Raw genomic sequence first — 46,029 nt, 5'->3', positions numbered from 1 at the left:
GGTCTCTCTCCATTCCGGTTGATGGTGGACCGGCATAAGCCAGCCAGATCACCGTTTACGGTATGGCAAGAGGCGCTTTCTCCACACGCGACGAGAACAGAAACAGTTACCCCAGCTAACTCTTTTTCTTTGACGCGCGCGAAGGCGAAGCGTGGTGCCGGTTCTGCCGGGAGCGGCGAGCCATGACGCCCGCCGTTGACGCAGCGCACGCGCGCGCACCCCACCAGCACATCGCCGGAGACGCACAATGACCCGCCGCGCCCACCGCAGCGCGCACGGCCGTCCGCTGCCGGACGGACCTGCGCCCTTTACCACATTGGTCGAGCTGACCTTCGAGAAACGCAAGGTCGAGCACTGGATACGCTTCGGCCGCAAGAGCTACGAGCAGATCATCGACCGCCGCCGCAGCGTCGTCGGCTTCGCGCCGGGCAGCGTCTTTGCCTTCGTGCGATGGGCGAGCGGCGAGCACGGCACTGTCGTTTCGCGCATCGACATTGTGCGCGCCATCGGCCGGGGCGAGCCGTTCCAGACATTGCCGTTCGTGCGCCCCGGCGGCGAAATCCTGTTGCGGCTCGATAGCTGGCCGAAGGTGCAGCGCGGTTTTGCCGCCATCGACGCCGTGGAATCGCTCGGCCTCGATCCGGCCGACGCCGCACCGGAGCACTGGCGGCACGTCCATAACCGTTTGACCGCCAATCTGGAGCCGCACGCCTACACGCCCGAGCGACATGCCGCGTGGCTTCACCGCCGAAGGATCGAGCCATGACGCGCCGCCGCACCCTTACGGTGACGGCGCTCGCCGCCATCGGCATCGCCGCCGCCAGCGCCGTCGATTGGCCCGTGAAACTCATCTGGAACGCCACGGCCAGCGCGCCAGTCGGGTTCTACACCGTCGAGCCGGCCGACCGGATCGACGTACCCGAGCTGGTCGCCATCATGCCGCCCGAACCGCTAGCCGCCTTCATGGTCGAGCGCGGCTATATCGCGCGAGGCGTCCCGCTTTTGAAGCGCGTCTTGGGCCTGCCCGGACAGGAGGTTTGTCGCACCGGCCGCACGATCACGGTGGACGGGATCGAGATGGGCGAGGCGCTGGAGCGCGACGGCCTCGGCCGCGATCTGCCCGTCTGGCAGGGCTGCCGCGTGATCGGCGACGACCAGCTTTTCCTCATGAATTGGGAAGTCCGCGACAGCCTCGACGGCCGGTATTTCGGACCCATCCCCGCAGCTTCCGTCATCGGCCGAGCGGTCCCGCTCTGGACCAATGAGGAAGGCGTCGGCCGCTACGAGTGGCGCGCGCCGACCCACTGAAACCACCCCCCGAAAATCAACCGCAGGAGATTTCCCATGGCAGAGATAGGCACCTTCACCCGCACCGAAACCGGCTATGCGGGCGAGCTTCATTCGTTCGGCCTCCACGAAAAGCTGTTCATCGTCCCGGCCAAGCCGAGCGACGTGAAGAACGCGCCCGACTATCGCGTGCGCCTCGATAGCGAGGACGGCCCGGACGCCGGCCCCGCATGGAAAGACTCCAGCGAGAACGCTGGCGAGTTCGTGTCGATGCGTTTGGAGGGGCCAATCTTCCCGTCCCCGATCCGCGCCAAACTGTTCCAGTCGAACGACGATCCTTCGGTCTGGACCCTGCGTTGGAAGCACGCGCGGAAGATCGAGGATGAGGAATGACGGCCGCGCGCGTCCGGCCCGCCATCCGGTCAAAGATCGGCATCCCTTTGTTCGCGAAAAAACCGTCTCATCCCTCCGTCCCGCTCGGCGACCAGACGGCCGGCGCGCGCAGCGAAGGTCAGGGGCGGCCATCGGCCGGCGCTTGCGCCTTGCCCTTGACCGCAGCGAGCACGCTGGCAGGCTGCCGTTGTTGCGGAGACAGGCCGGCATGGCATTATGCCGTCCTGCTGCTGGCCGGCGCGCTTTCCGTCTGCGCCGGATCGGGCGTCGCGGTCGCGCAATCCGTGCCGGTCGAGCGCCCGGCCGCCGCCCATCCTTACGCGGCGCACATCGCCGAGGCGTCGCAGCGTTTCGGCATCCCCGAGCACTGGATTCGCGCCGTGCTGCGCGCCGAGAGCGCGGGCGACGTGCGCGCGATTTCGTCGGCCGGGGCAATGGGATTGATGCAGGTGATGCCCGTGACATGGGCGGAACTGCGCGATCGCTATGGCCTCGGCCGCGATCCCTACGACCCCCGCGACAACATCTTGGCGGGCACCGCCTATCTGCGCGAAATGTTCGACCGCTACGGCAATGTCGCGGCGATGCTGGCGGCCCACAATGCCGGTCCCGGCCGCTATGACGAATACCTTGCGACCGGCCGCACGCTGCCGGCCGAAACGCGGGCGTATATCGCCGCGCTAGCGCCGATCCTCGGCGGCGCGGCTGCAACCGAACCGCCGTCATCGGCACCGCCACCGCCGCCCGATTGGCGCGAGGCACCGCTGTTCGTCATGCGTCCGGGCGACGCGCGGGCTGTCGCCGCGCCGCCGCCCGACGCACAATCCGGCGACGGCCGCGCGACCGTTCCGGCGCGCGATCCTGCCGGTGCGGAGCCGCAGGGCGACAGCATTTTCGTCGCCGACGCGAGCGGTTCGGGAACGCCATGAGGACGGCGTTCCCGCGCTCGGCGGCGCTCATTCCGGTGTCCAGTCGGGCAGGTTTTCGCCCGGCAGGCTTCCCGGCAGGAGGGGCAGAAAAGGCAGAAAGGGCGGAGGGCAAGATTAAAGAAGACGGCACCATATCGGGCCGCTTCTGGAAATTATTGTTGTCTGCACACTGGTTAGGTGGCCGGTTCCGGCACCATGGTTTTGAGGGGCCGCGTGCCGCGATTTTGCGCAAAGCCTTGGCTTTGCTGGGTTTCGAGCGGCACCATAGGCGCAGATCGGCCGGTTTCCGGGGGTTTTGGCCGGAGTCGCATCCTTGAGCGCCGACGACGAAAACCGCTTCCGTCCGAAGCCCGGCCGCATCCGATCCGACACGCCGAAGGCCGGCAAGACCAAGAGCTTTTTCACGCAGGTCAAGAAGATCACCCGGCAGCATCAGGCGGCAGCCTCCCGCGATCCTTCCATGCCGTCATCCGCCCGCCCGTCATCGCCGGGCCGGTCCCGTGCCGAGGTCGCCAGCGGCAAGGGCGTGAAGCGCGGCCGGGGCGCGAGCTTCGTGCGCGCTCGCAATATCTCCGGCCATTGGCATCATCGCCAGTCGGGCAGCCGCCGCGTGATCGTCAAGCAGCGCAGCGTCAGGGCCGCGTGGAAGGGCGGCCGTGCCCGCGCGCATCTGCGCTATGTCCAGCGTGACGGAACCTCACGCGTCGGCGAGCGCGGCCGGCTCTATTCGGCGACCGAGGACCGCGCCGATGGCGACGCCTTCCTTGATCGCGGCAAGGACGACCGCCACCAATTCAGATTCATCGTCTCGCCCGAGGACGGCGCGGAGCTATCGGACCTCACGGCCTACACCCGCGATTTCATGAAACAGGTGGAAGCCGACCTCGGCACGAAACTCGATTGGGTTGCCGTCAATCACTACAACACCGGCCATCCTCATGTGCATATCATCGTCAACGGCCGCGACGATACGGGCGTGGATCTAGTCATTAACGGCGACTACCTTTCCGCCGGCCTGCGCGAACGCGCCAGCGAGCTTGCCAGTCTGGAACTCGGCCCCGTCACCGAGATCGAGCAGACCCGCAAGCTGTCGGCCGAAATCGACCAAGATCGTTTCACCCGGATCGACCGCGCCATGACCGAGGAAGCCGATGCCCGTTTCCTCGACTTGCGCCATGAACCGGCAGAGCCGAGGCGGCAGTTCGAGCGGACGCTACGCCTGCGCCGTCTCGGCAAGCTGGAGAAGATGGGGCTGGCGACCGAGCACGCGCCCGCCGTTTGGGAATTGAGCAAGGACATGGAGCCAGCCCTGCGCGAGCTAGGCGAGCGCGGCGACATTATCCGCACCATGCAGAAGGCGCTCGGCCCGCAGGGCGGCGAACGCGATCCCATGAGCTTCCAAATCCATGACGGAGCGCCCGAGACGCCCATCATCGGCAGCGTCGTGGACAAGCACCTGTCCGACGAGTTGGGGGAGAACCTGACCGTTGTGGTGGACGGGATCGACGGCCGCACCCACCACATCGCGGGCATCGCGCCCGAGCGGCTGGAGGACGCCCGCATCGGCAGCGTCATCCAGATCGGCCCGGCCGAGGCAGCACCCCGGCCGTCCGACCGCACCATCACCGCCATCGCCGAGGACGGTATCTATCGGCCGAGCCGTCATCTGGAGCAGGCGAAATTCGAGGGCCGTGTTCCGGGCGGCGACTACGAGGGCTATGTCGATGCTCATGTGCGCCGGCTGGAGGCGTTACGCCGCGCCGGAATCGTCGAGCGCATCGACGCCGACCAGTGGCGCATTCCCGAAGATTTCGAGAGCCGCGCCGCCGCCTATGATGCCGGCCGCGACCGGCAGGCCAGCGTTCGCGTCGTCTCTCCCGTCAATCTGGACAGGCAGATCGGATCGGACGGCGCGACCTGGCTGGACCGGCGGCTGATCCATGGCGAGACGGCCGGCCCTGCGCCGACCGGCTTCGGCCAGCAGGTGCGCGAGGCGATGGAGCAGCGCCGCGAGCATCATGTCGAGCAGCGCGACGCCAGCCGAGCGCGGGACGGTCGCATCTTCTATCGGCGCAACCTTCTCGCTACGCTGCGCGAACGCGAGGTTGCTCGCATCGGCGCGGAGATGGCCGAGGGCAAGGGGTTGCCGTTCCGTGCCGCTACGGACGGCGAGAACGTCAGCGGCAAGTTCACCGGGACTGTTCAACTAACGAGCGGCAAGTTCGCCGTGGTGGAAAAGAGCCATGAGTTCACGCTTGTCCCGTGGCGGCCGGTCATCGACCGCCAGCTCGGCCGCGAGGTCGCGGGTATCATGCAGGGCGGTTCGGTGTCGTGGCAGTTGGGGCGGCAAAGGGGCATAAGCCTCTAATCTGTTGTAGATGAACGCAGCCGCTCGAAACCCGCGATGAGGCTGTTGAGTCCGAAGTTGAACGCAGCATCCATGCCGTCTGTTTCCAACTCGTGAAACAGATCGTGCAGGAAGGACGACGGTGCTTGCTCGGACACATCTGGCCTGTCCGGAACTCTCTCATCGGCATCAGATGCCTGCTGCTCGAGAACGGAACCGACCACATAGTGACTGACCGCCCGGAGCGCCCAAACAGCGTGCTTCGGACCAAAGCCCGCCGCGCAGAGAAAGCGTATTTGTGTCTCGGCAGCGCCAAAATTCGGTTCTGTCGGTCGAGTGCCGGCATGGATGCGCGCCCCGTCGCGATAATAGAGCAACGCCGTTCTGAAACTCTGGGCGTTCTCTTTCAGGAATAGCCGCCAGTCTTCGTTCTCTTCGGGTAGCGAGCGGGTGTGGCGTTCCGTCAGCATTGCCTCGGCCAGTGCGTCAAGCAGCGCGCGCTTGTTCTGGAAATGCCAGTAAAGCGCAGGCTGCTGAACCTTGAGGCGTTCAGCGAGCTTTCGCGTCGTCAGGTTGTCCATGCCAACCTCGTTCAGCAGCTCCAGCGCCGCTGCGATCACGGTGCCCTTGTCCAGTTTGGTCATTCACGTTCCTTCGCCAACGCTTGACAATTTATCACCGATAAGTTCTATGTCTATGTCCTTATCATTGATAAAGTCGCTCGCATTGAGCGGCGCTGGAGTTTCAGGTGCGCAGCTCTGCCATCATCGCCCTGCTGATCGTCAGTCTCGACGCCATGGGACTCGGCCTCATCATGCCGGTCCTTCCGACGCTTCTGCGCGAGCTTGTGCCGGCGGAGCAGGTCGCTGGTCACTATGGTGCCTTGCTGTCACTCTATGCGTTGATGCAGGTCATCTTCGCGCCCGTGCTTGGACAATTTTCAGATGCTTACGGTCGGCGTCCGGTGCTTCTGGCTTCCCTTGCGGGAGCCGCAGTCGATTACACGATTATGGCATCAGCGCCGGTCTTATGGGTGCTCTATATCGGCCGGCTCGTCTCCGGCATCACGGGCGCAACCGGAGCTGTAGCTGCCTCAACCATTGCGGATTCGACTGGGGAAGGTTCTCGCGCACGCTGGTTCGGCTACATGGGGGCCTGTTATGGGGCAGGCATGATTGCCGGGCCAGCACTTGGTGGTATGCTCGGTGGTATTTCTGCCCATACTCCGTTTATCGCCGCTGCCCTTCTCAACGGCTTCGCGTTCCTGCTTGCCTGCATTTTTCTCAAGGAGACTCATCGCAGCCATGGCGGGACCGGAAAGCCGGTTCGCATCAAACCATTCGTTCTGTTCCGGCTGGATGATACATTGCGCGGGCTAGCTGCGCTTTTCGCAGTTTTCTTCATCATTCAACTGATCGGCCAAGTGCCTGCGGCTCTATGGGTCATCTATGGCGAGGACCGTTTTCAGTGGGACACCACGACTGTTGGTTTGTCGCTTGCGGCGTTTGGAGCAACACATGCGATCTTCCAAGCGTTTGTTACCGGCCCGCTTTCAGGCCGGCTTGGAGAGCGGCGTACGCTACTCTTTGGCATGGCTGCGGATGCGACTGGCTTCATTCTTCTGGCTTTTGCCACGCAGGGATGGATGGTGTTCCCGATTTTGTTGCTGCTTGCCGCCGGAGGTGTTGGCATGCCGGCCTTGCAGGCAATGCTCTCAAACAATGTCAGCAGTAACAAGCAAGGAGCTTTACAGGGAACGCTTACAAGCCTCACCAATCTAAGCTCTATCGCGGGACCGCTTGGCTTCACGGCACTCTATTCTGCTACCATAGGAGCATGGAACGGTTGGGTTTGGATTGTCGGCGCGATTCTCTATTTAATATGTCTGCCAATACTACGCAGACCTTTCGCAACTTCATTGTGATTGAGTCATGGCGAATTGGTATGCGTAGACTTACGAGGAATGACGGATTAAATCCGTTGAGCCATCATCTCCTCTCGGGGCGAGTGCCGATGATGACCTTAGTTCACACTCTCGCCGTCGCCGAATATCTGAACTTCCGCCACGCCGCCAATGCGCTCGGCGTGGCGCAATCCAGCGTCAGCGCCCGCGTGAAGGCGCTGGAAGAAGACCTTGGCATCGTTCTGTTCGAGCGCCATGCGCGGGGTGTTCGGTTGACCGAGGCCGGACGCCACTTCGTCGAGCGGATAGCCGCAGGCATCGACCAACTCGACCATGCGGTGAAGACCGCCGGCATGGCGGCAGCCGGAGAAAGCGGCCGGCTTCGCATCGGTATCCATGCCCTGATCCCTCGCAGCTTCCTCGCAAAGCTGATCGGCCAATACCGCGAAGACCACCCCGGCGTTGAAGTCGAAATGACCGAAGGTACGGCCCGCGATGCGGTCATGCAGCTTCGCGCCGACCGGCTGGACGTGGTGTTCGTGGCCGGCACGCCCGAGCTGCCCGACTGCCATTCCCGCCACATATGGACCGAACCGCTCGTGGCGGTGTTACCGGAGCGGCATCCGTTCGCCGAGCGGTCGGCCGTTACATGGGCCGATCTGGCGGGCGAGACGTTTCTTGTTCGGCATGGCGGCACTGGCCCGCAAGTTCATAGCCATATCGTGCTGCGCCATGCCGGACTCTGGCCCGCGCCGTCGATCCTGCGCTTCGACGTGGGGCGCGGCGCGCTGCTGTCCATGGTCGGACAGGGCTTCGGTATCACCATCGTCAGTGCGGCCACGGCGCTGTTGCCGTCAACCGGCATTGTCTTCTTGCCCTTCGCCGACGAGCCGGAGCCGGTCGCCTTCTCGGCTGTCTGGTCGCCGTCCAACCGCAGCGCGGCGCTTCGTAACCTGCTCAGTCTCGCCAACGACATGGGCCGGCAGGTCTGCACGAATTCGGTACTGCCACGGATAGCGAGGGCGTGAGCCGAAGTGGTCGCGGAAGCACCGTCCGGGACTGTTATTGCCATCGCCGGAAAGCGACACTTGCATTAACGCCGCCAAAGCCGAATCCGTTGGAAATGGCATGTTCCATGAGAATGGGCCGCGCAGATTGGTGAACTAGGTCGATACCTGCGGCAACAGGATCGGGGTTTTCTAAGTTTCTCGTGGGGGGAGCGATTTGATCCCGTAGGGCGAGTATCGTGAAGATTGCCTCAATACCACCTGCGGCACCAAGTAGGTGCCCCGTCGCCGATTTCGTGGCGCTTACGGCCACATCATGATTGCCAAACACGGATTTTATCGCGGCAATTTCTCCTCGATCTCCTACGGGGGTGGAGGTCGAATGAGCGTTCAAATGTTGAATATCGATTGCCTTCAACCCGGCACTCTGGAGTGCAATTTCCATCGCACGGGCCGCGCCTCGGCCGTCCTCTGGACCGGCAGTCATATGATGTGCATCGGCGCTTGTGCCGTATCCCACCAATTCCGCTATGGGCTTGGCACCCCGAGCGAGGGCATGTTCTAATTCTTCTATGACGATCAGACCCGCCCCTTCAGACATTACGAAACCATCGCGCTCGGTGTCGAACGGCCTCGACGCCAGTTCCGGGGTAGTATTGTAGCCGGTGGATAGTGCTCGCGCGGCGGCAAATGCCCCGAGACTAACCTTGTCAATACAAGCTTCTGCTCCGCCGCACAGAGCGATATCCGCCTCGTTGGAGCGTATCAGCCGCGCGGCGTCGCCGATGGCCTGAACGCTGGCAGCGCAGGCGGTTACAGGCGTGCCAATTGGGCCTGTAAATCCATACCTAATGGTAGCCTGTCCTGCCGCGAGGTTGGCGAGGAACGATGGCACGGTAAAGGGTGAGAGCCTCCGTGCTCCCCGTGTATCCGTTATGCGAACTGCCGAAGCGATTGCAGGAAACCCGCCTATACCAGAGGCGATAATTGTCGCCGTGCGCTCACGTTCGTAGTCGCTTGTGGGATGCCATCCCGCCGTTTCAAGAGCCTCCTTCGCGGCCGCAAGTGCAAACAGAATGAAGCGATCCATTTTTCGTTGATCCTTTGCGTCAACGATCAAATCGGGATCGAAACCGGCTTCGGAATCTTCAATCTGGCTAGGAACGATTCCCCCGATTTTCACCGGCAGATCGTTGGAGATTTCATCGGGCAAACTCCTAATTCCCGATTTCCCGTCAAGGAGTCTTTTCCAGCTTATTTCAGCCCCGGAACCAAGGGGGCCGACTAAACCCATGCCGGTCACAACAATTCGACGCATTGGATTATTCCGCTCCTTTTTCTGAGCTTATCCGCTTCACGCGGTTTATGACGCGCATCGTTTCTTCCGTTGCCGCTGGGCCTGCTAGAAGAACCGTGTTTTCAGGAGTGATTTTTTCTCCAGTATCCGCATCGACTATGATGGCGTTTCGTTCCCTACCGGTTGCTCTGTCGCCAAGGCGCATGGCTATTTCATTGGGCGCAAGGTTCCGGTTTCCCCATGCAAACAGGGCGATTGCTACCGGATAGAAATCTCGCCCCTTGTCGGTAAGGACGTATTCAAATCGAGGCGGATGATCATTGTATCGTTGCCTTTCAAACAACCCTTCGGCTGTGAGATGTTTCAATCGCCTCGCCAAAATGTTCGCGGAAATACCGAGATTCCTCTCGAATTCATCGAATTTGCTCAACCCTTGGAAGGCGTCCCGCAGGATCAGGATGCTCCACCAGTCACCGACGCTTTCCAGCGCTCGGGCTGCGGGACACTCTAATGACAGAAAGCTTGTTCGTTGCATGACACATCCATAATGGTGTAACTTCCATCATGCAAGTCACTTGTGCGTAGTAGGCGACATAGAGGGAGGGGGCAATCCAATGCGTCATTCTAAGGAAGCCAAGCAACTGCGTCCGCTACGGCGTGCAATGAAGGACTGTAGTGGCATTTGAGCGATGCGACGGCGGCGATCAGCACCGATGAATGGTTGCCCATGGGGCGTGCCGACCACGCTCGGCTCGCGCATCCCCCTCGCATCGCTGATCCAGACGCTTGCCGTCGCTGAGTATCTGAACTTCCGCCACGCGGCCAATGCGCTCGGCGTAGCGCAATCCAGCGTCAGCGCCCGCGTGAAGGCGCTGGAAGAAGACCTTGGCGTCCTCCTGTTCGAGCGTCACGCGCGCGGCGTCCGACTGACCGAGGCCGGACACCACTTCGTCGAGCGGATAGCGGCAGGCGTCGATCAACTGGACCATGCGGTGAAGACGGCTGGCGTGGCGGCGGCGGGAGAATGTGGCCGCTTGCGCATCGGTGTCCATGCCCTGATTCCGGGTAGCTTCCCCGCCGAGCTGATCGGGCAGTATCGGGAAGACCATCCCGGCATCGAGGTTGAGATTGCCGAGGGCACGGCACGCGATGCGGTCATGCAGCTTCGCGCCAACCGACTGGACGTGGCGTTCGTAGCGGGTGCGCCCGAACTGCCGGACTGCCATTCCCGGCGCATATGGACCGAAACATTGATGGCCGTATTGCCGGAGGGGCATTGCCTTGCTGGACAGCAGGCAATTACTTGGGCCGATCTGACGGGCGAAACGTTCCTTGTTCGTCATGGTGGCACCGGTCCGCAGGTTCACGATCATATCGTGATGCGCTTTGCCGGGCGCTGGCCTTCGCCGTCAATCCAGCGTTTCGATGTGGGGCGCGGCACTCTGTTATCCATGATTGGACAGGGCTTTGGCATTACCCTCGCCGGAGCGGCCACGGCGCTATTGCCAACAACCGGCATCGTCTTCCTGCCCTTTGCCGATGAGCCAGAGCCGGTCGCCTTTACCGCCGTCTGGTCGCCATTCAGCCGCAGCGCCGCGTTGAAAAACCTGCTCAACCTTGCAAACAATATAAGGCGTTTCGGCGATTCGCCCGGCCAGTTGCGCAGCGGCGATCACCCGGCCGGGTGTCGGTGAAGGCAACCCGTCCTATTTGCCGCCGATAGTATCCGGCAGCCCTCCGGCAGCGTCTTTCCTGTTGCCCGTCCCGATTTTGCCTACTCTCTGATCGGCTCCGTCTCTTTTGCCGACTGGAGCCTGCATTGCGCGGAGGCCGAATCGTTTGGGGTCAGATCGCTGTCGTCTTCACCATCGTTCTGGTGATGACGTGGGCGGCGACGCAATGGGTAGCGTTCCGCCTTGGCTTCCAGCCCCAGCTTGGCAATCCATGGTTCGAGCTGGCGGGCCTGCCGATCTACTACCCGCCGGCCTTCTTCTGGTGGTGGTTTTCGTTCGACGCCTACGCGCCCACGATCTTCGTCGAGGGCGGCATCATCGCCGTATCGGGCGGCTTCCTCGCCATTGCCGCCGCCATCCTCATGTCGATCATCCGGGCACGGGAGGCGCGCAACGTTGCCACCTACGGCTCCGCACGATGGGCCGAGGACAAGGAAATCCGCGCAGCCGGATTACTCGGCCCCGATGGCGTCCTGCTCGGCCGATACCACCGGGACTATCTGCGCCATGACGGTCCCGAGCATGTCCTATGCTTCGCCCCGACGCGCAGCGGCAAAGGTGTCGGGCTGGTGGTGCCGACGCTGCTGACATGGCCGGCATCCGCCATCGTTCACGACATAAAGGGCGAGAACTGGACGCTGACAGCCGGCTTCCGCGCGAAGCATGGCCGCGTCCTGCTGTTCGATCCCACGAACGCCAGATCGTCCGCCTACAATCCGCTGCTCGAAGTGCGGCAGGGGGAATGGGAAGTCCGCGACGTGCAGAACATCGCGGATATTCTGGTCGATCCCGAAGGCAGTCTCGACAAGCGCAACCATTGGGAAAAGACCAGCCATTCGCTGCTGGTCGGCGCGATCCTGCATGTTCTCTATGCGGAGAAGGACAAGACCTTGGCGGGCGTCGCCAACTTCCTGTCCGATCCCCGCCGTCCGGTCGAGGCGACCTTGCGTGCCATGATGGATACGCCGCATCTTGGCGAGGCCGGCGTTCATCCCGTCATCGCGTCGTCGGCCCGCGAACTGCTGAACAAATCCGAGAACGAACGGTCGGGCGTATTGAGCACCGCCATGTCGTTTCTCGGCCTCTACCGCGATCCCGTGGTGGCGCGGGTGACGGCGCGATGCGATTGGCGCATTGCCGATCTGGTCGGCAGCCGCCAGCCCGTCACGCTCTATCTGGTCGTGCCGCCGTCCGACATAAACCGCACCAAGCCGCTTATCCGCCTGATCCTCAACCAGATCGGCAGGCGGTTAACGGAGGAATTGACCACCTCCGGCAAGCGGCATCGGTTGCTGTTGATGCTGGACGAGTTTCCGGCGCTTGGCCGGCTCGACTTCTTTGAATCGGCGCTCGCCTTCATGGCGGGTTACGGCATCAAAGGCTTTCTGATTGCGCAGAGCCTCAATCAAATCGAGCGCGCCTATGGCCCGAACAACGCGATCCTCGACAACTGCCACGTCCGCGTCAGCTTCGCCACGAACGACGAAAGGACGGCGAAGCGTGTTTCAGACGCATTAGGCACGGCGACCGAGCTGCGCGACTCCACCAACTACGCAGGGCACCGCCTAGCCCCGTGGTTAGGTCACTTGATGGTGTCGCGGCAGGAGACGGCCCGGCCGCTGCTCACGCCGGGCGAAATCATGCAGCTTCCACCCACCGACGAAATCGTCATGGTCGCGGGCACGCCGCCGATCCGCGCCATCAAGGCGCGCTATTTCGAGGATGCGCGATTGCAGGAACGCATCCTGACCCCGCCCGATCTGGTCGCCGCTCCGCTGGCGCCCAGCCCATCCGCCGATGATTGGTCCGGCCGCGTGGTCGCGGCGGAAAGCCGTTCCGCGACGTGCGGAAGCGAGGCCGAAGGTGATCCGGCCAATGCGGGCATCCGCCGCGAGCCGGAATTGCCCGAGCATGAGGAAATCGTCGCCCCGCCGCCATCCCCCGAACAGGAGTTCGAGTTTCTGGACGACGAGCCGGACGTTGACGCGGCCAAGGCCCGCGCCATGCGCCAGCGCATGAGGATGGTGGCGCGGCAGGTGGCGATGAACCCCGATGATGGAATCGACCTTTGAGGATACGCCCATGGCAACCAGAACCCGCCTGAATCTCTATTTCGACCCCGCGCTCATTCCACAGATCGAGGCGATGGCGCTGCGCCGCTCGGTGGCGCTGCGCCGCAATGTCTCGAAATCCGCCATCGTTGAGGCGGCGGTCATGTCCTACCTGTCCGGCGATTCCGCCGACCAGCTTGAAGCCGCCATGTCGCGCCGCTTGGACAAGCTCGGCCGCCAGATCGACACGCTCGACCTAGACCTCGCCGTCCTTGGCGAGGCGGTCGCGCAGTTCATCCATTTCTGGATGACCCTCACGCCGCCGCTTACGGGAGCCGCACAATCCGCTGCCCGCGCCAAAGGCGCGGAGCGGTTTGAGGGCTTCATGCAGAATCTCGGCCGGCGTCTGGCGACGGGCGACAGGTTCCTCAAAGAGCTGTCGCGTGACCTCGACTCACTTCCCGACGATCCGTTGCCGGACGAGTCCGAGAGCAACGGCGATCAAGAGTAAGTATTCGGACCCATCCTATTTACCGCCGTTCGCCGCCGATCACCGCACGCAGCTAGATACTTGTTGAACCGGCCAGATTTCGGCCTCTCTTAATCGACCCCGATCCGGGGATGGCCTGTCGCGTCCCCGCAAGAAGCCGGGGCCGACATGACCACCAACCACCAAAGACCGGAAGCCATTGCGCGCGGCGCACGCATGTTGCGCACCGCGCTCGGCCCCGCCATTGCCCGGCTGCTCGAAGACCCGGCCGTGGTCGAGGTGATGTTGAACCCGGACGGGCGGTTGTGGATCGACCGCCTGTCCGAAGGGCTTTCCGACACGGGCGAGCGCCTGTCCGCCGCCGATGGCGAACGCATCGTTCGGCTGGTCGCGCATCATGTCGGCGCGGAGGTTCATACCCGCAGCCCGCGCGTCTCGGCCGAGTTGCCGGAGTCTGGCGAAAGATTCGAGGGCCTGCTGCCACCCGTGGTCGCCGCCCCGACCTTCGCAATCCGCAAGCCCGCCGTCGCCGTGTTCAGCCTCGACGACTATGTGGCGGCGGGGATCATGTCCACCGATCAGGCCGCGACGTTACGCGCGGCCGTTTCCTCCCGCGCAAACATCCTCGTGGCGGGCGGCACCAGCACCGGCAAGACCACGCTGACCAATGCGCTGCTCGCCGAGGTGGCGAAGACGGCGGATCGCGTCGTCATCATCGAGGACACGCGCGAGCTGCAATGCGCCGCGCCCAACCTTGTCGCCATGCGGACGAAGGATGGCGTCGCCAGCCTGTCGGACCTTGTGCGGTCCTCGCTGCGCCTGCGCCCCGACCGCATCCCCATCGGCGAGGTGCGCGGCTCCGAAGCCCTCGACCTGCTCAAAGCGTGGGGCACCGGCCATCCGGGCGGGATCGGCACCATTCACGCCGGCACCGGCATCGGCGCGCTGCGCCGTCTTGAACAGCTCATCCAAGAGGCTGTCGTTACCGTCCCGCGCGCCCTGATCGCCGAGACTATCGACCTTGTTGCCGTCCTTTCCGGGCGCGGTTCCGCGCGCCGGCTTGCCGAGCTTGCCCGCGTCGAAGGGCTGGGGCCGGACGGCGACTATCGCATCACGCATCCCATCCCTTTGGCAATCCCCACCAGCACAGGAGAATCTTCATGATCCGCACGATTTCGCGCGGCTATCGCACTATGGCGACCGCCGCATCCGCCCTTGCCATCAGTCTCATGCTCGCCCCGGCCGCCCATGCGTCCGGTTCGTCGATGCCATGGGAACAGCCCTTGCAGCAAATCCTCCAGTCCATCGAGGGGCCGGTCGCCAAGATCATCGCCGTCATCATCATCATCGTGACCGGCCTGACCCTTGCGTTCGGCGATACCAGCGGTGGCTTCCGTCGTCTGATCCAGATCGTATTCGGCCTGTCCATCGCCTTCGCGGCGTCGAGCTTTTTCCTGTCGTTCTTCTCGTTCGGCGGCGGGGCGCTCATCTGATGGCGGGCGGCCTCGAACAGCTCGACGCGGTGCCGGGATTCACGGTCCCGGTCCATCGGGCGCTGACCGAGCATATCCTGCTCGGCGGCGCTCCGCGCGCCATCGCCATCATGAACGGGACGCTGGCCGGGGCCGTGGGCCTTGGCCTGCGTCTTTGGCTGGTCGGCCTCGCCATATGGGCCATCGGCCATTTCGCGGCCGTATGGGCGGCGAAGCGCGATTCCCAATTCGTCGAGGTCGGGCGACGGCATCTCCGCATCCCGGCTTTTCTGGCGGTGTGAGGGCGCGGCCATGATGAACCTTGCTGAATACCGCCGCACCGCCACCCGGCTCGCCGACTATCTGCCATGGGCCGCGCTGGTCGGTTCCGGCGTCGTCTTGAACAAGGACGGGAGTTTTCAGAGAACGGCGAAGTTTCGCGGTCCTGATCTGGATTCCGCCGTCGCGGCCGAGCTGGTCGCCGTCGCCGGCCGCATCAACAACGCCGTGCGCCGCCTCGGCTCCGGCTGGAGCATCTTCGTCGAGGCGCAGCGCAGCGAGGCGGCGACCTATCCCGACAGCATGTTTCCCGATCCCGCGTCGGCGCTGGTCGATGCCGAGCGCAAGGCCGGTTTCGAGGAAGCGGACGCGCATTTCGTGTCCGGCTATTTCCTCACCTTCCTCTGGCTACCACCCGCCGAGGAAGCGGCGCGGGCGGAAAGCTGGCTCTACGAGGGCCGAGAGAAAACGGGTATGGACCCGTGGGAAGTCCTGCGCGGCTTCATCGACCGCACCGACCGCGTGCTGGCCTTGCTCGACGGCTTCATGCCCGAGTGCCGTTGGATGGATGACGGCGCGACGCTGACCTATCTCCATTCCACCATCTCGACGAACCGGCATCGTGTGCGCGTGCCCGAGGTGCCCATGCACCTCGACGCGCTGCTCGCCGACCAGCCGTTGACCGGCGGGCTGGAGCCGCGCCTTGGCGACGCGCATCTGCGCGTTCTGACCATCGTGGGATTTCCGACCGCGACGACGCCCGGCCTGCTCGATGAAATGAACCGGCTGCCGTTCCCCTACAGGTGGAGCACGCGCGCGATCCTGCTCGACAAGACCGATGCGACCCGGCTGCTGACCCGCATCCGTCGCCAATGGTTCGCCAAGCGCAAGAGCGTCGCCGCGATTCTGAAAGAGGTGATGACCAACGAGGCGTCCGCCCTTGTGGACACCGATGCCGCGAACAAGGCGCTCGACGCCGACATGGCGTTGCAGGAGCTTGGGGCGGACGTGGCGGGCATGGCCTACGTCACGGCGACCGTCACCGTATGGGATGCCGACCCGCGCGTGGCGCAAGAGAAGCTGCGCCTGGTCGAGAAGATCATTCAGGGCCGCGACTTCACCGCCATGCCCGAGAGCGTCAACGCGGTTGACGCATGGCTCGGCAGCCTCCCCGGACACGCCTACGCGAATGTCCGCCAGCCGCCTATCAGCACTTTGAATCTCGCCCACATGATCCCGCTTTCGGCGGTGTGGGCGGGGCCGGAACGGGACGAGCATTTCGGTGCGCCCCCTTTGCTCTTTGGAAAGACTGAAGGCTCAACCCCGTTCCGGCTAAGTCTCCATGTCGGCGACGTAGGCCACACCCTTGTCGTCGGCCCCACGGGCGCGGGCAAATCCGTGTTGCTTGCCCTCATGGCCTTGCAGTTCCGGCGCTATGCGAGATCGCAGGTCTTCGCCTTCGACTTCGGCGGCAGCATCCGCGCCGCCGCGCTCGCCATGGGCGGTGACTGGCACGACCTTGGCGGCGGGCTGACAGAAGGGGACGAGGCGTCCGTTTCGCTCCAGCCGCTTGCCCGCATCCACGACACCTATGAGCGCGCATGGGCGGCGGACTGGATTGCCGCCATCCTCATGCGCGAAGGCATCGCCATCACGCCCGAGGTCAAGGAATATCTTTGGACGGCGCTGACTTCGCTCGCCTCGGCCCCGGTCGAGGAACGCACCATCACCGGCCTTGCGGTGCTGCTGCAATCCAACGATCTGAAACAGGCGCTCCGGCCGTTCTGCGTCGGCGGTGCCTATGGCCGGCTGCTCGACGCCGAGACAGAGCATTTGGGATCGGCGGACGTGCAGGCGTTCGAGATCGAGGGCCTTGTCGGGACCGGCGCGGCCCCGGCCGTGCTCGCCTATCTGTTCCATCGCATCGGCGACCGACTCGACGGGCGGCCGACGCTGCTCATCATCGACGAGGGTTGGCTTGCGCTGGACGACGAGGGTTTCGCCGGCCAGCTCCGCGAATGGCTGAAAACGCTGCGCAAGAAAAACGCCAGCGTCATCTTCGCCACGCAAAGCCTTTCCGACATCGACGGCAGCAACATCGCGCCCGCGATTATCGAGAGCTGCCCGACGCGGCTCCTGCTGCCGAACGAGCGGGCCATCGAGCCGCAGATCACGGCCATTTATCGCCGTTTCGGACTCAATGACAGGCAGATCGAAATCCTCGCACGGGCCACGCCCAAGCGGGATTACTACTGCCAAAGCCGCAGGGGCAATCGCCTGTTCGAGCTTGGCCTGTCCGAAGTCGGCCTCGCCCTCTGCGCCGCATCCGCCAAATCCGACCAGACGCTCATTGCGCAGATCGTCGCCGAACACGGTCGCGACGGCTTCCTCGCCGCATGGCTGCGTGAGCGCGGCGTCGATTGGGCTGCCGAACTGATCCCCAACCTCACCAATCTTGCCGACCGGCCGGAATCCGCCGTGCCGGCCCGGCTCGATACCGACCCCACACAGGAGATTCTTCCATGACCTATCCAAAAATCGTCGGGGCCTCGGCCCTCGCGCTGGCGCTCGCCGTGCCCGTCGCGCTTTCGCCCATGCTGGCAAGCCCGGCCCATGCGCAATTCGGCTTCGGCCGCATCGTCTATGACCCGAGCAACTATGCGCAGAACGTGCTCACGGCAGCGCGCACGCTCGAACAGATCAATAACCAGATCACCAGCCTCCAGAATGAGGCGCAGATGCTCATCAATCAGGCCCGTAATCTGGCGAGCCTGCCGTATTCGTCGCTCCAGCAGCTCCAGCAGAACGTCCAGCGCACGCAGCAGCTTCTCGGCCAAGCGCAGAACATCGCTTTCGAGGTCGGGCAGATCGACCAAGCGTTCCAGCAGCAATATGGCAATGTCTCGCTATCGGCGACCGACGCTCAGCTTGTCGCCGACGCGCGCGGCCGCTGGGAGAACACGGTCGGCGGTTTGCAGGACGCTATGCGCGTGCAGGCGGGCGCGGTCGGCAATATCGACACCAACCGCGCCGAGATGGCCGCGCTGGTCGGCCAGAGTCAGGGCGCGACCGGGGCGCTGCAAGCCACGCAGGCCGGCAACCAGCTTCTTGCCCTCCAGTCGCAGCAGCTTTCCGACCTGATCGCGGTCATCTCGGCGAACGGCCGCGCCGATGCGCTGACAGAAGCGGAGCGCGCGACCGCCGCCGAGCAGGGCCGCATCCAGCGCGAACGGTTCCTGACGCCGGGCAGCGGTTATCAGCCGGGCAATGCGCAGATGTTCAACAACGGCAACAACTGACCGGGAGGCTCGCCATGGACGGCAAGATGCTGGCGCGGCTTGCGGCCGTTGTGTTCATCGCTATCGCCGTCACGGCGACCGCAATCGACATGGCGCGGAAGGATGAACCTTCCGCGCCGCCCCCGGCCTCGGCCCTCCAGCCGCCGCCCGATCCCCTGCGCGACAGCCTGCGCCGTTGCCAGCAGCTCGGCGAGGCCGCCGCAAGCGATGCCGACTGCCTCGCCGCTTGGGCTGAATCCCGCGACCGCTTCCTCGGCCGTGACCGCAGCGAGGCGCGCTGACCATGGGCAACACGGGCGTCATCGACAATTTCCTCGGAGTCTTCACCTCCTACATCGACAGTGGTTTTGGGCTGCTCGGCGGCGAGGTCGCCTTCATCGCCACAACGCTGATCGTCATCGACGTGACGCTCGCCGCGCTCTTTTGGGCATGGGGCGCGGATGACGACATTATCGCGCGGCTGGTCAAAAAGACGCTGTTCATCGGCGTCTTCGCCTACATCATCGGCAATTGGAACAACCTCGCCCGCATCGTCTTCGAGAGTTTCGCCGGCCTCGGCCTCATGGCATCGGGGACGAGCTTTTCCGTTGCCGACCTTATGCGGCCGGGTCGCGTGGCGCAGACCGGCCTCGACGCCGGCCGTCCGCTGCTCGACTCCATTTCCGACCTGATGGGCTGGATCGCGTTCTTCGAGAACTTCATCCAGATCGCGTGCCTGCTGTTCGCATGGGCGCTGGTGGTGCTGGCCTTCTTCATCCTCGCCATCCAGCTTTTCGTGACGCTGATCGAGTTCAAGCTGACCACCTTAGCGGGGTTCGTGCTGATCCCCTTCGGCCTTTTCGGCAAGACCGCCTTCATGGCCGAAAAGGTGCTCGGCAACGTGGTGTCGTCCGGCATCAAGGTTCTGGTGCTCGCCGTCATCATCGGCATCGGCAGCACCCTGTTCTCGCAATTCACGGCCGGTTTCGGCGGGGCGACGCCGACCATCGACGACGCCATGGCGATTGTGCTCGCCGCTCTGTCGCTGCTCGGCCTCGGCATTTTCGGCCCCGGCATAGCAAACGGCATCGTCTCGGGCGGCCCGCAGCTCGGCGCGGGCGCAGCCGTGGGAACCGGGCTTGCGGTCGCAGGTGCAGGCGTCGCCGCTGGCGGCGGGGCCATGCTCGCCGCCAAGGGTGGTGCTGCTGCGCTGTCCGGCGGGGCCGCTGCCGTCCGCGGCGGGGCGACGGCCGCGGGCGCGGCAACCGCAGCCTATAGCGTCGGCGCGCTCGGCCAGTCCGGCGCGGCCGGTGTCGCTTCCGGCCTTGGCGGTGTTGCCCGCGCCGCAGGCTCGGCCGCCGTCTCTCCCTTGAAGCGCGCCGTCTCGAAAGCCACCGAAAGCGTCAAATCCAGCTTTTCCGGTGGCGCACGCGCCGCCTTCGGTGTGACCGGCGGCTCATCCACCGCAGGCACGGTCAGCGGCGGGAGCACCGCCCCCGCCACATCATCCGCATCGGCCGGCACCGCTCCCGCGTGGGCGCAACAGATGCGGCGCTCGCAGGCCATGAACCACGGCACCACCATGGCCGCCCATGCGGTGCGCTCCGGCGACAGCCACGGCTCCGGTTCTTCCATCAACCTTTCCGAAAGTGACCGCACATGAGCATATTCAAACGACCAGCCACCCATTACGGCAAATCGCCAGAACCCGAGACGCCCTATCAGAAGGCCGCGCAGGCGTGGGACGAGCGTATCGGCTCGGCCCGCGTGCAGGCGAGAAACTGGCGGCTCATGGCCTTTGGTTCCCTGATCCTGTCGGCGGGCTTCGCCTCGGCGCTGGTCTGGCAGTCTGCACGCGGGACCGTGGTGCCGTGGGTAGTGCAAGTCGATGATCTCGGTCAGGCGCAGACCGTCGCGCCCGCCAATGCCGACTATCGGCCGACCGATCCGCAGATTGCTTTCCATCTCGGCCGATTCATCGAGCAGGTCCGCGCGATCCCGGCCGACGCGATCATTGTCCGCCAGAACTGGCTTCGCGCCTATGAGTGGACCACGGATCGCGGCGCGGCGGCATTGAACGACTACGCCCGCGCCAATGACCCCTTCACCAAGGTTGGCCGCCAACAGGTCGCCATCGAAGTGTCATCGGTCATCCGGGCATCGCCGGATTCCTTCCGCGTGTCGTGGGTGGAGCGGCACTACGAGAACAGCCAGCTCTCCACGACCGAACGATGGACCGCCATCCTGACCATCGTGATCCAGACCCCGCGCGATGCCGAGCGACTGCGCGCCAATCCTCTTGGCATCTACGTCAATGCAATTTCGTGGTCGCGGGAGATGAGCCAATGAAAACTTCAGCTTGCATCAATCACCTCGCTGATCTTTCCCTCGGAGATCATGAAAAACGAGGTGCCCGTCATCTCGATCTCCTGCCCGGCCTTCCAGCCATTGGGCAGGTCGGTCTTGACCTTGGCGCGATAGCCGATGCGCACGGCTGCACGGTCGTCTATCGCGATACAGTCGAGGATCGTCTGTTCTCTTTCAGCAAACAACTGGACGCCCTGTTCCGCCAGCGCGCGGAATGCCTCGATCCCGTGCGTTTCGTTCGTCGTCTCTCCGTTCGATCTGTTGATAAACCGAACCTCGCCCGACAGGCAGTCGAGCATCGCCTGAACATTCATCCTGTTGTAGGCGTCGATATACCGGGCAACAATCGTCGGCACAGAATCCATTCTGTCGATTCCTCCTTACTGATCCTGAAGTCGCTAACCTATGCGATTTTTGCGACGGCGTTTGCAATTACTTTGGCGGGCTGCGCCACCAACCGGACGCCGCAATTCAGCTACGATGCAAGCGTGCCGCCGCTGCCGACCGTGCAGGCGGCAGCAGCCGACAACACGCCCCGGCCGTTGCATGTGCCCCCGGCATGGACCGTCGCACGCGGCGGCACGGCTGCCGGCACGCCGACCGGCCGCGTCGAGAACGCCAATGCAGCCGCTCGCGTCGAGCCGCGCCGCGAAGGTTACTACAACGCCATCCAGATTTATCCGTGGTCGGAAGGCGCGCTCTATCAGGTCTATGCCGCAGTCGGGCAGATCACGACGATCGCGCTGGAGCCGGGCGAGAGCCTGACAGGCGCGGGGCCGATTGCGGCGGGCGACACCGCCCGCTGGATCATCGGCGACACCGAGAGCGGCAGCGGCGCAAACCGCCGTGTCCATATTCTCGTGAAGCCGACGCGGCCGGACATTTCGACCAACCTTGTCGTCACCACCGACCGGCGCACCTACATGCTCGAACTGCGCGCGCGGGAATCGCTCTACATGCCCGCCGTGGCATGGGCCTATCCCGCAACGCCGGGCCAGCGCCAGACCGTTCCGGCCGCGCCGATCATCCCGGCCGAGGCGGCGCGGAACTATCGCTACGGATTGCAGGTGCAGGGCGACAGCCCGCCGTGGCGGCCCGTCTCCGTCTTCGACGATGGCCGCCGCGTCTATGTCGTCTTCCCGGCCGGGATCGTGCAGGGCGAAATGCCGCCGATCTTCGTGCTTGGCGCGAACGGCGAGCAGCAAATCGTCAATTCCCGCATCCACCAGAACGTCCTGATCGTGGACCGTCTGTTCGGCGCGGCCGAGCTGCGCCTTGGCAGCGGCAACCGCCAGCAGGTCGTCAGGATCGTCCGCACCAACCCGACGCAGGCCGCAGCAGAACCAGCCAGCACGACCACGGGAGGATCGTCCTAATGAGCGATACCAATATCGCAGCCCCCATGCGCCTGCGCGCTGAATCGCCCCGCGTCACCCGCCTGTCGCGCAAGATGCTGGCAGGCGTCGGCGCGGTCGCCTTGCTCGGCATCGGCGGCGCACTGATCTACGCGCTCCAGACCCGCGACGCAGGACCGGGCGACGAAGAACTCTATTCGACCAACAACCGGCAAACTGCCGATGGGCTGGCGGGCCTGCCGAGCGACTATAGCGGGCCGGTGCTCGGCCCCGCGCTGCCCGGAGATTTGGGCCGCCCCATTCTCGACGCGCAGAACCGGGGACAACCAGTCGCGCCGCCCGTTATGGCGACGCCCGCCGTCGATCCAGAGGAAGAACGCCGCCGCGCCGAGGAAGAAGCCGCGCGCTTGAGCAATGTGTTCTTCCAGTCCGGCCCGCGCACAGGTGCGCCGGCAGGAACGGCCATGCCCGGCCTTGCCGGGCTTGGCCTCGGCGGGCAGCCCGCGACACAGGATCGCCACGCGGCGTTTCTCAACGGGCCGGTGGATCGGCAGACCGTCGCGCCGGATCGCGTCACGCCGCCGGCCTCGCCCTACATCCTTCAGGCCGGGGCCGTGATCCCGGCCGCGCTCATCACCGGCATCCGTTCCGATCTGCCCGGCCAGATCACCGCGCAGGTGACAGAGAACGTCTATGACAGCCCAACCGGCTCGCTGCTCCTGATCCCGCAGGGAACGCGCATCATCGGTCAATACGATGACGGCGTGACCTTCGGCCAGCGCAGGGTGCTCTTGGTGTGGAATCGCCTGATCCTGCCGGGCGGCCGTTCCATAGTTCTGGAGCGCCTGCCGGGCGCGGATGCCAGCGGCTATGCCGGCCTTGAGGATGGCGTCGATTATCATTGGTGGGATCTGATGAAGGCCGCAGGGCTATCCACGCTGCTCGCAGTCGGCACGGAGCTGGCGACGAGCGACGAGGACCGGCTTATCCGGGCTATCCGCGACGGCGCGCAGGATACCGTCAATCAGGCGGGCCAGCAGATCGTCCAGCGCCAGTTGCAGGTTGCGCCGACGCTCACCATCCGGCCCGGCTTCCCGGTCAGGATCATCGTCACCCGCGATCTTGTGTTCGAGCCGGCAGGAGGTTGACCATGACGAAACTGAAACTCGGCCCGCTGCCCGACGACAAGCCTGTCAAGGTGACGGTGGAACTGCCCGCGCCGCTTCACCGCGATCTGATCGCCTATGCCGAGGTACTGGCCCGCGAGAGCGGCCAGCCCGTTGCCGATCCCGCCAAGCTCATCGTTCCGATGCTTCAACACTTCATCGCCACGGATCGCGGCTTCGCCAAGGCACGGCGAGCCGCCAACTGAGTCCCATCCCGGCAGGGGTGCCGCCAGCGCATAGGCGCAAATGCGGCACGCTACAGGCCGCCGACTGCCCTCCATGGTTCGCCTAATTCCGGGGCCTATAGCGCCCCGGAATCCACCAGAACCAAGGAGGATTCCATGTGCGCAGAGCGCCGCCGTGCCCGCAAAGGGCGACCGCGACAGTCGATCCCCGAACCACTTCCCGACGATCTTTTCGACTATGCCGACGATCCCACGCCGGACGGCCGAACGCGAGCCAGCGACGCGCCGCTTCTCGGCCCGGACGGACAGAGGATGCGCGTTATCGACGATTGGCCGGAGAACATTCCCGTCACCGAGGCTGAGATTGACGTGTTCGAGCGTTGGTTCGGCGATGTGTTCGACGAACTCCTGAACCCGAGAAAGCCGGATGATGGCTTGCATTTCCTATCTCAAACTGATAGGAAAAAGACTTGAGCGGGCATCGTGATCCGGGCCTCGATACGCTTCTGGACCTCGACGGACAGATGCTCTTTGTCGACCCCGAGGGCGGCCATTGGGTGAAGTTCATCGTCACCCGCGTTCCGGCCTCGCCGGAAAAGCCGCATGGCCTCGATTATTCGCTCACGCTTCACGGGCCTTCGGGCGAACGGCTGGTCGGCTTTGACAACGCCCACCCGGTCGGCCGGGGCAGACGCGGCGAGCCGATGGACCATCGGCACCGCCTCCAGACCGTGAAGCCTTACGCCTACGAGGATGCGGCCACGCTGCTGGCCGACTTCTGGCAGGCGGTGGACGCGGTGTTGAAGGAACGAGGTGCCCTATGACCACATTGAAAGTCGGGATTGCCGACTATGAAGAAATGAAGGCCCGCACCATGCGGATCGCGCGCGGCGAGGAAAAACCTGCGCCCAGCGATCCGAAGGTGTGGTTCACCTCGACCGAATCCTTTGCCAAGGTGCTGTCGGCCGGTAACCGCGAACTGCTGCGCATCATCGCCGAGAAAGCCCCGGCCTCACTGGAGGAACTGGCGGAAATCACCGGCCGGGCCGGCTCCAATCTGTCACGCACCCTGAAAACCATGGAGAGCTACGGTCTTGTGCGGCTTGAGCCGGGGCATGGGCGCAAGCTCGCACCCAAGGTAGTGCATGATCGCGTGGAACTGGCGTTGCCCCTTATCGACCGCCCCAAAGTGAAGAAAGCTATGGGAGGCCAAGCATGAACATGCACAGCCCAACCGTTACCGCCCGCGCCGCCCTCTACCTGCGCGTCTCGACCGCCCGGCAGGCCGAGCATGACATTTCTATTCCTGACCAGAAGCGGCAGGGCGAAGCCTATTGCGAGCAACGCGGCTACCAGCTCGTTGAGACTTACGTTGAACCGGGCGCAACCGCCACCAACGACAAGCGCCCCGAGTTCCAGCGCATGATCGAGGCGGGCACGTCCAAGCCTGCGCCTTTCGATATTGTCGTGGTGCATAGCTTCTCTCGTTTCTTCCGCGATCACTTCGAGATGGAGTTCTACGTCAGGAAGCTGGCGAAAAACGGCGTCAAGCTGGTGTCGATCACGCAGGAGATGGGCGACGATCCCATGCACCAGATGATGCGGCAGATCATGGCCCTTTTCGACGAATACCAGTCGAAGGAGAACGCCAAGCACGTCCTGCGCGCCATGAACGAGAACGCCCGGCAAGGCTTCTGGAATGGCGCGCGGCCGCCTATTGGCTATCGCATCGTTGCGGCCGAACAGCGGGGATCGAAGACCAAGAAGAAGCTGGAGATCGACCCGCTGCACGCCGACACCGTGCGGATGATCTATCGCCTGTTCCTTGAGGGCGACGGCACGCGCGGCGCGATGGGTGTCAAGGCCATCGCCACCTATCTCAACGAGCGCCGTTTCTTTACCCGCGACGGCGGCCGGTGGGGGCTGGCGCAAATCCACGCCATCCTGACCCGCACCACCTATATCGGCGAGCACAGGTTCAACACGCGGTCGCACAAGGACCGCCAGAAGAAGCCGGAGAGCGAGGTCGCCATCATGGCGGTGCCGCCCCTAATCGAGCGCGAGACGTTCGACGCGGTGCAAGCCCGCCTCAAGTCCCGCAATCCCATGGTGACGCCTGCACGTGTCTCCAGCGGCCCGACGCTCCTGACCGGCATTTGCTTCTGCGCCAAGTGCGGGGGAGCGATGACCCTTCGCACCGGCCAAGGCAGCACGGGCGCGACATACCGCTACTATACCTGCTCGACCAAGGCCCGGCAGGGCAAGACCGGCTGCAAGGGTCGCACAATCCCCATGGACAAGCTGGACCATACGGTCGCCGATTATATCGGGGACCGCCTGCTCCTGCCCAAGCGGTTGGAAACCGTCCTTGCCAGCGTCATCGACCGCCGACAGGAACGCACCGAACGCCGCCGCGAGCATCTTGCCGAGCTTCAAAGGCGAATCACGGAAGCCGACCAGCGGCTCGGCCGTCTCTTTGACGCCATCGAAGCCGGCATGGTGGACAAGGACGACGCCATGGCAAAGGAACGCATGGTGAGCCTCAAGGCATTGCGGGATCAAGCCGCCGCCGACGCGGAGCGCACGCAGCTCGCGCTCGATAGTTCAGGCAATCAGGGCGTCACCCCCGATATGCTCAAGGGGTTTGCCCGCAAAGCCCGTGAACGGATCAGGCTCAACGATGGCGGCTACCGCCGCGACCATCTACGCGCGCTGGCGCAGCGTGTCGAGGTTGCCGACGACGAGGTTCGCATCATGGGATCGAAGTCGGAACTGCTGCGAACGTTGGTCGCCGCTTCAAGCGTAGAAACGGCGGCGTTCGGCGTTCATAGTTCTGTTCTGAAATGGCGCACCCGGCAGGATTCGAACCTGCGACCTCTGCCTTCGGAGGGCAGCACTCTATCCAGCTGAGCTACGGGTGCATTCCATGACATCACCGGCGGCGTGAGGGCCGGGACGCCTCTGATAGCGCATTCCGGATGCCGGAGCAAACGGCGTCTGGCCGCCCTATTTCGCCCAATCGCTTATGACGCAACGAGGGGCTGACCTCGGGCCGCGGCGCCCCTATATTGCGCGGCCATGAGCACAAATTCTCCCGAGAAAAAGCCGAGACCGCCCGTTGCCTGCTCCGTGCCGGAGGGGGACCCGGTGCCGATTGTCAAAGGCAGCCACGTCTATCTTGTCGACGGGTCGGGCTACATCTTCCGCGCCTTCCACGCGCTGCCTCCGCTGACGCGCCCGTCGGACGGACTGCCGGTCGGTGCCGTGCACGGTTTCTCGGCGATGCTCTGGAAGCTCCTGGTGGAGACCAAGGCGTCCGAAGCGCCGACGCACCTCGCCGTTATCTTCGATGCGTCGGAGAAGACGTTCCGCAACGAGATCTACAAGGACTACAAGGCGCACCGGCCGCCGGCTCCGGAAGAGCTCGTCCCGCAGTTCCCGCTCATCCGCGACGCGGTCAAAGCCTTCAACGTGGCTTGCCTCGAGCAGCTCGGCTACGAGGCGGACGATCTGATCGCGACCTACGCCAAGCATATCGTGGATGCGGGCGGCGATGTGACGATCGTGTCGTCCGACAAGGACCTCATGCAACTCGTGCGGCCGGGCGTCGTCATGTACGACGGCATGAAGAACAAGAAGATCGGCCGTGACGAAGTGTTCGAGAAATTCGGCGTGGCGCCGGAGAAGGTCGTCGACGTGCAGTCGCTCGCAGGCGACTCGACGGACAACGTGCCGGGCGTGCCGGGCATTGGCGTGAAAACGGCGGCGGAGCTGATCACGGAATACGGCGATCTCGATGCGCTGCTGGCGGCGGCCGGCTCAATCAAGCAGCCGAAGCGGCGCGAGAAGCTGATTGAGTTCGCCGAGCAGGCGCGCATCTCGCGCGACCTCGTAAGGCTCAAGGAGGATGTGCCGGTCGAGATCCCGGTCGATCAGCTCGGCGTCCAGGATCCCAAGGCGGACGCGCTGCTCGGATTCCTGCGCAAAATGGAATTCACGACGCTGACGAAGCGCATTTCGGAGAAGCTTGGCGTGGAGCCTCCCGCCGCTTCGGCCGAGCCGGCGGAAAAGACTGCCACACGCGCGAGCAAGCCAGCGACCGGATCTGTTGCTGCTGACGCGCAAAGCGCGGACGTGGACGCCGGCCCGCAGGGAACGGGTACACCGGCGGCTGGCGCGGCTATCCATTCGACGCGCATCGCCAAGGTGCCGTTCGACCGCTCGGCCTATGAGACCGTGATCAGTCTCGACCGCCTCAAGTGGTGGATCGAAGCGGCCCGCGAAGCCCGCCGCTTCGCGTTCGATGTGGAAACGACGGCGCTCGACTGCATGACGTGCGATCTCGTTGGCTTCTCGCTCGCCGTGGCGCCAGGCAAGGCGTGCTACGTGCCCGTGGGGCATCGCCCGGCCGAAGGCGGGTTCGACTTCGGCGACGGCGCGAGCCTTCCGCAGGCGCCGCTGCGCGAGACGCTGGCGCTGATCAAACCGCTGCTCGAAGACGCGTCGGTGCTCAAGATCGGGCACAATATCAAGTTCGATTGCCTCGTGTTGAAGCGCTACGGCATCGCGGTCGCCCCGATCGACGACACGCTCCTCGTCTCCTACGTGCTCGACTGCGGGCGCGGTGCCCATGGCATGGATACGCTCGCCGAGCGCCACCTCGGCCACACCTGCATCTCCTTCGAAAAGGTTTTGGAGCTTGCGCCCGGCAAGAAGGGCGAGAAGAACTTCGCGCAGGTGCCGATCGAGAAGGCCGCCGAATACGCCGCCGAGGACGCGGACGTCACCCTGCGGCTGTGGCACAAGCTCAAGCCGCGGCTCGTGGCCGAACACCTGACGACAGTCTACGAAACACTTGAGCGCCCGCTGGTGCCCGTGATCGTGGGCATGGAGCACGCGGGCATCCTCGTCGACAAGGGCGTGCTGTCGAGGCTCTCGTCCTCGTTCGCGCAGTCGCTGACACGTCTCGAAGAGGAGATCAACGGACTCGTCGGCCACAAGTTCAATCTCGGCTCGCCGAAGCAGCTCGGCGAATTGCTGTTCGACCGGCTGCAGCTTCCCGGCGGCAAGCGCACGAAGAGCGGCCAGTGGGAGACCCGCGCGGGCCTCCTCGACGATCTCGCCGCAAACGAGGACGTTCCGGAGAGCGCACGCGGGCTGATCAACAAGATGCTCGAATGGCGGCAGCTTTCAAAGCTGGTCTCCACCTATACGGACTCGCTGCCGACCTACATTCATGGACAGACCGGCCGCATCCACACGAGCTACGCGCTCGCCTCCACGACGACGGGGCGGCTCGCGTCCTACGATCCCAACCTGCAGAACATCCCGATCCGCACCAAGGAAGGGCGCGCGATCCGCACCGCCTTCATCGCGGAGCCGGGCAACACGCTGGTCTCGGCGGACTATTCGCAGATCGAGCTGCGCGTGCTCGCGCACATCGCCGACATACCGCAGCTCAAGCGCGCGTTTGCGGAAGGGCTCGACATTCATGCCATGACGGCGTCGGAGATGTTCGGCGTGCCGGTGAAGGATATGCCCTCGGACGTGCGCCGCCGGGCGAAAGCAATCAACTTCGGAATCATCTACGGCATCTCGGCGTTCGGCCTCGCCAACCAGCTCGGCATCGCGCGCGAGGAAGCGGGCGCTTACATCAAAACCTACTTCGAGCGCTTCCCGGGCATCCGCGACTACATGGAGGCGACGAAGAAGCAGGCGCATGAGCGCGGGTTCGTGGAGACGATCTTCGGGCGCCGCATCCACTATCCCGAGATCAACACGAAGAACCCGGGCGTGCGCGGCAACCTCGAACGCGCGGCGATCAACGCGCCGATCCAGGGCAGCGCGGCGGACATCATCCGGCGCGCCATGATCCGCATGCCGGCCGCACTCGAAGCCGCAAAGCTCCAGACGGCGCGCATGCTGCTGCAGGTGCACGACGAGCTCGTGTTCGAGGTGTCAGAGACGGAAGCCGAGATTCTGATCAAGACGGCGCGCAGCGTCATGGAAGGCGCGGCTGAGCCGGCCGTGCAACTCGCCGTGCCGATCCACGTGGACGCGAAGGCGGCCGCGAACTGGGAAGCGGCGCATTAGAGGGAGCTGTTGGCGGGACCTTCGAGGATCTGCGTCAGGCGGTCCTTGATGACCTGCTGGCGGGTTTCGCTCTCGATCTTCTTCGAGGTGAGATCGGTGACGTAGAACACGTCGACGGCTTTCTCGCCGAAGGTCGTGACGTGCGCTGATGCGATGTCGAGCGAGAGATCCGACAGCGCATTGGTCAGCTCATACAGGAGGCCGGTGCGATCGCGGCCTGTGACCTCGATCACGGTGAACACGTCGGACAACGCGTTGTTGACGTAGACCTCCGGCGGAACGGTGAAGGCCTCGACGCGCGGAGGAGCAAAGCGACGCTTTTCGAGCAGGGCCGCGACCCACGTCTCGCCGCGCAGCAGGCGCTCAATCGTTTCTTCGATCCGCTTCGCGCGGCGCAACTCGTCCTCGTCCTCGGTGAATTCGCGTGCGAGCAGGAAGGTATCGAGCGCGAAGCCGTCGCGCGTTGTCGTGATGTGTGCGCCTAAAATGTTCGCGCTGTTTGCCGCGCAGGCGCCAGCGAACAGTGACAACAGGCGTGGATGGTTCGGCGCAAAGACCGTCAACTCGGTGATGGCGGTAAAAGCGTCTGTCGTGCGCTCGAAGGCATACGTGTTGCCATTGCTTTCGGCACGCCTTAGCAGGCGCGCGTGTTCAACCTGACGCTTCGGCTCAATACGAAGCCAGTAGTCCGGATAGTGGCGGCCGATAAAGCGATCCACCTCGGCTTCGGGCCAATCGCTGAGTGCCTTGCGGAGATCGGCTTGGGCGTCGGCGACGATCTGGTCGCGCGGGACTTGCGTATGACCGCCGGAGAGCAGAGGCTCGGTCTCGTAATAGAGCGTGCGCAGGAGCTGTCCCTTCCAGCCGTTCCACACACCAGGGCCGACGGCGCGGATGTCGGCGACCGACAAGAGCAGCAGCAGCTTCAAGCGTTCCGGGCTCTGCACGATGTCGGCGAAGTCGCGTACGGTCTTCGGATCCGATATGTCGCGGCTCTGGGCGACGTTGCTCATCGTCAGGTGCTGCTCTATCAGCCAGACCACCGTGTCTGTCTCGGCGGGCGTGAGGCCCAGCCGTGGGCACAGCTTCTTCGCGATCTTTGCGCCAACCTCCGAATGATCTTCGATACGACCCTTGCCGATATCGTGCAGGAACGCCGCAACGTAGAGGACGCGGCGGTTCTGGATCGTCTTGATCAGCTCAGTGGACAGCGGCAGCTCTCCTGCGGAGCCACCGCGCTCGATATCAGTCAACTTACCGACCGTGCGGATCAGATGCTCGTCGACGGTGTAGTGATGATACATGTTGAACTGCATCATCGCGACGACCCGGCCGAAATCCGTGATGAAGCGGCCGAGCACGCCCGCCTCGTTCATGCGGCGCAGAGTGGCCTCGGGACTGGTGTGACCCGTCAGCAGCTTCATAAAGATGCGGTTCGCCTCTGGATCCGTGCGCACCTTGTCGTCGATGAGCCGATGCGACCGGCGTAGCTGGCGAATGGCATTCGGATGCAGGAACGTGTTGGTGTTCTCGGCCTGCGCAAAGAAACGGATGAGGTTCGCGGGGTCGCGCTTGAAGACATCCGGGTCCGCAATGTTGAGGCGCCCGTTGTCGATGCGAAAATCGGTCTTCTCGCGGATCTGACGGCGCAGCCGCCAAGAAAGCGGATTGAAGATGCTGGCCGGTGATTTCAGCTGCTGCAGCTCGAGCGCGTTGCAGAGGATCGTCGTGAGATCACCCACGTCCTTCGCGACGAGGAAGTAGTGCTTCATGAAGCGCTCGACCGCGCGCAGACCGTGCTTGTCCCTGTAGTGCAGGCGATCGGCCAAGACCGGCTGGATTTCGAAGCTCAGAAGCTCCTCCGGGCGGCCGGTGTAGAAGTGCAGGAAACAGCGCACGGTCCAGAGGAAGTTCTCGCAGCGCCGGAACGTCGCGACCTCCTCCTGCGTGAAGACGCCCTTTGCGATGCTGTCGGGGCCGACCTCATGGCCCAGCAGATATTTCGACAGCCAGTGCAGCGTGTGCAGATCGCGCAGACCGCCCTTGCCGTCCTTGATGTTGGGCTCGACCTTATAGCGGCTTTCGCCGGCGCGGCGGTGGCGCTCGCTACGCTCGGCCATCTTGGCGTCGATGAAGGCGCGCTCGGAGCCACGGATGACCTCGTTGCGGAAACGCTGCTCCAGCACGGCGTAGAGCTGTGCGTCGCCGTGAATGAGCCACATGTCGAGGAGCGACGTGCGGATGGTCGTATCCGCCATGGCGAGCTTCAAGCACTGCTCGACGGTGCGCGTGGCATGGCCGACTTTGAAGCCGAGATCCCAAAGCAGATAGAGCATGTACTCGGCGACACTCTCGCCCCAGGGCGTCTGCTTGTACGGAAGCAGAAACAGGAGATCGATGTCGGACCCCGGCGCGAGCATCTCGCGGCCGTATCCGCCTGTCGCGACCACAGCCATGCGCTCGGCGTCGGACGGGTTCGTGGCGCGATAGACGTGCGTGACGGTGTAGTCATAGAGGAGGCGGACCAGCTCGTCCTGGAAACGCGCGAGACCCATGGCGCAGCGGCGGCCGTTGCCGTCGGCCTCAAGCTGGAGCCGCGCGGTGCCGCGTGCGGCTTTGACCAGGAGCTTCAAGCGGTCGAGTATTGCGGGCCGCGCATCCGGCGCGCTGCCGTGCACGTTGAACAAAGCCGTCAGCGAATGGCGCAGCTCGCTAGGATCGAAGTACGGCGCGGGCGGGAAAATCGACGTATCCATGAGTCCACCTTAGGACATTGCCGCGCCGGCTGCGAATGGGGTCATTTGACCGGGTTGCCTGCCCGGATCTGCTTCAGACGATAGAGCGCTTCGAGGGCCGCCTTGGGCGAAAGCTCATCTGGGTTAATGTCATCGAGAGCCGCTTCGACCGGGGCCGGACCGCTACGGGCCGTTTCACTTGTTGGCCGGGCGGCGGCGAATAGCGGAAGGTCCTCAAGCGGTCCTGAGCCCTGTCCGCGGCGGCGGTCGGCCTTCTCTAGCAGCGCCAGCACCTCACGGGCGCGGCCGATAACAAGCGACGGCAGGCCGGCAAGCTTTGCGACCTGGATGCCGTAGGAGCGGTCCGCCGCACCCGCCTTGACGCGATGCAGGAAGACGATGTCGTCCTGCCATTCCTTGACGTCCATGGTGACGTTGGCGACGGACTTCAGCCGCCCGGCGAGCGCGGTCAGTTCGTGATAGTGGGTCGCGAAGAGGACGCGCGCCTGGGTCTCCTCGTGCAGGTACTCGACAGCCGCCCAGGCAATGGAGAGGCCGTCGAACGTAGCCGTACCGCGGCCGATCTCGTCCAGAATGACGAGCGAGCGCGGCGTGGCCTGGTTCAGGATCGCCGCCGTTTCGACCATCTCGACCATGAACGTCGAGCGGCCGCGCGCGAGATCGTCGGCGGCGCCGACGCGGCTGAACAGGCGATCGACAACGCCGATATGGGCCGCGCCCGCGGGCACGAACGCGCCCATTTGCGCAAGGATGGCAATCAACGCATTCTGGCGCAGGTATGTGGATTTGCCAGCCATGTTCGGACCGGTGACAAGCCAGACGCGGGCGTCCGGCATGTTGTCGGCGTTGCGCGCTTCGTCGGTCGTGGCGCATCCAAGCGTGCAGTCGTTGGCGACAAAGGGTCCGCCCCGCGCGCGCTTCAGGGCTTGCTCGACGACGGGATGGCGGCCGTCGCGGATCTCGAAGGTCTGGCTCGCGTCGACAACGGGGCGCACGTAACGTTCGTGATGGGCCAGGTGGGCAAGCGCCGCCGTGTGGTCCAGCTCTGCCAGCGCAGCCGCGATTGCCGATAGCGATTGTTCTTCCGCCGCAACTGCTCCGGCAAGCTCGTTGAAAATTTCTTGCTCGATTGCGAGCGCGCGTTCACCCGCGGACGCAATACGCCCTTCGATTTCCGACAGCTCCACAGTCGTGAAGCGCATCGCATTCGACATGGTCTGGCGGTGACGGAACGTGTCGCTCAGCGGCGGCTCGATGAGCGGCTTGGCGTTCGTCTGCGTGACCTCGATGAAATATCCGAGGATGTTGTTGTGGCGAACTTTCAGCGTCTTCACGCCGGAAAGCTCCACGTAGCGCGCCTCAAGCTCCGCCATCACGCGGCGACTATCATCGCGAAGCGCGAGCGATTGGTCGAGACTCTCGCGGAAGCCGCGGCGCACGAAACCGCCGTCGCGGCGGAGATGGGGCGGGTCGTCGACGAGAGCGGCCGAGAGCAGTGCGAGCAGTTCAGCGCCTTTGCCATCGAGACGCTCGAGTAGGCGTGCGATTTCTGCCGGTCGGCCGATCGCGCTCCTTTTGCCGCGCAGAAGCGCGGCGGCGGCCTCGGCAGAGGACAAGCCTTGCGCGATCGCCGCCAGATCGCGCGGGCCGCCGCGTCCGAAGGCGAGGCGCGAAACGGCCCGCGCGAGATCCGGTGCACCTTTCAGCGTCTCACGGACCGCTTCGCGCAGGGTCTCGTCCTCGACGAAGAATGCTACGGCATCGAGACGCGCATCGATGGCTCGTGGATCGGACAACGGCGCCGAGAGACGCGCGGCCAGCTCGCGCGCGCCGGCTCCGGTTACCGTTCGATCGATCGCATCGAGCAGGCTTCCCGATTTTTCGCCCGATGTGGAGCGCACCAACTCGAGACTCGCGCGGCTCGCGGCGTCGATGATGAGCGCCGCATCAGCACCCACGCGCCGCGGGGCTCGCACGACCGGTTTCTTGCCGATTTGCGTCAGGTCCACGTAGCGCAGGAGCGCGCCGATGGCTGCAAGCTCGGCGCGCGTGAACGTTCCGAAGGCGCCGAGGTCCTTGACGCCGAGGCGCGCCTTCAGCTCGCGCTCGCCAGCGAGACTGTCGAACGACGCGGAGGGCACCGGGGTCGCGGCTGCTCCGGCGCGTTCGATCCAGGCCGACAGATCGGCCTCTCCAAAGACGGTGTCCGCGGCAATGACTTCGCCGGGTGCGAGGCGAACCAGTTCCCCCGGCAGATCCTTGCCCCGCACCTCGCCGACCTCGAACTCGCCGGTCGAGATGTCAAGAGATGCGAGAGCGACGACTGTATCGGAAACGAGGAGCGCGCCTTCGGCGCCGCCGGGCACGCGCAACAGAGCCGTCAAATAGTTGCGTGCGCGTGCGTCGAGAAGCGTGTCCTCGGTCAGCGTGCCCGGCGTGACCAGACGGACCACGTCGCGCTTCACGACGGCCTTGGAGCCGCGCTTGCGGGCCTCGGCCGGGTCCTCGAGCTGCTCGCAGACAGCGACGCGATAACCTGCCTTGATCAGGCGCTGCAGATATTCGTCGGCGCGATGGATCGGAACGCCGCACATGGGAATATCCTGGCCCAGGTGCTTGCCGCGCTTGGTCAGCACGATGCCCAGCGCCCGCGAGGCGACGACCGCGTCGTCGAAGAACAGTTCGTAGAAGTCGCCCATCCGGTACCAGAGGATGCTGTCCGGATTGGCGGTCTTGATTTCGAGGAACTGGGCCATGGACGGCGTGGCTTCGCCGATCCCTGCGGGAGGTGTCCCGGTTGGCTGGGGTTCGGCCGACGTCGCGGGCGTGACGGCGGCGTCAGCCTCGTCTGCCTGCTCCGCTTCGTCTTGCCGATGCCGTCGCTGTCCCGCCATGCCGCGCCGTTTCTCCGTGTTTCCCGGCTCACGGATAGCCGGTCACGACGGGTATTGGAAACCCTCGCGGGGCTTCGCGACAAAATTGGCGGGGATCGTGTGGCCCTCGAGAGGGTTAGACTTCAGCCGCGATCCGGCTTTTCAGCTCGTCCGGCGCGCCGAAGTGGCCGAAATAACGGGGATCGATATTCTCCACCGGCAGGATGATCAGGACGTCGGTGGTGCCGAACTGGCGGTCGATGACCGCACCCTCGCCCACGAACGCGCCGAGGCGCAGATATCCTTTGATGAGCGGGGGCAGCGCCTTGAGGGCGGCCTTGGTGTCCACCTTCTCGCGGGGCAGACGATCCATCGGCACGTAGAGGTGCCGATGGGCCCGGCAGCGCCACTCAGGCGGGGCGAGCGCGTGGTGGTGCAGGAAGCTCAGCGCCATGGCGTGGGCTTCGGGGTCGGTGCCTTCGAAGCTCGCGCAGCCGATCATCACATCGACCTTGTGCTCGCGCACATAGGTCCAGAGGCCGTGCCACAGCAGTTCGACAGAGCGCTTCGTGCGGTAGGGCCGCAGCACGCACGAACGGCCGAGCTCCATGAAGCGATAGCGCGGCGACTTGGCGGCGATCAGGGGCGCGATGTCGTATTCGCTCTCGGTGTAGAACCCGAGGCTGCGCTGCGCGACCTCCTGACGAAGGACGCGATACGTGCCGACCACGTGCGGTTTGCGCGTGCGTGTCCAGGCCTCGGACACGGCCCCACCTTCAGGGCTGTGATCCTCAACCAGGAGATGGTCGCAGATCGCATCGTAAGGGTCCTGGTCGAGGCGGCGCATACCCGCGATGACGCTCGGGGTCGCCGACATCTCCTCGTAGAACACCTCGAAGCGCAGCCGCTGGGCGCTCAGCACGTCCTTGCGGCCATTGGCCAATCGGACCCTCAGGCTTCCAATACGCCCGTACACCTTGGCCGGCGGCTTCCTGACGAAGGGCAGGCCAGTTGCGGTGGCACGGGCTTTCTCGTTCAGCGCCTTCAACGCGAGAAGTCCCCGCGGGGCAGCGCTCAGAATTGAGTTGTGTTGCCAACGGCCGGCAATGCGCTTGGTCAAGCCACGCATCTTGGGATGCCGTTCGATGGTCATGAATTCCGTCCAGGGACACGAAACCGACGGGGCGTCGGCGAAGCGCAATCAATCACGAATCGGAGACAATTTTACGACGATTGTCGCCGGGAGCTCAGAGCGAGGGTCAAGCCGGTTCTGGTCGCGGCTCGTCCAGGGACCTGGCCGCTTCCACCGTCATTAGCGGCACGCCGTTGCGGATCGGGAAGGCCAGATTGGCTTTCGGACTGACCAGCTCCTTGGCGGCCTTGTCGTAAGTCAGCGGGCCCTTCGTCACCGGACACACGAGAAGTTCGAGCAGCTTGGGATCCGGCTCATCGCCGCCGACGACCGGAGGTGTTTTCTCAGACATTGTCATCTCACTGCAGCGTCCCGCCGGATCCTCCGCGCGTGGCGCTCTCCATCTGAGCCAACGCGATCAGAATCTCGGCGCGCGCCTTCAAATCTGCGGCTTCGAGCAACGCCTGCTTCTCTTCCGGGCCGTAGGGGCTCATCACGCAGAGTGCGTTGACGAGAAATTCGCTCGGCGCACGCTCGATCAGCGACCAATCAGTCTTGAGATTGTGCTCTTCGAGATAAGTGCGCAAGGTCTCAACGAGCCGGGGGCGATCAATCTGTTCCTCGCCGAGGCCGCGCGTAAAGTCTCCGGCAAACTTGTCGTAGCTGACAGTTGCCGCGCGATATGATTTTCCGGTCTCGGCTTCGCCGACGATTTCGAACCGAGAGATGCCCGTGAGTGCAATGCCGATACGCCCGTCGTCGAGCTCCTGATAGCTCGTGACGCGCCCAGCGCCACCAATGCGGCGCAGCTCAACCGATTTGCCGAGCGGGCTTTCATCGGCCTCCGCGCCGACCGGTTGAACCATGCCAAGCATACGCGATCCACTCATGACATCATCGATCATCTCGAGATAGCGCGGCTCGAAGATGTTCAGCGGCAGCGTCGATCCCGGAAGCAGAATCGCGCCCCGCAACGGAAACAACGGCAAGCGCGAGGGAAGGTCGGCAGGGCGCCGGTATTGGTCGGCAAAGGCCACGTCATGCTCCCAGAGGGTCTAGCTGAACAGGATGGATGATAGCCGGCGGCGGCCTTCGAGCGTGAATTCGTCCTTCGGACCCCAGGCATCGAAGAGCTGAACGAGCTGCTTGCGAGCGGCCTGATCGTTCCAATTCCGATCGAGCCGGACGAGATCCAATAAGTGATCGAGCGCTTGTTCCTTCTTGCCGCGCGCGGCAAGGGCCACGGCCAGATCGAAGCGTGCTTGATGGTCGGCCGGATTGGCGGTGACGCGTTGTTCGAGTTCGCTCGTATCGTCCGCCTTGTCGGCGAGCTTCGCGAGCTCAAGCGCGGCGCGAACACTCTGCACCGGCGCGATTGACTGCTTGTCGGGCGCTACGAGCGAGAGGGTTTGCTCGGCGCGGGCCACATCGCCGCTCTTCAAGTAGCAACGCGCGAGACCCGCGAGCGCGGCGACGTTCTGCTGGTCTTCCTGCAGCACGGCGGCAAACGCTTCGGCAGCGCTCTGCAGATCGCCTGCTTCAAGCGCGGCTTCGGCCGCTTCGATTACGCCAGCGAGATCGGCTTCTGTATCGTCACCCAGAAGTCGGTCGATGAAGGAGCGCACGGCGCTCTCGGGCTGGCCGCCCATGAAGCCGTCGAGCGGACGTCCGTCGCGGAAGGCATAGACCGTCGGCAGCGACTGAATGCGGAGCTGGCCGGCAATCCCAGGATGCTCGTCCGTGTTGATTTTGACGAGCCGCACCTTACCGCCGTAGGTGGACACCACCTTTTCGATGATCGGGGTGAGCTGTTTGCAGGGACCACACCACGGGGCCCAGAAGTCGACGAGCACAAGCGCTTGGCGAGAGGCCTCGATGACGTCCTTGGCGAAGCTGGCAGTTGTGCCGTCCTTGATCAAACCCTGCGCGGCCGGTGAAGCCCCACCGGGCTTCAGTCCTCCCAGATCCATCCCATCACTCCCTGAAATTCTGCTCGCGGCGCGAGCTTCGCAGCAGAGCTCCGCTCTGACAATATGGTAAGTGGGGCCGAGAGATGCGACCCCCAAGACACCACTCCGGCGGCGGACTGAACCGCAATCGGCCGCCGCGCGCAACGGCCTAAACGGCCAAGCGAAGGCGCCAAAAATTGGGCTGTTCACGATCCATGCGGGAAGGCGCTTGCAAAGGCGCTTCGGTTGGGCAATAAGACCGGGCGCGCCGCTTCGGCAGCGCGCTTACCCCAAATGGATGCGGGCGTAGCTCAGGGGTAGAGCATCACGTTGCCAACGTGAGGGTCGTGAGTTCGAATCTCATCGCCCGCTCCAACTCTCTCAAATATCTGGGTCACTCGACGACGGATCCCCTATGCGGCCGTCCGCGCTATGTGGCGGGCGCCTCGGCGGCCGGCTTGTCATCCGAGTTGCCGCTGTCCGGAGCGACGGCCGGGGCAGGCTGCTGCGACGTTTGCGCCGGGCCCGTCATGCGCGACAGCATTTCCTCGCAAAGCTGACGCAGGGCCTTGCCGGTATCGCCAGGATATTTGGCGAAGTATGAGCGATCCGGCGCATGAAACCTGGCCGCTTCCTGTAAAACGACCGATCGCGGCACGACCTGATTGAAACAGCGGTTGTCCGGGTTGCTCACGAGCCAGGCGTGATAGTCCTCCTCGGTGGGCGAACCAACGTCTTTCATGTTGACGAGGACGCCCATGTTCTCGGCGAAGCCCATCTCGGGATTCAGCGCCTTGAAGCGCCGGAACACCTCCAGACCGCAGACCGATACGTAGTCGGCTTTCGTCGGCGAGATATGATAGTCGGCCTCGCGCAGCCAGCATTCGGTCAGAACCGACAGCCCCGGCGGGCAATCGATGAGGATGATGTCGAATACTTTTCGCGCCTCGGCGAGCAGCGCGGCGATCACCGCGCGCAGTCGGCCGTGCAAGCTGCTTTTGGACACCTCGCGCTCGAACAGCGTGAGCTGCATATCGCTCGGGATGAGAAAAACCGTGCGGGCATCGTCGACGTCCGACACGTTGCGGACAACGAAGCGCGGCCAGTCCCCGGCCGCGTTCTGCAGCACACGGGCGACGAGAAAATCGACCATCGTCAGGCCGTTCTGCTGCAGGCGATGCAGGTTGGGGATGGTCATGAGCATGCTGGAGACGGACGCCTGCGCGTCGCTGTCGATCACGAGCACATTCTTGCCGTGATACGCCGAAAGGGTTTCGGCCAGAGCCAGCACAAGGGTCGATTTGCCCACGCCGCCCTTGGTATTCATCACAGCAATCGTATTTCGCATAGCGTTGCGAGGCCTCCCCTGCCCCGATAGTCGCGCGGCGCTGCCTGACGGGCCTTGGCCGATGCGCCTTGACCGATGTGCGTCGGGATTGTGGCAGCCTCGCGAAGCGCTGCCAACTTTCCATGTCACGGCTGCTCAGTGTGGCCGTGACATCAATGCCGTCACACGCTCATTCGGCGTGAAGTGCGGGGCTACCAACCGTAGCTGGTGCGCTCGGCGCGGACCCAGGCCGTTCCGCCGCGCCGGACGAGCACGCGTGCGCGCTCCTGCGCCACAACGGGCGGATAGTCGACCACATAGCGCCCAGCGGGACGCACCGCGACGGCACGCTCACGAACGGCATAGATCGGCGGCTGCACGACCCGGACCCGCCGGCCCGGACGCACCAGGACTTCGCGCGGAACGACCTTCACCTCTGCGGGCACAGGAACCTTGCAGCGCCGCTCGCCGTAAGGACCCCAGGTCGATGCCCAGCGGTAGCCCGCGGGCCGAACAACAATTTCCTGAAACACGGTACGCGTAACTGGCGGCGTCATCTCGTATGAAACGCGACCCGGCGCGACCATGACGCGCTCCGGCCGGACGACCACAACCGGCGGCCGATCCACGACCTCACGATAGCCGGGACGAACGATGACGGGCCGATCGACAGTACGGTAGACGTCCGGCAGGCGGACCTCGTCGTAGCATTCCACTCCGCGGCAGGCGAACGCCGGCGACGCGGCGCCAAGGACAACGACGGCGGCCGTGAGAACCGCAGAGGTACGCAATGACATGAGGACACAGACTCCAGGGCAGGGAGCGCCATCCTACGCCGGAGCGGTGCTCAAGGCGCGCATATCGTCGAGGTGTGGTTAAGCCCAACGCCCTGGAATCACGTATTTTTTAGAGACTTTGAAACGAAAGTGGTAACTTCCGGCCGTGTCCTGCCGATTTCCCGCAGCTGCGGCCTCTGCTAAACAGTTCGTGTTGCCCCCATGCCCTGAGGTTTCGTCATGATCCGAGCCCCCGCCCTTCGAATCCCCCACCCGCTCGCCCTGCTCGCCGTCGCATTCGCGGCGCTGTCGCTTGGCGGTTGCGGGGTGAACAATATCCCCACCTACGAGCAAAGTGCCAAGGCGGCGTGGTCCGAGGTGCTGAGCCAGTACAAGCGGCGTTCGGATCTCATTCCGAACCTCGTTGAGACCGTTAAAGGCTTCGCCGATCAGGAACGCAAAGTTTTGACGGACGTCACGGAGGCGCGCGCGAAGGCCGTCAGCGTGCAGGTTCCGGCGGACATCCTCACCAACCCGGACGCGATGAAGAAATTCCAGGACGCGCAGAACACGCTGGGTGGCGCGTTGCGCCAGCTGCTGGCGGTGGTGGAACGCTACCCCGACATCAAGTCCGGTCAGAACTTCCTCGCCCTGCAGAGCCAGATCGAGGGCACGGAAAACCGCATCGCCATTGCGCGGCGCGACTACATCCAGGCGGTCCGGCAGTACAACACCGAGATCACGACGTTCCCCGGACGCCTGTGGAAGACGGTCCTTTACCCTTCGGCGCAGGAGATGGCGACGTTCGACATTCCGGCCGAGGAGCAAAAGACGCCTAAGGTCGATTTCGGCACGAGCAAGTGAACGTAAGAGCGGCACGCGCTTTGAGGGTGTGGCTCGCGGCGGCGCTTGGTGCGCTCGCCGTCGCCGTGCTCTCGTGCGTGCCGGTGCTCGCTGCGCCGACGTTTCCGCAGCTTACGGGCCAGATCGTCGATGACGCGAACATCATCTCGGCGGAGGATCGCACCGCCATCCTCTCCGAGCTCCAGGCGCTGGAAGCAAAGTCCTCCGACCAGCTCGTCGTCGTGACGGTGCCGTCCCTGCAGGGCTACGAGATCGAGGACTACGGCTATCAGCTCGGCCGCCACTGGGGCATCGGTCAGAAGGACAAGAACAACGGCGTCCTGCTGATCGTCGCGCCAAACGAACGCAAGGTTCGCATCGAAGTCGGACGCGGCCTCGAGCCGATCGTCACCGATCTGATGAGCAAAATCATCATCGAGAATGCGATCCTGCCGGAGTTCCGCAAAGGCAACTTCGGCGCGGGCGTTCGGGCCGGTGTGCGCGATCTCAAGGACACCATGCTCGGAGATGCCGAGGAAGTGAAAGCGCGCGCGCGCGGCCTCGACCAAGGCGACGGGCCGGACTGGCTCGGCTTGCTTCTCATCGCGTTCTGGATCGCGATCTTCCTCTACATCATCTACGTGCAGACCCAGTACGCCACGCAACAGGCGCAGACCGTCGGCCGCGATGGACGCCGCCGGCGCGGGCGCGATGGCGGGATCGTTATCCTGCCTGGCGGCGCTTCGGACAACTGGGGCGGGGGAGGCTGGTCCGGCGGAGGGGGAGGCTGGTCGGGTGGCGGCGGCGACTTCGGCGGCGGTGGCGGTTCGGGAAGCTGGTAGGCACGTCAATGGCGGATCGAGAGATGTTTTCGGAAAGTGACGAGACCCTGATTTCAGAGGCCATCACCCGCGCCGAAAAGGCGACGTCGGGCGAGATTGTCGCCGTCGTTGCATCGGAAAGCAGTACCTACCTCTACGCGCCCTTTCTATGGGCGTCCGCGATCGCGCTGCTGGTTCCTTGGCCGCTCCTTGTCTGGACTTGGTGGCCCTCGGCATGGATCTATTTGGCCCAGCTCGCAGCTTTTGCGCTCGTGCTTGCCGTCACGCTGCCGCGTCCGATCCGCTATTGGCTCGTGCCACGAAGCATCAAACGCGCACGGGCACACCGGCGCGCGATGGAGCAGTTCGTCGCCCAAAACCTGCATACGACATCGAGCCGAACCGGCGTTCTGATCTTCATTTCGATCGCCGAGCATCACGCGGAAATCGTTGCTGACGCAGGGATCGAAGAGCGCGTCCCCAAGGGCACGTGGCAGGACATCGTGAACCGGCTCACTGCTGCTTTCAGTTCGGGCCGGCACACGGATGGATTCGTCGCCGCGATCGAAGAGGTTGGCGGACACCTCGCAGTGCATTTTCCCCCGGGCTCGCTCGACGCCAACGAGCTGCCCAATCACCTCATTGTGCTCGACGAAGGCTGAAACTTAGAGCGTGATGACGACTTTGCCGGTCGCTTCGCGGCGATCGAGCACCCCAATCGCGTCGCGGATCTCCGCGAGCGGGAACGTGCCGTGGATGCGCGGCGCGAGCTTGCCCTCCGCGACCCAGCGCAGGACCTCGATCATGTTGGCGCGATGACGTTCGGGATGACGGCGCACAGCCTCGCCCCAGAACACGCCGACAGCTTCCGCGCCTTTCAGCATGAGCAGATTGAGCGGAATCTTCGGGATGTCGCCCGCCGCGAAGCCGACGACAAGGAAACGGCCTTCCCAAGCCAATGCCCGCACGGCCGGCTCGGCGTACTTGCCCCCGACGCAGTCGTAGACGACGTCGACGCCGCGGCCGCCGGTGAGGCTCTTCAAGGTTTCCTTCAGGTCGGCGGTATCGTAGTCGACGAACTCGTCGGCGCCGGCCGCCATGCAGATGTCGCGCTTGTCGCCGGATGCCGCGGCGATGACACGCGCGCCTAAGAGCTTCGCGATCTCGACGGCCGCTTGTCCCGCACCGCCAGAGGCGCCAAGCACGGCGACCGTTTCGCCCGGCTCGACGTGGCCGCGGTCCTTCAAGCCATGGATCGCCGTGCCGAACGTGACGCTGACGCCGGAGGCCACCTCGTCGGAGACCCCGTCTGGGATCGGGATCAGGCTTGCGGCGGGTACGACGACCTTCTCGCGTGCGCCGCCGTAACCAACGGCGGCTGCGACACGATCGCCGACTTTGAGCCCGGTCACGCCCGCGCCGAAGCTTTCCACCACGCCGGCGACCTCGCCGGAGGGCGAGAAGGGCAGCTCGGGCTTCGTCTGGTATTTGCCGCGCGTAATCAGTGTATCGAAGAAATTCAGCGCGGCGGCGCGGACGCGGACGACCGCCTCGCCGGGACCGGCCACCGGGTCTGCAATCTCCTCGACAACCACGGCCTCAGGGCCATCGAGGCTCTTGCAAAGGGCCGCCTTCATGTGTGACCTCCCGGACATCGAATTCCTGCCGCTCCTCCTAAACGGAGCAGGCCCTCAATGCGAGCCCCTTCATGACCACCCCCGCCTGGCCTCCGAAATCGCGCGGCTACTTCGCTATCGGCGCAGAGCGCTCCTCCAAGGCGCTGAACCTCGGCAACCTCATGCGCTCGGCCCATGCGTTTGGCGCAAGCTTTACCTTCACCATCGGCGCGCAGTACCAGGCGCTCGAAGCCCGCGCGGATACGTCCAAGGGTCACTGGCATCTGCCACACTACAACTGGGTGGCGGCTGGAGACATGATCCTGCCCAAGGGCTGCAAGCTTGTGGGCATCGAGCTTCTGGACGACGCCATTGCGCTGCCGAGCTTCCGTCATCCCTTGCAAGCGGCATACGTCCTGGGGCCGGAGCGCGGTTCGCTATCGGATGACTTGCTCGCGCGCTGCGATTTCACCGTCAAGATCCCGACGAGCTTTTGCGTCAACGTCGCAATGGCTGGTGCCATCGTCATGTACGACCGGATAAAAAGCCTCGCTCCGTTCGCGGATCGGCCGATCTCGGAGGGCGGTCCGACCGAGACCTCCGGACTAGTGCGTGCGGATGGACACCGTAAGGGCCGGACGGACGGGTGACAGATTGGCAGTCAGCGCCGTATAAGAAACAGATTCGCCAGAACAGGGGGCTGACGAACTGCATGCGACCGCTCAAAACGATCCCGCTTCTGATCTCTGCCCTAGCCTCGCTTTACACCTCACCGCTTTCTGCGCAAACGGCCGAGCCCGGCTCCTTGAAGACAGGAACTGCGGGCGATTGGCTCATTCATCAGAACGCAAGTGACGGCCCGAAGACCTGCTTTGCTGCCACGCAGCCGAGGACAAAAGAGCCTGCCGGCGCCAATCGTGCGAAGGTGGTTCTCTATGTGTCGGCTTGGCCGAAGGACGGCGTGAAGTCCGAGTTCTCCGTGAAGCTCGGTTATCGCATCAAGCCCGACAGTCCCGTCACCGCAACGGTCGGATCCGAGGCGTTCAAACTGTTTGCCGAGGAAGATCGGGCCTACGTGGCTGACAACGCGGAAGAGCTGAAGCTGATCGAAGCCATGAAGCAGGGCTCCAAGCTCGTCGTTCAAGCGACATCCACACGCGGCACCGAGACGACGGACACGTATTCGCTCTCAGGTCTCGGCCAAGCGCTTCAGGCGATCGCAACGGCGTGCCCATAAGGCGTCTAGCGTGCTGGCTACTGTGATGGCGTGATAGCGCGCTAGCGCACGCGATCCGGGTTGCGTAGCTGGACGTAGAGCGCACCTTCACCGCCATGAGGGATGGCAGCCGTCGTGTAGCTCACGACGACCGCGCGCAATTCCGGCTCAGCGAGCCACATCGGAACGTTCTTGCGCAGAACCCCGCGCTCCGACATGCCGAAGTCGTCATCGTTGCGCGCGCGTTGCGGCGTGCCTTTGCCGGTGATCACGAGCACCCAGCGAAAACCACGCCCGAAGCACGACATCAAGAATCGTCTCAACGCCGCGTGGGCCTCATGCTGGCGCATGCCGTGCAGGTCTATGCGCGCCTCGATTTCGAACTGGCCTTGACGCAGCTTCCGCGCCGCCTTGCGTTCGAAGGCATTCAGATCCGGCACCGCACGGGATGCCGCTTGCGCGGGAAGCGGCGGCTTGGCGTGGGGCTTCCCTGTCCCGGTCGATCCCTCGGATTTCTTGCCGGATTTCGTCTGGGGTGCGAAAGGCTGCGCCGCTTCCAACTCCGACGCGCTGGCGTGGTGACGGCCCTTTTTGCCCTTCAAGGGTTTGAGGGTGGAGGCCGTGTGCTCCCAAAGTGCTTCGTCTTCGTTGGTCAGGTGCCGTCGGCGCGGGGGACCGGGCTTTTTGGTCATGACGCGCAGCTCATGGTGTCCCTGGCGCACGGGGAAGCAGCACATAGAAGCGGCCCGGGTGCTTGGTGCCGCCAGCCTGCCTGCCCGCCGTATCGCCCGACCCGAAATAGATGTCACCACGCTCGGGGCCGCGGATCGCGGACCCGACATCCTGGGCAATCATGAGGCGCTGGAAGCCCTGGGGCGTGACATCTGGCTTCAGCAAGGGTGCACTGACGTAAACCGGCGTGCCGATGGCATGAAAGCCCGTATCGACGGCAAGGCTGCGCCCCTCGGATAACGGGATTTCCAGCGCCCCGAGCGGCCCGTCGTCTTCGTTCTCGAGCTCGCGGAAGAAAATAAAGGAGCGGTTCTCCTGCATGACCTTGCGGCCGCGCACAGGATCTGCAGCAAGCC

General features: G+C 64.3%; 45 protein-coding genes, 2 tRNA genes and 2 pseudogenes (1 of these 49 cut by a window edge). 33 read left to right on the top strand and 16 right to left on the bottom strand.

All coding sequences use genetic code 11. The annotated features are described in order from the left end of the window. Nucleotides 1-247: 247 nt before the first annotated feature. The 6 genes and pseudogenes from VHO05_RS05530 (at nucleotide 248) to VHO05_RS20210 (ending at nucleotide 4,977) form a co-directional block, all read left to right on the top strand. A complete protein-coding gene (locus VHO05_RS05530; RefSeq protein WP_018426332.1) occupies nucleotides 248-766 on the top strand; it encodes a DUF2840 domain-containing protein in 519 nt (172 codons plus the stop codon). Beyond that, nucleotides 763-1,308, top strand: a complete 546-nt coding sequence (locus VHO05_RS05525; protein WP_018426331.1) for a S26 family signal peptidase — start codon at nucleotides 763-765, stop codon at nucleotides 1,306-1,308. Before VHO05_RS05530 ends, VHO05_RS05525 begins: the two co-directional genes overlap by 4 nt. 36 nt (nucleotides 1,309-1,344) lie before the next feature. Next, the gene (locus VHO05_RS05520) at nucleotides 1,345-1,680 is read left to right on the top strand and encodes a DUF736 domain-containing protein (RefSeq protein WP_018426330.1); all 336 of its coding nucleotides are present in this window, start codon (nucleotides 1,345-1,347) and stop codon (nucleotides 1,678-1,680) included. Continuing rightward, nucleotides 1,677-2,609 (top strand): lytic transglycosylase domain-containing protein, encoded by a 933-nt coding sequence (locus tag VHO05_RS05515; RefSeq protein WP_052229610.1) that lies wholly within the window; start codon nucleotides 1,677-1,679, stop codon nucleotides 2,607-2,609. Before VHO05_RS05520 ends, VHO05_RS05515 begins: the two co-directional genes overlap by 4 nt. Nucleotides 2,610-3,069: 460 nt before the next feature. Further along, a pseudogene (locus VHO05_RS20215) lies at nucleotides 3,070-3,564 on the top strand (relaxase/mobilization nuclease domain-containing protein); the annotation flags it as partial. 180 nt (nucleotides 3,565-3,744) lie between these two features. Continuing rightward, nucleotides 3,745-4,977 (top strand): DUF3363 domain-containing protein, encoded by a 1,233-nt coding sequence (locus VHO05_RS20210; RefSeq protein WP_268902677.1) that lies wholly within the window; start codon nucleotides 3,745-3,747, stop codon nucleotides 4,975-4,977. Here VHO05_RS20210 and tetR(G) read toward each other — a convergent pair. Next, entirely contained in the window at nucleotides 4,974-5,600 is a 627-nt protein-coding gene (gene tetR(G) / locus VHO05_RS05505; RefSeq protein WP_018426327.1) for a tetracycline resistance transcriptional repressor TetR(G), read from the bottom strand. The two genes, VHO05_RS20210 and tetR(G), sit on opposite strands and share 4 nt — an antisense overlap. A 104-nt stretch (nucleotides 5,601-5,704) precedes the next feature. On the opposite strand from tetR(G), the gene tet(G) reads away from it, so the two are divergent. Beyond that, complete coding sequence (gene tet(G) / locus VHO05_RS05500) at nucleotides 5,705-6,880, top strand: tetracycline efflux MFS transporter Tet(G) (protein WP_018426326.1); 1,176 nt, start codon at nucleotides 5,705-5,707, stop codon at nucleotides 6,878-6,880. A gap of 89 nt (nucleotides 6,881-6,969) precedes the next feature. Continuing rightward, nucleotides 6,970-7,887, top strand: coding sequence for a LysR family transcriptional regulator (locus VHO05_RS05495; RefSeq protein WP_018426325.1), 918 nt, complete (start codon nucleotides 6,970-6,972; stop codon nucleotides 7,885-7,887). A gap of 34 nt (nucleotides 7,888-7,921) precedes the next feature. On the opposite strand, the gene fabF is transcribed toward VHO05_RS05495, so the two are convergent. Continuing rightward, the gene (gene fabF, locus VHO05_RS05490; protein WP_026226846.1) at nucleotides 7,922-9,184 is read right to left on the bottom strand and encodes a beta-ketoacyl-ACP synthase II; all 1,263 of its coding nucleotides are present in this window, start codon (nucleotides 9,182-9,184) and stop codon (nucleotides 7,922-7,924) included. A gap of 4 nt (nucleotides 9,185-9,188) precedes the next feature. Next, on the bottom strand, nucleotides 9,189-9,698 hold the full coding sequence (locus VHO05_RS05485) for a winged helix-turn-helix transcriptional regulator (protein ID WP_034115566.1): 510 nt from the start codon (nucleotides 9,696-9,698) through the stop codon (nucleotides 9,189-9,191). Between the two features lie 178 nt (nucleotides 9,699-9,876). Here VHO05_RS05485 and VHO05_RS05480 point away from each other — a divergent pair, with 178 nt between their 5' ends. The 11 genes from VHO05_RS05480 (at nucleotide 9,877) to trbF (ending at nucleotide 20,815) form a co-directional block, all read left to right on the top strand. After that, nucleotides 9,877-10,857, top strand: a complete 981-nt coding sequence (locus VHO05_RS05480) for a LysR family transcriptional regulator (protein ID WP_112330130.1) — start codon at nucleotides 9,877-9,879, stop codon at nucleotides 10,855-10,857. 125 nt (nucleotides 10,858-10,982) lie between these two features. Further along, complete coding sequence (locus VHO05_RS05475) at nucleotides 10,983-12,968, top strand: conjugal transfer protein TraG (RefSeq protein WP_329645594.1); 1,986 nt, start codon at nucleotides 10,983-10,985, stop codon at nucleotides 12,966-12,968. A gap of 10 nt (nucleotides 12,969-12,978) precedes the next feature. After that, complete coding sequence (locus VHO05_RS05470; protein WP_024353496.1) at nucleotides 12,979-13,458, top strand: hypothetical protein; 480 nt, start codon at nucleotides 12,979-12,981, stop codon at nucleotides 13,456-13,458. Nucleotides 13,459-13,605: 147 nt separating this feature from the next. After that, entirely contained in the window at nucleotides 13,606-14,601 is a 996-nt protein-coding gene (gene trbB, locus VHO05_RS05465; protein WP_034115569.1) for a P-type conjugative transfer ATPase TrbB, read from the top strand. Continuing rightward, complete coding sequence (locus VHO05_RS05460; protein ID WP_034115570.1) at nucleotides 14,598-14,930, top strand: TrbC/VirB2 family protein; 333 nt, start codon at nucleotides 14,598-14,600, stop codon at nucleotides 14,928-14,930. Before trbB ends, VHO05_RS05460 begins: the two co-directional genes overlap by 4 nt. Next, nucleotides 14,930-15,211 (top strand): VirB3 family type IV secretion system protein, encoded by a 282-nt coding sequence (locus tag VHO05_RS05455; protein ID WP_112330129.1) that lies wholly within the window; start codon nucleotides 14,930-14,932, stop codon nucleotides 15,209-15,211. The genes VHO05_RS05460 and VHO05_RS05455 overlap by 1 nt, the downstream gene beginning before the upstream one ends. A gap of 10 nt (nucleotides 15,212-15,221) precedes the next feature. Beyond that, complete coding sequence (gene trbE, locus VHO05_RS05450; protein ID WP_034115572.1) at nucleotides 15,222-17,714, top strand: conjugal transfer protein TrbE; 2,493 nt, start codon at nucleotides 15,222-15,224, stop codon at nucleotides 17,712-17,714. Next, entirely contained in the window at nucleotides 17,711-18,487 is a 777-nt protein-coding gene (gene trbJ / locus VHO05_RS05445) for a P-type conjugative transfer protein TrbJ (protein WP_034115573.1), read from the top strand. Before trbE ends, trbJ begins: the two co-directional genes overlap by 4 nt. A 14-nt stretch (nucleotides 18,488-18,501) precedes the next feature. Further along, nucleotides 18,502-18,768, top strand: a complete 267-nt coding sequence (gene trbK-alt / locus VHO05_RS05440; RefSeq protein WP_034115574.1) for a putative entry exclusion protein TrbK-alt — start codon at nucleotides 18,502-18,504, stop codon at nucleotides 18,766-18,768. Between the two features lie 2 nt (nucleotides 18,769-18,770). Continuing rightward, the gene (trbL, locus tag VHO05_RS05435) at nucleotides 18,771-20,129 is read left to right on the top strand and encodes a P-type conjugative transfer protein TrbL (protein ID WP_112330128.1); all 1,359 of its coding nucleotides are present in this window, start codon (nucleotides 18,771-18,773) and stop codon (nucleotides 20,127-20,129) included. Continuing rightward, the gene (gene trbF, locus VHO05_RS05430) at nucleotides 20,126-20,815 is read left to right on the top strand and encodes a conjugal transfer protein TrbF (protein ID WP_018426312.1); all 690 of its coding nucleotides are present in this window, start codon (nucleotides 20,126-20,128) and stop codon (nucleotides 20,813-20,815) included. The genes trbL and trbF overlap by 4 nt, the downstream gene beginning before the upstream one ends. Before the next feature lie 5 nt (nucleotides 20,816-20,820). On the opposite strand, the gene VHO05_RS05425 is transcribed toward trbF, so the two are convergent. Next, complete coding sequence (locus tag VHO05_RS05425; RefSeq protein WP_018426311.1) at nucleotides 20,821-21,198, bottom strand: nuclear transport factor 2 family protein; 378 nt, start codon at nucleotides 21,196-21,198, stop codon at nucleotides 20,821-20,823. An 18-nt stretch (nucleotides 21,199-21,216) separates the two neighbouring features. Here VHO05_RS05425 and trbG point away from each other — a divergent pair, with 18 nt between their 5' ends. The 7 genes and pseudogenes from trbG to VHO05_RS05390 form a co-directional block, all read left to right on the top strand. Beyond that, a complete protein-coding gene (gene trbG / locus VHO05_RS05420) occupies nucleotides 21,217-22,209 on the top strand; it encodes a P-type conjugative transfer protein TrbG (RefSeq protein ID WP_414653696.1) in 993 nt (330 codons plus the stop codon). Then, complete coding sequence (locus tag VHO05_RS05415) at nucleotides 22,209-23,336, top strand: TrbI/VirB10 family protein (RefSeq protein ID WP_112330126.1); 1,128 nt, start codon at nucleotides 22,209-22,211, stop codon at nucleotides 23,334-23,336. Before trbG ends, VHO05_RS05415 begins: the two co-directional genes overlap by 1 nt. A gap of 2 nt (nucleotides 23,337-23,338) precedes the next feature. Continuing rightward, nucleotides 23,339-23,560, top strand: coding sequence for a DUF2274 domain-containing protein (locus VHO05_RS05410; RefSeq protein WP_018426308.1), 222 nt, complete (start codon nucleotides 23,339-23,341; stop codon nucleotides 23,558-23,560). 135 nt (nucleotides 23,561-23,695) lie between these two features. Further along, nucleotides 23,696-24,013 (top strand): hypothetical protein, encoded by a 318-nt coding sequence (locus tag VHO05_RS05405; RefSeq protein WP_018426307.1) that lies wholly within the window; start codon nucleotides 23,696-23,698, stop codon nucleotides 24,011-24,013. Then, nucleotides 24,010-24,363 (top strand): toxin-antitoxin system TumE family protein, encoded by a 354-nt coding sequence (locus VHO05_RS05400; protein WP_018426306.1) that lies wholly within the window; start codon nucleotides 24,010-24,012, stop codon nucleotides 24,361-24,363. The genes VHO05_RS05405 and VHO05_RS05400 overlap by 4 nt, the downstream gene beginning before the upstream one ends. Further along, nucleotides 24,360-24,758 carry a helix-turn-helix domain-containing protein gene (locus VHO05_RS05395; protein ID WP_018426305.1) on the top strand — a complete coding sequence of 133 codons (399 nt, stop codon included), beginning with the start codon at nucleotides 24,360-24,362 and terminating at the stop codon, nucleotides 24,756-24,758. Before VHO05_RS05400 ends, VHO05_RS05395 begins: the two co-directional genes overlap by 4 nt. Next, nucleotides 24,755-25,807: pseudogene (locus tag VHO05_RS05390) on the top strand (recombinase family protein); the annotation flags it as partial. The gene VHO05_RS05395 and the pseudogene VHO05_RS05390, both read left to right, overlap by 4 nt. Nucleotides 25,808-26,383: 576 nt before the next feature. Here the strand turns inward: VHO05_RS05390 and VHO05_RS05385 are convergent. Further along, nucleotides 26,384-26,460, bottom strand: a tRNA-Arg gene (locus VHO05_RS05385). A 157-nt stretch (nucleotides 26,461-26,617) separates the two neighbouring features. On the opposite strand from VHO05_RS05385, the gene polA reads away from it, so the two are divergent. Then, the gene (polA, locus tag VHO05_RS05380) at nucleotides 26,618-29,632 is read left to right on the top strand and encodes a DNA polymerase I (protein WP_329645593.1); all 3,015 of its coding nucleotides are present in this window, start codon (nucleotides 26,618-26,620) and stop codon (nucleotides 29,630-29,632) included. Here polA and VHO05_RS05375 read toward each other — a convergent pair. The 6 genes from VHO05_RS05375 to trxA form a co-directional block, all read right to left on the bottom strand. Next, nucleotides 29,629-32,388, bottom strand: coding sequence for a [protein-PII] uridylyltransferase (locus VHO05_RS05375; RefSeq protein ID WP_329645592.1), 2,760 nt, complete (start codon nucleotides 32,386-32,388; stop codon nucleotides 29,629-29,631). The two genes, polA and VHO05_RS05375, sit on opposite strands and share 4 nt — an antisense overlap. A 41-nt stretch (nucleotides 32,389-32,429) precedes the next feature. Then, nucleotides 32,430-35,282, bottom strand: a complete 2,853-nt coding sequence (gene mutS, locus VHO05_RS05370) for a DNA mismatch repair protein MutS (RefSeq protein ID WP_329645591.1) — start codon at nucleotides 35,280-35,282, stop codon at nucleotides 32,430-32,432. A 115-nt stretch (nucleotides 35,283-35,397) separates the two neighbouring features. Then, entirely contained in the window at nucleotides 35,398-36,414 is a 1,017-nt protein-coding gene (locus tag VHO05_RS05365) for a GNAT family N-acetyltransferase (RefSeq protein ID WP_329645590.1), read from the bottom strand. A gap of 106 nt (nucleotides 36,415-36,520) precedes the next feature. Then, nucleotides 36,521-36,751: a Trm112 family protein gene (locus tag VHO05_RS05360; protein ID WP_414653694.1), complete on the bottom strand. Its 231-nt coding sequence runs from the start codon at nucleotides 36,749-36,751 to the stop codon at nucleotides 36,521-36,523. 1 nt (nucleotide 36,752) lies between these two features. Next, entirely contained in the window at nucleotides 36,753-37,430 is a 678-nt protein-coding gene (locus VHO05_RS05355; protein WP_329645588.1) for an LON peptidase substrate-binding domain-containing protein, read from the bottom strand. A gap of 18 nt (nucleotides 37,431-37,448) precedes the next feature. Continuing rightward, nucleotides 37,449-38,363: a thioredoxin gene (trxA, locus tag VHO05_RS05350; protein WP_329645587.1), complete on the bottom strand. Its 915-nt coding sequence runs from the start codon at nucleotides 38,361-38,363 to the stop codon at nucleotides 37,449-37,451. A gap of 279 nt (nucleotides 38,364-38,642) precedes the next feature. On the opposite strand from trxA, the gene VHO05_RS05345 reads away from it, so the two are divergent. Then, nucleotides 38,643-38,717 (top strand) — tRNA-Gly (locus VHO05_RS05345). A gap of 55 nt (nucleotides 38,718-38,772) precedes the next feature. On the opposite strand, the gene VHO05_RS05340 is transcribed toward VHO05_RS05345, so the two are convergent. After that, the gene (locus tag VHO05_RS05340) at nucleotides 38,773-39,690 is read right to left on the bottom strand and encodes a ParA family protein (RefSeq protein WP_329645586.1); all 918 of its coding nucleotides are present in this window, start codon (nucleotides 39,688-39,690) and stop codon (nucleotides 38,773-38,775) included. A 191-nt stretch (nucleotides 39,691-39,881) separates the two neighbouring features. After that, nucleotides 39,882-40,466, bottom strand: coding sequence for a hypothetical protein (locus tag VHO05_RS05335; RefSeq protein ID WP_329645585.1), 585 nt, complete (start codon nucleotides 40,464-40,466; stop codon nucleotides 39,882-39,884). Between the two features lie 219 nt (nucleotides 40,467-40,685). On the opposite strand from VHO05_RS05335, the gene VHO05_RS05330 reads away from it, so the two are divergent. The 3 genes from VHO05_RS05330 to VHO05_RS05320 are packed head-to-tail and all read left to right on the top strand — an operon-like array spanning nucleotide 40,686 to nucleotide 42,771. Next, entirely contained in the window at nucleotides 40,686-41,309 is a 624-nt protein-coding gene (locus VHO05_RS05330) for a LemA family protein (protein WP_329645584.1), read from the top strand. 26 nt (nucleotides 41,310-41,335) lie between these two features. After that, nucleotides 41,336-42,130, top strand: coding sequence for a TPM domain-containing protein (locus tag VHO05_RS05325; protein ID WP_329645603.1), 795 nt, complete (start codon nucleotides 41,336-41,338; stop codon nucleotides 42,128-42,130). A 23-nt stretch (nucleotides 42,131-42,153) separates the two neighbouring features. Beyond that, nucleotides 42,154-42,771 (top strand): TPM domain-containing protein, encoded by a 618-nt coding sequence (locus tag VHO05_RS05320; protein ID WP_329645583.1) that lies wholly within the window; start codon nucleotides 42,154-42,156, stop codon nucleotides 42,769-42,771. A gap of 3 nt (nucleotides 42,772-42,774) precedes the next feature. Here VHO05_RS05320 and VHO05_RS05315 read toward each other — a convergent pair whose 3' ends face one another. Beyond that, complete coding sequence (locus VHO05_RS05315; protein ID WP_329645582.1) at nucleotides 42,775-43,746, bottom strand: NADPH:quinone oxidoreductase family protein; 972 nt, start codon at nucleotides 43,744-43,746, stop codon at nucleotides 42,775-42,777. Nucleotides 43,747-43,817: 71 nt separating this feature from the next. Between VHO05_RS05315 and VHO05_RS05310 the strand changes: the two genes are divergently transcribed. Next, nucleotides 43,818-44,375: an RNA methyltransferase gene (locus VHO05_RS05310; RefSeq protein ID WP_329645581.1), complete on the top strand. Its 558-nt coding sequence runs from the start codon at nucleotides 43,818-43,820 to the stop codon at nucleotides 44,373-44,375. Between the two features lie 62 nt (nucleotides 44,376-44,437). Then, a complete protein-coding gene (locus tag VHO05_RS05305) occupies nucleotides 44,438-44,962 on the top strand; it encodes an invasion associated locus B family protein (RefSeq protein WP_329645580.1) in 525 nt (174 codons plus the stop codon). 41 nt (nucleotides 44,963-45,003) lie between these two features. Here VHO05_RS05305 and VHO05_RS05300 read toward each other — a convergent pair whose 3' ends face one another. Beyond that, entirely contained in the window at nucleotides 45,004-45,633 is a 630-nt protein-coding gene (locus tag VHO05_RS05300; RefSeq protein ID WP_329645579.1) for a Smr/MutS family protein, read from the bottom strand. Nucleotides 45,634-45,643: 10 nt separating this feature from the next. Then, nucleotides 45,644-46,029: the 3' end of a murein transglycosylase A gene (locus VHO05_RS05295; protein WP_329645578.1), read on the bottom strand. The gene runs 742 nt beyond the window's last position; 386 of the gene's 1,128 nt are visible here — the last part of the coding sequence; the start codon falls outside the window, past its right edge; its stop codon occupies nucleotides 45,644-45,646.

This window comes from Hyphomicrobium sp. (assembly GCF_036262015.1).
GTDB lineage: Bacteria > Pseudomonadota > Alphaproteobacteria > Rhizobiales > Hyphomicrobiaceae > Hyphomicrobium_C.
Note: the sequence above shows the minus strand (reverse complement) of the source record. Positions and strands in the feature narration are given on the sequence as shown.

Bases quoted from the DNA above. Each gene is read 5' to 3' on its own strand.
- trxA (WP_329645587.1), bottom strand. From the start codon at position 38,363: ATGGATCTGGGAGGACTGAAGCCCGGTGGGGCTTCACCGGCCGCGCAG.
- VHO05_RS05315 (WP_329645582.1), bottom strand. From the start codon at position 43,746: ATGAAGGCGGCCCTTTGCAAGAGCCTCGATGGCCCTGAGGCCGTGGTT.
- VHO05_RS05365 (WP_329645590.1), bottom strand. From the start codon at position 36,414: ATGACCATCGAACGGCATCCCAAGATGCGTGGCTTGACCAAGCGCATT.
- VHO05_RS05455 (WP_112330129.1), top strand. From the start codon at position 14,930: ATGGCGGGCGGCCTCGAACAGCTCGACGCGGTGCCGGGATTCACGGTC.
- VHO05_RS05480 (WP_112330130.1), top strand. From the start codon at position 9,877: ATGAATGGTTGCCCATGGGGCGTGCCGACCACGCTCGGCTCGCGCATC.
- trbF (WP_018426312.1), top strand. From the start codon at position 20,126: ATGAGCATATTCAAACGACCAGCCACCCATTACGGCAAATCGCCAGAA.
- VHO05_RS05520 (WP_018426330.1), top strand. From the start codon at position 1,345: ATGGCAGAGATAGGCACCTTCACCCGCACCGAAACCGGCTATGCGGGC.
- trbK-alt (WP_034115574.1), top strand. From the start codon at position 18,502: ATGGACGGCAAGATGCTGGCGCGGCTTGCGGCCGTTGTGTTCATCGCT.
- polA (WP_329645593.1), top strand. From the start codon at position 26,618: ATGAGCACAAATTCTCCCGAGAAAAAGCCGAGACCGCCCGTTGCCTGC.
- VHO05_RS05320 (WP_329645583.1), top strand. From the start codon at position 42,154: ATGTTTTCGGAAAGTGACGAGACCCTGATTTCAGAGGCCATCACCCGC.
- trbB (WP_034115569.1), top strand. From the start codon at position 13,606: ATGACCACCAACCACCAAAGACCGGAAGCCATTGCGCGCGGCGCACGC.
- VHO05_RS05300 (WP_329645579.1), bottom strand. From the start codon at position 45,633: ATGACCAAAAAGCCCGGTCCCCCGCGCCGACGGCACCTGACCAACGAA.
- VHO05_RS05405 (WP_018426307.1), top strand. From the start codon at position 23,696: ATGTGCGCAGAGCGCCGCCGTGCCCGCAAAGGGCGACCGCGACAGTCG.
- trbE (WP_034115572.1), top strand. From the start codon at position 15,222: ATGATGAACCTTGCTGAATACCGCCGCACCGCCACCCGGCTCGCCGAC.
- VHO05_RS05530 (WP_018426332.1), top strand. From the start codon at position 248: ATGACCCGCCGCGCCCACCGCAGCGCGCACGGCCGTCCGCTGCCGGAC.
- fabF (WP_026226846.1), bottom strand. From the start codon at position 9,184: ATGCGTCGAATTGTTGTGACCGGCATGGGTTTAGTCGGCCCCCTTGGT.
- VHO05_RS20210 (WP_268902677.1), top strand. From the start codon at position 3,745: ATGACCGAGGAAGCCGATGCCCGTTTCCTCGACTTGCGCCATGAACCG.
- VHO05_RS05305 (WP_329645580.1), top strand. From the start codon at position 44,438: ATGCGACCGCTCAAAACGATCCCGCTTCTGATCTCTGCCCTAGCCTCG.
- VHO05_RS05425 (WP_018426311.1), bottom strand. From the start codon at position 21,198: ATGGATTCTGTGCCGACGATTGTTGCCCGGTATATCGACGCCTACAAC.
- VHO05_RS05375 (WP_329645592.1), bottom strand. From the start codon at position 32,388: ATGGATACGTCGATTTTCCCGCCCGCGCCGTACTTCGATCCTAGCGAG.
- VHO05_RS05335 (WP_329645585.1), bottom strand. From the start codon at position 40,466: ATGTCATTGCGTACCTCTGCGGTTCTCACGGCCGCCGTCGTTGTCCTT.
- VHO05_RS05410 (WP_018426308.1), top strand. From the start codon at position 23,339: ATGACGAAACTGAAACTCGGCCCGCTGCCCGACGACAAGCCTGTCAAG.
- VHO05_RS05485 (WP_034115566.1), bottom strand. From the start codon at position 9,698: ATGCAACGAACAAGCTTTCTGTCATTAGAGTGTCCCGCAGCCCGAGCG.
- VHO05_RS05360 (WP_414653694.1), bottom strand. From the start codon at position 36,751: ATGACAATGTCTGAGAAAACACCTCCGGTCGTCGGCGGCGATGAGCCG.
- trbJ (WP_034115573.1), top strand. From the start codon at position 17,711: ATGACCTATCCAAAAATCGTCGGGGCCTCGGCCCTCGCGCTGGCGCTC.
- VHO05_RS05415 (WP_112330126.1), top strand. From the start codon at position 22,209: ATGAGCGATACCAATATCGCAGCCCCCATGCGCCTGCGCGCTGAATCG.
- mutS (WP_329645591.1), bottom strand. From the start codon at position 35,282: ATGGCGGGACAGCGACGGCATCGGCAAGACGAAGCGGAGCAGGCAGAC.
- VHO05_RS05310 (WP_329645581.1), top strand. From the start codon at position 43,818: ATGACCACCCCCGCCTGGCCTCCGAAATCGCGCGGCTACTTCGCTATC.
- VHO05_RS05460 (WP_034115570.1), top strand. From the start codon at position 14,598: ATGATCCGCACGATTTCGCGCGGCTATCGCACTATGGCGACCGCCGCA.
- VHO05_RS05515 (WP_052229610.1), top strand. From the start codon at position 1,677: ATGACGGCCGCGCGCGTCCGGCCCGCCATCCGGTCAAAGATCGGCATC.
- VHO05_RS05330 (WP_329645584.1), top strand. From the start codon at position 40,686: ATGATCCGAGCCCCCGCCCTTCGAATCCCCCACCCGCTCGCCCTGCTC.
- VHO05_RS05340 (WP_329645586.1), bottom strand. From the start codon at position 39,690: ATGCGAAATACGATTGCTGTGATGAATACCAAGGGCGGCGTGGGCAAA.
- VHO05_RS05395 (WP_018426305.1), top strand. From the start codon at position 24,360: ATGACCACATTGAAAGTCGGGATTGCCGACTATGAAGAAATGAAGGCC.
- VHO05_RS05470 (WP_024353496.1), top strand. From the start codon at position 12,979: ATGGCAACCAGAACCCGCCTGAATCTCTATTTCGACCCCGCGCTCATT.
- VHO05_RS05495 (WP_018426325.1), top strand. From the start codon at position 6,970: ATGATGACCTTAGTTCACACTCTCGCCGTCGCCGAATATCTGAACTTC.
- trbL (WP_112330128.1), top strand. From the start codon at position 18,771: ATGGGCAACACGGGCGTCATCGACAATTTCCTCGGAGTCTTCACCTCC.
- VHO05_RS05525 (WP_018426331.1), top strand. From the start codon at position 763: ATGACGCGCCGCCGCACCCTTACGGTGACGGCGCTCGCCGCCATCGGC.